Genomic DNA, 47674 nt, shown 5'->3' with positions numbered 1-47674 from the left:
AGTGACCGAGGATTTCAGTATACCAACAAGGTGTTTCATCAGAAGCTTGTCGATGCCGGAATGATACAGAGTATGTCCCGTGTCGGGAGATGCATTGACAACGGCCCAATGGAAGGCTGGTGGGGTATCCTGAAGTCCGAGATGTATTATCTTCGCAAGTTTTCGGATAAAGCTTGTCTGGTCGCAGCGATTGAAGAATACATCAGATACTACAATACTGGTCGGTACCAGATTAAATTGAGCAGCATGACACCTATGGAATACCATGAAGCGTATGCTGCGTGACCGATCGGCGGGTGCTTGCCAATTGCTGCCAACGACAAAGCAGCCTGCACAAATTGCACAGACTGCTTTTGGTTATATGCGGTCATTCCGCTTTAGTTTCTTTTTTGCTTTTGGAAAGATTTCGTATGATGAACAATGTGCCGAGCATCATCAGTATACTGCTGCCCAGAACAACAAACACGTTCTGTACAAAGCCTGCCAGCAGATATCCCACTGCACATACAACCGCAACTGTAAAAGCATAGGGCAGCTGAGTTGATACATGGTTAACGTGGTCGCACTGTGCGCCTGTTGAAGCCATTATCGTTGTATCGGATATGGGCGAACAATGATCGCCGCAAACTGCGCCCGAAAGACAAGCAGATATGCATATGATAACGATGGGCGGGATAGTCACGCTTTCGCCGTTCTGTACCAGCTGTGAGGAAAATACTCCGGTCACGATGGGTATGAGGATACCGAAAGTTCCCCATGAAGTACCTGTTGCAAAGGCAAGTCCAACTGCTACAACAAAGAGTATCATGGGCAGGAGTATCTGCATGGTGTGGGCGTTTTCAACCAGTTCGGAAACGTACTTGCTTGCCTGAAGAAGATTGGTCATGGTCTTCAGCGTCCATGCAAAGGTGAGTATCAGTATGGCAGGTACCATCTGCCTGAAACCGTCAGTGATAGAATCCATGCAGTCGGTGAAAGTAAGCACGCGGCGTGCAAGGAAATACAGTATTATCACGATAAGCGCACCGAGAGAACCCACTGCAAGCCCGAATGAAGCATCGCAGTTTGCAAAGGCATTGAGAAACGATTCGCCGCTGAACAGTCCGCCTGTGTACACCATGCCAAGCACGCAGAGGGTTATGAGTATCACCACAGGGAGTATCAGGTCGATGACCTTTCCGCGGCTGTGTTCGGGCTTTGCGTCCTCGGGGTAGACCTTGTTACGGGTGGTGAAGAGGTCGCCTTTAGCGGCGTTTGCCTCATGGCGTTTCATGGGGCCGTAATCAACATCTGACAAAGCCATGAAAATGACCATTATCAGTGTAAGCAGGGCGTACAGATTATAAGGTATAGTACGTATGAACAGGGATATGCCGTTGACACCGTCAACCGTGCCCGCAACAGCCGCCGCCCATGAGGATATAGGTGCGATTATGCATACAGGTGCGGCAGTGGCATCTATAAGATATGCAAGCTTTGCACGTGACACCTTGTGCTTATCCGTGATAGGGCGCATGACCGAACCTACTGTCAGGCAGTTGAAATAATCATCAACAAATATCATAACCCCCAGCAGGAAGGTGGAAAGACAGGCACCCGAGCGGGTCTTGATGTGCTTTGATGCCCATTCACCGTAAGCGCGGCTTCCTCCTGCCTTGTTCATCAGCACCACAATAGTGCCAAGCACCACCAGGAACAGCAGTATGCCAACGTTGTAGCCGTCTGCAAGGTTGGCTATGATGCCGTCTTTCACCACTGCATTGAACATTCCCGAAAATCCGCTGTGTTCGGTTATGGCATACAGGGTACCGCCTGTCAGTATGCCGACAAAAAGCGATGAATAGACCTCTTTGGTCATCAGTGCAAGCCCGATGGCTACTATGGGCGGTAGCAGTGACCACAGCGAGCCCACCGCATCACTGATGGGTGCTTGTACCATACATAATATGACAAACACCACAACGATCAGCGAAAAACCGATCTTACTGACGTATTTGTTTTTCATATGAAATTTATCCTTCCTTTGATTTTTCGGGCAGATGGTATCTGCCGCTTGTTATACTTTTCAATTATAGCACTTTTATAAGCACTATAATATTTTATTTTTTAAACTTTTTCTTGTTTTTCGTCAAATTTTATGATTTCTCAAAATTGGAAAGTTTTGGTTACTAGCTCTTCATACTATCATAACGCGCTTTTGTTTGATCTTCAATAGTAAAAAAACGAATGACTCACAGCTTTCTGGATTTATGAAAAAAGAGAGCCGCCATTTTGGCGGATTAGTGTTAAATTTATATAATTTATTATCAGGTTAATAAACATCAGCTTGGTTCACGAATGGTTAAATTTTTGGCTGTTATGTATAGATTAATAAATATATAATATGCAACTTGTTTGAATTTAAGCGACAGGTTTACAATTCATGAATCATATTTTAGCAAAAGTGAAAAAACTATTGATTTTTCTGGCAATATGATATATAATATATAATATATCAATCTGACATATGTAATATTTAAGATATTATGTATAGTTTATTGATTGATTCAGAGGGGTGTTACAATGAAAATCGCAGTTTGTGATGACGAAAAAGTGTTTCGTAATGATATTATAGAGCTGCTTAATAAATATTCAGCAGAGAATAATATTATTCTGGATATAACCGAATTTGACGACGGCGGAAAGCTTGTTGCTTCAAAGACGGTTTTTGATATGATCTTTCTTGATCATCAGATGAATGATCTGAACGGACTGGATACTATAAAAAGTATCCGACAAAAAAATATAGAAACAAAAGTAGTATTTGTAAGCAGTTATTCGGAGATTGTTTTTGACAGCATGAAGTACAATGCCTTCAGGTTCATAGTAAAGCCTGTGAGCAAGGAGACTCTTTATGAGGCTATGGATTCTGCGCTAGAGATAAGCAACAGCGAGCGCAAGCTGATAGTCAAGGACGAGATGTATAACGAGAGCATAGTGGTCTACGAAAAGGACGTTATATATGCGCAGGCGGACAATGTTTATACCTATATAATAACTGAAAAAGGCTCATACAGATATCCGTATAATCTTTCGGCTCTTGAAGAAGAGCTGGATTCGGGCGGATTTTTCAGAACAAACAGATCATATATAGTAAATCTAGAACACATAAATTCATACGACAAGACAGGCATAATCTTATCAAACGGACATAAGGCGGTGATATCAAGAGGAAAATACAAAGATTTCAATAATTGTTATCTGAACTATTTAAAGAGATCCACATCGAGATAATGGTGTGATCTATAGTTGATAATATTTTATTGAAAGTAAGGAGTATGAAAATGGAAATCGTATTGAGAAGTTTATATATAGTTTTTTTTATAGCTGTGTATATATTGTATTATGTGAATATACATAACACAGTCAAACTGCTTTCGGACAATAATAAGTTTAAGAAGATAAGCTATGTTTTGGCAACGACAAATATTGCTATGCAGACCTTTATAGATATTACTTCTGTCCCGAAAGAACTTGGAAGGATAATATCGATGATGAATACTGTTCTTATTATTCTATCGGTATTTTTATCGCATAGAACTCAGTTTTTGAAAACAACGTATGTAACATTTCTGTATTTTGCGGTTGAAAGTTGTTCGGGTGGAACTATAAATCTTTTAACGAATCTTGTTGTTCCTGCTGGCTATCGGGAATTAAGTGCTAATTTGGTATACTTTATATATAATCTTACGTATTGTCTTGTATTTACAAAATTTGTTTTACCAAGGATAGATGATCTTAAACTTAGTCTGGAGTTTATAAACAGAAAGATATACCTCTTTATTCTTGCGTATGCGGTATTTTTTTCAAAGATGATATCGTTCATAAGTGTCGCTTCACGCAAACGTGTAGATATGGATATGGTTTTCCTTTACCTAAGGATATTTGTTATTCCGATATGTATCCTATCATTCTTTATAATAACAATGCTTATAATGAACAGTATGTCTAAATTTTACTATAAACGTTCAGCTGAACTTCTGGATAAACAGCTGGATATGCAAGCAAGGTATTATGAAAAGATCGATGAGATGACCACGGATATCAGGAAGTTCAGACACGATTACAAAAATCATATGCATTGTCTGAAATCATTGTTGGGAAGTCAGAAAGTAGAGGATGCATTGAAATATCTGGATTCCATATCCAGCAATCCGACTATGAATAAAATATCTTTCAAAAGCGGAAATACTATCGCTGATGCGATACTCAATGATAAGGCGGCTATAGCAGCACAGGAGAATTTCAGGCTGAATTTTTCGGGAGTGATCTCGGAAAATGTATCGGCATTCGATATATGCACCATCCTTTCCAATGCACTGGATAATTCCCTGGAAGCCTGCCGCAGACTAAAGGCGGGCGAGGAAAGGTATATAGATGTAAACTGTGTGCTTAAAAATGATATGCAGATGATATGTATATCAAATCCTTCAGATACCGATGACCCGGATCTGAAAACTTCAAAGGAAAACAAGAATGAGCATGGATTCGGTCTTTATAATATAAGAAAGACCGTTGATGCACTGGGCGGAACTGTAAATATCTCGCAGACCTCTCCTGTATTCGTTCTTGATGTAATGTTCAGGATAAAAATGTCTGAAACGGCGTAAAATCAATATATTTTACAGCAAACAGCAGTATGTAAAAGTACTGCTGTTTTTTTGTTTTTTGACCCAAATTACCATTCACAAAAAAAAATGGGGGCTTTACAAGAGAATTGTTGTTTTAACGTGACTTATACGCTATACTATGACTGTACCAAGACGAAGGGAGGTGAACAGAATGAAAGATGAGAAGGGTTGGCCTTGGTGGTTCTGATAACAAAAAATGATGATCATTACGGAAAATAATAATTAATGGAGCTTTTAAATATGAGGAAATTTACTAAGAACCTGCTGTTCCTGCAGAATAAGGAACAGGTAATAATCGGTAACAAATGCGAATGTACTTTCCTGAAAATGAGCAGTGAGTGCTACGATATACTCAACGGCTTTGTTAACAAAGGTATAGGAAAGCATGAGTATGAAAACATTTTTGAAGATAAAGATGACAAGGAGTACTTCAGCGAGCTTCATGACAAGCTGGTGGAGAAAAAGATACTTGTTGATGAGAATGACAAGGAACTCCTTACAGATTTTGATATACAGTGGGAGGTAACGAACCAGTGCAATCTGCACTGCAAGCACTGCATAGCAGATGCGGTTACCACCAAGACTCTGATAGCTGACAGAGATGAGATCTACGCTATAGCCGATAAGATACTCGGTGTTAAGCCAAAACTGATAACTGTCACGGGCGGTGAGCCCATGGTACTGCCGTTCTTCTTTGAACTCAGTGAATACCTGAAAAAGAATACTGACGGCGAGATGAACCTGATGACCAACGGCACTTACATCAACGAAGAGAATGCGGCAAAGATAAAGGAACTTTATGATGCAGTGTTCATAAGCGTCGACGGCTCGGACGAAAAGTCATGCAGCGAGATAAGAGGCGCCGGGGTCTTCGGAAAGGTTATGAATGCCATCAAATGTCTGAAGGCAGCGGGTGTTAAGAATATATCTCTCTCCTTCGTACTTACAGCACAGAACAGAGAGCATGAGAAGCCTTTCCTGAAGCTGTGCAAGGAGCTGGAAGTCAGCCCCATGGTCAGGACCTTCTCTCCTGTGGGAAGAGGCAAGGATCATAAGGACTGGTACATTCAGGACGAATCGGTGGAGGACAACGATCCTGTTGATCCCGAGTTTGTCAAGAAGACCAGAGAGAGCCAGCCATACATCGAGTTTGGTGCCTGCGGCGGACGCTACGGTTCCTTTACAGTAAATGCCAAGGGAAATATGTTCCTGTGTGCACCTTATGAGTGTTCCGAGAAACCAATCGGAAATATCCTTGAGGTAGATGATATAAGAAAGTATTTCTACGAAGAGGAATTCAGAAAAACAGAAAGCTATCTGAACTTTGAGAAGAAAATGCCAGAAAACTTTAAAAGATGCAAGGAGTGCAGCGTAAAGTACTTCTGCTGGCACTGTCCTTTCCTGTTCGAGCAGTCGCTGAAAAACGAGAAGTCGTTTGATAACTACTGCAAGCTCAGGAAAAAAGAGATCGGCTTTTCGCTTTGGGGTGAGATCTGATGCACGTTGTATTTTGGACTACGAATGACTGCAACCTGAACTGCAGCTACTGCTACAACAGGATTGGCAATAATATAAAGAAAGAATATATGACAAAAGAGGTCGCAGATGCAGCGATAGATATGCTGACAAAACTGGACTGCTGGGAAACTGCCGATGAGATCGCAGTACAGTTCCACGGCGGTGAACCTCTGATGAACTGCGATATAATAGAGTATATCATGGAGCGGTTTGAAGCTCTGGTGCCTGCATCAAAGCTGTACTACGGTATGACTACCAACGGTACGCTCTATGACGAAAGAAGAAAAAAGATAATCAATAAAATAAACGAACTTTCCCTGAGCCTTGACGGCAAAGCGGAGATACATGACCTGAACAGAAAGTTCATAAACGGCAAGGGTTCCTTTGAGCAGGTCATGGCAACAGCAAAGGATATCAGCAATAAAAAAGATGTCCGGCTGAGAATGACTGTTACAAGAGATACTATCGGTGATCTTTGCGATACGGTCTGCTATTTCCTGGAGGAGGGCTTCAGACGGATAATACCCGTGCTGGATATGTATGACTCTCACTGGAAAGACGAGGACGAGCCGATAATATTCGAGCAGTTCCGTAAGATAAAAGAATATATAGAAGAAAAAGAGTATGGAGATGCCGTTATCTCGTATGTTACCGAGTCGGAATTTGTCCGAAAGGCTAAATGTACGGGCGGTGTGGAAAGTTTCCACTTCCTGCCTGACGGCAGCATCTATCCGTGTTCGCTTACTGTCGGTGACAGCGACTGGTATCTGGGCAATGTGAGCACAGGGCTTGACAAAGCCAAGGTAGAGGAACTCCAGATGATAAATAACAAAGACACATCAAGCTGCACCGGCTGTGAGATGTATCACTACTGTGCAAGCTCAAGATGTAAACTTATAAATAAAAAAATAACAGGCGATTATTATACTGCCAGCAGTATAGCTTGTTTATGCAGCAGACTTGAATACGAGTTTGCTTAAAATCTGATATTTATACGCCGAAGCAGTCGATTTAGGAGGATTTAATTATGGAAATCAAGAAGATCGACAATAAGGTTAAGCTCAACGACCAGAATGTTAAGGCTGAGAGAGACGAGTACGCTTGTCACCACGACTGCATCGAGTACTACTATTCCGGAAGCACAGGCGCAAAGGGCTGCCGCAGAGGAAGCACTATAACCGCTAAGACAACCCGCGCTTGGTAATCTTAGATCTTTTAATACAGAATCATAAGAAAACTATACGCACTAATACATTTTACATTTAAATTAGGAGGATTTTACTATGGAAATCAAGAAGATCAATGACAAGGTTAAGCTGAACGAAGAGAACGTAAAGGCAGAGAGAGACGAGTACGCTTGCCACCACGACTGCATCGAGTACTACTATTCCGGAAGCACAGGCGCTAAGGGCTGCACCAGAAGAAGCACCATAACCGCTAAGACAACCCGCGCTTGGTAATCTTAGATCTTTTAATACAGAATCATAAGAATACTATTCTAATAATTCGTAAGAATACTATACGCACTAATACGATTTACTACTAATAACAAACAGGTAATAATTAATAACTAACAGGAGGATTTTACCATGGAAATCAAAAAGATCAATGACAAGGTTAAGCTGAACGAAGAGAATGTAAAGGCAGAGAGAGACGTGTATGCTTGCAATCACGACTGCATCGAGTACTACTATACCGGTAGCACCGCAGCTAATGGCTGCCGCAGAGGAAGCACAATATCCGCTAAGACAACACGCGCTTGGTAATAAGCAGTCTGACTTAATGATGCGATAATATCGTATTATAGCAGCAACAAGGTCATACTACAGTATCACTACTCGAACACAGCAATAATGTACTAACAACATAATCAAAATTCAAAAACCGAAAAAACAACAATTTAAACAAGACTGCTTCGGTGTATTAAATATAAATATAATAACAAACAAATAATCTAATGAAAAGGAGATGTTTTGATGAAGGTACAGAAGATAACTGAGAAGACAAAGCTCAGTCAGGAAAATGTCCAGGCTGAAGGCCGTTACGAATGTTTACACGACTGTGTAGATTATAAGTACACTGCCAGTACCGCAACAAAGAAGTGCGCCAGACGTGCAGTAGTTTCAGCAAAGACCACACCGACCTGGTGATCGAAGTGACCGCAAGAATACACTGCTTTAATGAAAAGGAGATGTTTTTATGAAGGTACAGAAGGTAACCGAGAAGATCAAGCTCGGTGAGGAAAATGTAAAGGCTGAAAGCAGAGGCTGCAGATATGATTGTGCAGAGACAGTCTATGTCGGCAGTACTTCAACCAAAGGCTGCGCTAAACGTACAGTATATTCAGCAAAATACACTAATTTGTGGTAATGCTGAAAGGTGAAACGGAGAAAATATCATGGTGATCAAGAAGATCAAAGACAAGATAAAACTCAGGGAAACGGTCAAGGCTGAAAGAATGGACCTTCAGGCTGACTTCATGCAGGACTGTGCTGAACAGACTTATGCGGGCTATACCGCCAGAACAGGCTGCAGAAGAAGAATGAATTACAGTGCAAAGCTGTATTCGAGACTGTAAACCCAAAGTAATTATCGTAAATCTCAACAGGAGGGAAATCGTATGAACATAAAGAAGCTTCTGAACAAAGTATTCGTCAAAGAGAATGTCAAGGCAGAAGGCATCTTTTCGGATTTCAACTATGATTATGTCGGATTTGATTCATGCAATAAGACAAACAAGATCAATCATAGGAAAACGATCACAGGAAAAAACAATAAAAAAATTTGATTTGAGATTTAATAAGGATCCGGTGTATCAATATGAGAAAAGTTAAAGTTGCTATCATTGACAGCGGGATCAACTACAACATAGTTAATGACGATGTCAGAAACTGCATAAAGACCGGATATTTAGTTCATGATGATGAAGCCAATACTGTTCAGGAAGTGTCACCTTCCAAGCTGTCTGATTTCAACGGGCATGGTACGGTATGCGCTTCCATAGTAAACAGGATAGCACCGGAAGCGGAAATAATTCCTGTTTGTATACTGGGTCAGAACGGCCGATGCACTCCGGGTAAACTGGTAGCTGCGCTGGAACTGGCCAAACGGCTCGATGTCCAGATCATCAATATGAGTCTCAGCTCAAATGATCTATTTATACGGCATAAACTGAAAAAGCTGACAAAGGAACTAGAAGCGCAGGGAAAGCTCTGTGTAGCTTCGAAATCCAATGACAGGCATATAAGTTTTCCGGCAGATTTTAAAAACGTTATAGGTGTTGTAGGCAGGATCGACGTTTTTAACGATGGTTTTGAATACGACAGTCAGAAAAAGATACAGGTAACAGCCAGCGGCGCTACGGAACTTATGGAATTCCATATGCCCGGTGCGAACTTCTTCAGAGGCAATAGCAGAGCGGCAGCGATATTCTCGGGTGTTCTTGCAGATGCTTACGCAAAAGGGAAGTTCAACACAAAGGCAGAGGCGGAAGAGTACATGAGATCTGAGTCCTGGGTGAGCGAAAAGTTTTACAGGTCTCCCGAAGATGATGTGAGCGATGAAAAGATCGTTGACAGGATACTCGGAATGGTCCAGAAAATGATATCTGAAGAGAAGATACGTGTGAAGCTTGCAGCTGATCTTGAACTGGAGTATACCAATTCTACCATCTATGATTATTACAAGATAATCTATATGCTCGAAAATGAATTTTCGTGCAGAATATTCGGCAAAGTCCCTGTTTACAGGGTATATTTTCAGAAAGTAAATTATCTCGGCAAACTGGTAAAGGAAGCACTCAATGAATAATGAAATAAGGAAACTGCTCAGGATATGGAAACTTGACAGAATGAAGAAAGGTGTTTTCTTTACCCTGATGCTGATCTCGGTGTTCTTATCGATAGCCGTGCCAATGGTATTCGTTGACTTCGTAGACGTGGTCACGAAAGCGGCATCGATAAGCTCACTGATAAGATTGATAACGATCTATTTTATACTTAACATTACACAGATGTTCGTTGAATTCGCATTTGATTACTATTCATCTGTAAAGGAATTCGAGTTCGCACAGCATCTGAAACTGACAGCGTTGGACAGACTTTTCAAGAAGGACGGAAAGTTCTTCGCAAATGAAAAGACAGGCGATCTGATGACGGTGGTAAATGATGATGCGGCAAAGCTGGCATCATTCATATACAAAGCGTACAAGGTGATCGTTTCACTGGTCCAGGCGATAGGCATAATGGGCGTTATGTTCTATTATGATGTGAAACTCACGCTGCTGCTGATAGTTATGATACCCATAACACTTGCGGCACAGCAGAAGTTCGGAAATAAGCTCAGGTATCTGGCGCTTGAAAACAGAAGAGATTACGGAGAGCAGAATGCTCTGACAGAAGAGTTCATATCCAATGCACCTGCAATGATAACATACGGTTTCCGCAGGAGCTTTCTTAACAAGTATGAACTTGCAGCAGATGTGCTGAAAAGGAGCTTCAAAAAGCTCACACTTACAAATGGTTTTTCAAATCAGGCGATAGATATGATATCTACCATCAGCCTGATAGCGATAACTGCATTCGGCGGTTATCAGGTCTTTCAGAAGCAGATCTCGATGGGTGTTATGGTAATATTCCTGCAGTACTGCACAAGGTTCATCGCACCGTTTGAGAGCCTTGTATTCATGAAAGTAAGCTTCAATATGGTCGTTCCTTCGCTTAACAATGTAGATGAAGTTCTGGGCGGAGAAATGGGCGCAGATGCTTCGGAAGGCAAGCAGATAGATGGGATCGACAATATCAAGATCGAAAATCTGACATTCGGATACACCCGCGGAAAGAACATCCTTAACGGGCTGGATCTGGATTTTGAGAAGAACAAAAAATATTTGATTTGCGGAAAAAGCGGTGCAGGCAAGACTACCATATTCAATCTGATACTTGGATTGTGGAGGGCATCGTCGGGTAATATCTATATCAACGACGATGAGATAGGCAGCATAGATCTGGAGTCCTTCAGGGACAGGATCTCGCTGGTCTCGCAGAAAACATTCTTCCTGCATGATACGATATACAATAATCTTACCAACGGAAGGGATATCCCCGAAGAAAAGGTATGGGAAGCACTCCGGTGCGTTGAGCTTGACGATTTTGTCAGGGGCATGGAAAACGGACTGGATACCATGCTGGGTGATGATGGTATGACTATGTCGGGCGGACAGAGACAGAGACTGGCGATAGCCCGTTCAATGCTGAAAAGATCTGATGTGGTCATATTCGATGAGCCCACTTCGGCACTGGATAAGAATACCGAGAAGATAATTGCACGTTCTATAATGGGTATAAAGGATAAAATAATAATCATCGTATCCCACAGCAATTGTTTTTCGGATCAGGTAGATCAGATCTATAAGATCGGATAAAATTCGATTTACGTGCGTAAATACGCGGTTATTTGGTTGACTTTATCAATAGTATGTGCTATGATATAAAATGTCTGCCATGACATGATACAATATATGATAAGGAACGGTGATAGTAATGGTAATTCAAACTCACGATCTGTGTAAGTATTACGGTGACGAAAGCAACCTGGTGAAGGCTCTGGATAAGGTGAACCTGAGCGTTGATAAGGGTGAGCTCATAGGTATAATCGGCAAGTCCGGCAGCGGTAAGTCAACGCTGCTGAATATGCTCGGTGCTCTTGACCATCCCACAGGAGGAAGCATCGTTATCGGCGGAGAGGATATCTCCAAAATGAACGATGAGCAGCTGACAAAGATGCGCCGCTCAAAGATCGGCTTCATTTTTCAGAACTATAATCTGATACCCGTACTGAATGTATATGAGAACATAGTTCTTCCCATACAGCTGGACGGAAAGAAGCCTAACAATAAGTATATCGACACTATACTCGATGCGCTGGAGATCTCACACAAGAAAAATTCTCTGCCTTCCTCCATGTCAGGCGGACAGCAGCAGAGAGTTGCCATAGCAAGAGCCCTGGCAAACAAGCCTGAGATAGTTCTGGCAGATGAGCCTACGGGAAATCTTGATGAGGCTATGGGTGCAGAGGTAGTGGATATGCTCAAATTCATGAATAAGGAGTTTGACCAGACTATCATCGTTGTAACTCACGATCAGGAAGTTGCATCTCAGATGAATAGAGTAATTAGAGTTGTTGACGGGAGAGTGCAGTAAATGATTAGAAAACTAGCATTCAGATCACTGATGGCGGAGAAGTTCAGATGTGTTTGTACTATCATAGCCATGATACTGACAGCGCTTCTGTTCTCCACATTGTTCACCACAGCAGCGGGACTGAACAGTGCAAATGATTACTACGAATTCAAAAAGCTCGGCACAACAGCACACGTTGTTGTCAAGGAATGGGATAAGGATTTTGCTAAGGTAGATACAATAAGAGAAAACGTGCTTGTCGATAAAGTCGGCTGCCGCAGATTCTTTGGCTATGCTGTGAATCCTGAACTGAACTATAATGTTGAAATAAGCTTTATGGATGAGGCTGAATCAAGCCTTGATTATTACACCCCTACAGGCGGTAAAATGCCAGCTGAGGTAAACGAGGTCGCGATGGATACAACTACCATGGCGGCTCTCGGTATACCTCAGGAAGTCGGTGCACCTGTTGATATCGACATGGAAGTAAACGGCGAGACCGTTACCGAAAGCTTTGTGCTGGCGGGCTGGTTCGATATCAACAAGGCTTACCCCGTAAAGGTAGGTCAGATAATGACCTCGGATAAATACAGCGATGTCTGGGACGGCAGATTTGAAAGCGGCACTGTTTACGGAAAGTGCGATATAGCTATACTGCTGAAAGATGCTTATGATATCGAAGGTCAGACTGAGGAGATCTTCAATGAAGTAGGTCTTGAGTTTTCTCAGGACATGATCTCTGTAAACCCCGGATATAACGTCAGCAGCGAGGCTATCTCTTCCGAGACTCTCGTTATGCTGGTGAGCGGTATACTTGTAATCGTGCTTATAGGATATCTTATAATCAATAATATATTCTATATATCTGCGAGAAAAGATGCAAAGCAGTTCGGCAGACTGAAGACTATCGGTATGTCAAACAAACACCTGGCTGCTTTTGTTAGATTCCAGGCGCTCATCATGCTGAGTGTTGCAGTACCCCTGGGTATAGCAGGAGGATACTTCATGGGAAGACTTATCCTACCGACTATCCTGAGACAGACAGCTTATGATTCTGTTGCAGATGATACGGTAATATCAGGCGGAGTTATCGTTCTGATACTTGCAGGCGCAGCACTGTTCGTTGTGATTACTACCCTCATAAGCGTAAACGGACCCATAAGAATGATCAAGAAGCTTTCGCCTATTGAATCTACGAGGATCGAGCTCAAGGGCTACAAGAAGACCAGAAAGTCCAGTGACGGAAGCAGAGCCGACAAGTTTGCAAAGTACAATATCCTGAGAAACAAGAAGAGCCTTGCAATGCTGCTGATCAGCATATCTCTTCCTATGCTGCTGGTAATAGTATCCTACGATGCATTCAGCAGTTTCGATATGGATAAGTACCTGTCATCGATACTGGTGACCGATTATACCTTTGCAACTTCGGATTATTACAAGAACGATTATATCGACCGTGAAAATAACGTAAAGGCGCTTGACAGTGCCATAGTTGAAGAGATCAAAAACAGCGGTTTCGTTGAGGACGGTTCTCTGATATACGGCGATATCGCCAATGAGTATGCAAGCGTTAAGGAGATAGATCTCCCCGAGGGTGAAGAATACGTACTCGACCTTTACGGTACAGAAGAATTCACACTGAATGACTCCCTTATCATTGAGGATAACATCGATATGGAAGCCTTCAATAACGGTACAGGTATCGTTGAGGGATGCTGGCTGACTTCAGACGGTGAGATATATCCCGGAACAAGTCGGTTTGAGACAGGCGATACTGTGACTATCACAGGCAGTGACGGCAAGGAGCGCATCTATACTGTACTCGGTCACTTGAATGTGGCGCTTGGTGCAATGAAGACCGGTATAACCAGAGGTTCATTCGCCTGCGAGCTGTATATGAATACAAAACAGTATGAGGAAGTAACAGGCAACCAGAAGATAATGTCCTACTCTTTCAATGTAAAGAAGGGCATGGAAGAAGATGCTGAGACTTTCATCAAGGGATTGGTAAAGGCTGACAATACACTGAATTATCAGTCGAAGTACTCTTTGGCAGAGGATTTTGCTTCAATGAAGCTTCTCGTCAAGCTGATAAGTTTGCTGCTGTGCGGTGTACTGACATTCATTGCGGTAATGAACCTTATCAATGTTTTCGTATCCAGCATAATGGTAAGACAAAAGGAGATCGCTACTCTGAAGAGTATCGGTATGACAAGAGGTCAGCTGAGAACGATGCTGATGTGGGAGATATTCTATTACAACGGCATAGCTTTTGTAATAGCTGTGGTACTCTCACTGATATGTTCACCTACAGTTTTCAGGAGCATTTTCGACGAATTCCCGTTCCTGACATTCCGCGTGAACTGGTTATCATATCCTTCGATCATAATCGTTATAATGCTCGTAGGCATCATGACCGTGCTTTGTGTTGAGAACAGGATATCAAAAATGAATATCCCCGAAGAGTTAAAGACTGTATAAGCAGATCCGATACCTCATATACAATAAACCTCCGAAACCGTGTGACAGAAAATCACCGCTTCGGAGGTTTAGCTTCTTTAAAATGGAAAAAAGACTGCATACTGAAACGCCCTGTACGTATCTGTCGTACAGGGCGTTTCCGATATTCCTCGGTCAGATACCGGGGAACTGTATCTTCTTGTATTTTTCCAGCTTTTCAGCAACGGTAGCACGCTTCTGGGGATCCATGAAGAATCCGCCCTGAGTATCTGCGATCTCGTCGCAGTGAACGCCGCGTCCTTCTTCGGAGGTACGGTCACGCTCCAGACCATTTGCTGCGATAACGAACTTCCACTTGCCGTCATCGGTCTTGACCAGATCGCCGCCTGCGCCGCATACTGCGCACTCGATAGGATACTGGAGACCTCTCCACTGGGGTTCACCCAGACACAGACAGTTGCTGTGGCAGTTGGGGCACCAGCCTGCATCAGGCTCGCCCAGCCACTCACGCTCTGCGGCGGGGGTGTTCAGTGACTTCATGATGTTGGCACCGATCTCTCTTGCGCGGGCAAGCTTTTCCTCGTGCAGAAGAACCTGTGCGGGTGCGGGCACCATTGTAGCCATGTACATATCCACGATCTTGAAGCTGTTGGAGAAAGTAGAAGCCTGCATACACTCCAGAGCCATGGACTGCCATGAACGAGTGGAACCGCCCACTGCTATCAGTGCGCCGATACGGTCACGGGGCTTGATAGCACCTATCTTGGTGAGGAATGCAGTTTCGTAAGCGAGATTGCGGTGCATAAATTTCAGGAACAGTGAGGACGGCATCAGTGCATAGGTCGGTGCCGAGAAGATAACAGCGTCCTGATCCAGCAGAACTTCCATGATCTTCTTCTTGTCGTCCTTGTTATCAAGGGAACAGCCTGTATGCTTGCCCATCGACATACCCATTGTGCAGGCGGTACAGCCTGTGCAGTCCAGCAGATCGTAGTCCTTGAGGTTGATCATTGAAACTTCGGCACCCTGCTCCTGACAGACGAGCAGTGCTTCCTTGGTAAGGATCTCGCAGTTGCTGTCCTTGCGTCCGGCAGTTACGCCCATTACTTTAAAAGCCATAGTTTACTCCTTTATTAGTAGTTTTCCGGTTGTGCAGATCTTTCTGTCTGCGGTATTTATAGTATACAGCAGGTCTTGGGAAATGTCAAGAGGTCACAGCAGGGGAGCTGTAACAAGGATCTCAATGATAAAGCAAGCCCCGAGCCATCTTCCAAAAGATGACTCGGGGCTGATCTGTCGCGATAGGTTTTTGCTTGTAATTACTTAACAGTAACTGTTACAGCGTGCTTGATAGATGCTGTAGATGTCCACTGACCGTTTACCTTAGCGGCAATAGCTACTCTGTAAGTCATGCCTGGAGTCAGGTTCTTGGGTGTTACATAGCTTCTTGAAGAAGCGGGGATAGAAGAAGTCTGAACTCTCCACTTGCCTGCCAGATAAACAGCGATGCCGTAGTTGGTAGCGCCCTGTACAGGTGACCAGATGAACTGGATTTGGTGATATCTCTGGTTGTAATTTACACTTGTGATCTCAGGATATACCTCGGGATCATCATTACCGTGGTTATTATTGGAGTTGATTCCGAAAGAATAGTTCTTCTTGAACTCGGAAGCACTGTTTACTATTCTGGATGCGCCGTCGCTGGTGCAGTCGCTCAGATTTACAAGTGCTGCACAAGCCAGAGCGAAGCAGCCGTTGTAGTCAAGGGCACCTTCTGTCCAGCGGTAGCTGTCGGTAACTTCGTTGAATGTACCTGAAGAATCAGGTCCGCCGATGAGATAGCCGTAGTTTACATACTTTGCATCAGGGTTGGAAGAAGCATCACCGTTGCCGGGGTTTGCAGCTCTGTGGTGTACTTTGGAAGACCAGGAGTTGCCGAAACCTGTCAGGAAGCTCTTGTTCTGAGGGTTGTTTCCAAGGATATAGTTCATCTGATACTTAGCACCCTTTGCAAGATCAGAATTCTTATCGCCGTCGATAGAAGCAAGTGCTTCCATCTGAACAGCACAGTTGTAACGTGTGCAGCCCCACTCCTGCTTGCAGGAATTGTAAGTGCCTTCTCTCAGACCGCCCATGTTATTTACTTCAAACTGAAGCTCTTTAGCGTATGCTTCATCGCCTGTTTTTTTGTACATCAGTGCAGCATAACCTGACCAAACCTTGTCCCAGCTGTACAGATAATAATCGTAGTACTGATTATTGTAGCAGCCGTTGCCTGTAGGCTTGAAGGAAGGCATTGAGCCCTCACCAAGAACATACAGCCAGCCTTCAGCCATTGCCTGCTCGTCCTGATACTGTGAATTGGTGGCATACATGGAACCCATACCTTCCATATAGTTGCCTGAGTGCTGTGTGCCGAACTTGTACAGAGCCTTAGCGTACTTTGTACACTGTGCAGCGTAGGAAGCGTCAGTATCCTTGAAAGCAACAGCAGTACCTGCAAGTGCGCTTGCCATTTCCAGTACTATAGCAGAGTTATTGCTGGAAGTTGTCAGCCAGTAAGTAGGACGGTCGCCGTTCTGCTTTTCGGGAGAACCCCAGTAGCTGTGGTCGCCCTCGTTGGATACCATATAGCATACAGCGCCTACGTCGCCGCTGTTATCCAGGAATGTTGTCTTCATCATGTAATCTGCGCCATTCTTCAGAATGTACAGCAGATGGTCGCGGCAGCCAGCTTTCTCATAAGCGCCTGGATTGAGATAATCGGAAAGTGCCAGGCTGTTCATACCGAAGCCGATGGTCAGATTGAACTTGATATGGTCGCCTGCATCGTGATAACCGCCTGATACATCTACCTTGCCGTCTCCGTCAGGGTCAACAATATTGCGTGCACCCCCGAGGTTTACTGCGTTTGAAAGGCTTGCCTGTGCATCGCTAACATGGCAGTTGCCTCTCCATGCCAGCGGGTTATCGTCCACCCCTGTACCACACTGGTTGGAATCATAGAAATACAGCGATAATGCAAGTGCCTCTGCATAATTTGCGTCCTCGCCATATGCAGACGCTGTAACTGTTGCAGACGGGATAACAGATGTCATCATCGTGCCTGCTGATAACAGTGCAGTTGTGAATGCGGCGATCTTTGAGATCTTTTTCTTTTGATTTTTCATCTCTAAACACTCCTATTCCATAAGTTTTAAACATATACGGACAATAGAACCGATCCTGCCACCCATGCAAGATCATTATCCAATATGAAAATATTATAACATATTATTTCGTTTTTGTCTACATATTTCTGCGAATTTGTTTGTAAACTTTTTGCATATCGACCAATCAAAACTGCGCTTTTGCCCACTTATTTCAAAAGAGATGGTTTCACTGCTGATATGGTGATGATACAACTGCATTTTGAAAAAAACTCAGATCGCTAACTATTATATAAAATCAGCCGTGCAGGTCGTTATGACTTGCACGGCTTCATGTATCCGCCCGTGTGGGGTGGGATAAGGTTATACAGAAATGCTTCAGAGGTTTAGGACATTCGCGGAATAATACAAATGAACCTAACCGCAGCCAAACCAGCTCCCTTTATTATCTTATTCTTCTGCGGAAGATTTTTTATCAATGTACTTTCCGAACTCTGCGCCGTCCTTGCCGTTTTCAAATTTGCCTGAACCCATCATGGCTGACTGATGTATAATGCCGTCCTCGTCAAGGTACTGGACGAATTCATCGTTCCTGTGTAGAAATTCTTTTATATCACTTTTGAAACCTATGATAAGCGTACCTTCAAGACTATGCTCTTTCAGCATATCGATGATATACTTGTCACCAACTGCCGTGCTGTCGCTGTTTGCGGTAATGCCTTCGGGAGATGTTGCCTGCGGAAAGTCTCTTTTTACTATCTTCTCCACATTCTCATCGGGATTATTGAGGGAGTAATTAACATCTCCGCCCTCTTCTTTGATAGCGTCACAGACGTGTGATGAGAAATACAGCTCATATATATTATTCGGTGCGCGGTCTTTCCACTCTTCGACCTGTGCATCTGCCTGTTTTGTCATATAGGTCTCTATAAACTCATCTTCGTCACCGATATCATCTGCTTTGTCGATATCATAAGCGATGTACGCACCTTCGTCATCATCTGTTACCCAGGCATATCCTTGAAGACCAATATCTCCGCTTTGAGTATGTATTATAACATATAGCCCCATTATATCGGTATCGTTGTAGTGTTCGCAGTTATTAGGTATAACGAATATCGTATCTTCATCTGAGGGCGTGAAGTTCTCGGCACCGTCTTTGAATAACGGGAGACCATTGGTTTTCAGCTTTTCTGCCACAAAGCTGTCATCGGTAATACCAATGAAATAGTTTATATACCGCATAGCGAGCTCATTATTGAATTCGTCATCATCGGATACATCAGCAAATAATCTCTCTAATTCTGCCTGCTGTTCTTCTGTCAGATCTTCAACAGTTTTGCATAATTCATTATAGTCGTTCATCACATACTTAAATGGATTGAAGCGGTACAATATACTGTCGAACTTATCCTCCTCTTCCTTTTCCGTGCGGTAATAAGCTTCCAGTATTCCCGTGCCGAAGTAGCCTGAGAAATTTATATGTTTTGCGTAGCTGTCGATATCATCGGCTGCAAGATCACAGACCTCGTTATATATAAGCTGACCCGCTCGGACGAAGCTCTTGTTTTTGATATCGCCGTGCATCTCCATACCTGCGGGTACTATACGAACATTTCCTATCTTTACAGCCTCCTTTGTCGATGCCACAGCCTCGGTTATATCTGTATCGGACGTGCTTTCTTTATCTGTAGTATCATTTGTTTCATTAGTGTTCACGGCAGATGCTTTACTGTTTGTTCCGCCGTTCTTTTCAGTGCTTCCGCAGCCTGCTGCTGAAAATGCCATGATGATAGCTAAAGCTGATATTATGATCTTTTTCATTATGTAGTCCTCCTGAAAGGTTTTGGTGTACAGAGTTTATCATACTATATTATAAAAATCAAGTTGTTTAACAGCTTTTTGATTTGATTTTTGGCTTGTTATCACATATGTCACAGTTATTTCACATAATTGAACGTAAAAGAATACGCCAAAAAGAAAACGGACTGATAACGTTTCTAAAAGATCTGACTGCGGATGCCCCAAAGAATGATTTGTCTAAAACATGCATTATTATCATATTCAATTATAGATAAGCAACGAATGATCAGGAAGATATATCAAAATCGTTGACATGAATAATTATCTGTGATATCATATTTTGGGAAATATTGATATAGTGCCATTTTCGGTACTGGAATTCGGGAGGACATGAATATGAAGATAAAAAGAGTTTTAGCAGTAGTAATGTCACTTTGTATGGTTGCAGGAACTGTCAGCTATGGTGCACCTGTTACCGTAAAGTGACGGGATGAGATCGATACAATATATAAAGCCGAGTTCCTGTTTTGTAATGGACTCGACTTTTTTTGTGTGTCTGTTTTTCTGTATTCTGTATTATTTGAATGAGAGGATTGTGAATAAACACCGATCGGGCACATGACAAGCACCGGTAATTTGTGCAATGATACAAAGCGAAAAACTTCTTCTTTAAAAAAGCGTTACTTCTGTGCTAAAATCAGCATTAGTATATGAATGCATTCAATAACAACAGTGAAAGGCGGTGAGGCAGATGACCGATGAACAAAAAGATCTTGAATACGTAATGGATAAATACGGAAGAACGATCAACGGTCTCATAGCCTCGATGCTCGGCTCTCCATCAGAGCGCGATGACATCTTTCAGGAGATTTTCCTGCTATACTATACCAAGGAGCTGCATTTCGAGGACGAAGGCGCAAGACGTTCCTGGCTGATACGCACTGCGATCAACCTGTGTCGGTCAGCTAACCGATCTCCGTGGTTCAAATTCAGAGATGGTGAGGAATTCGATGCGGATACATTGATGTCACCAGAAGACAGAGATGGCGAAAGCGAACTATGGCAGGCATTGTGCATGCTGAAAGAAAAGTACCGTCTTCCGCTGTATCTGCATTACTTTGAGGAGATACCGCTATTGGAGATCGCAAAAGTAATGAAGCTGAGCGAAGGCGCAGTGAAAATGCGGCTGAAGCGAGCGAGAGAAAAACTTAAGCTCGAACTTGAGAGTGTAAAGAACGAAACAGAAACGGAGGCGGAAGCTCATGAAAGAGAAAGAGAATATCTTATCCATTAAAAAAAGGCTAGAACCGTCCTCTGAGCTGAAACGCCGCGTGATGGAGCGTGCGAAAGAGCTTGAAGCGGGTAAAAAGACCTTCGGGATCGAAATGACAACAGCGGATAATACAGAGATAAATAAGGAGCCCATAAAAATGAATGCATACAATATTAATGATACAGCAAAGATCAAAAAGCGTTTTCCCATAGCAGTGATATCGGCAGCAGCCTGTGCGGCGATCGTTATCGGTTTAGCGGCGGTAAGCCTGAAAGATAATAAGCTGAAAACGCTGCCTACCACAGACAAGACAACAGATCAGGACAGCAGCACATCCTCGGGAAATACGTCCTTGCCTTCCGGCTTTGGCGGTGGCGGCGGGTACGAGGTGTCAAAGGATACACTGGCGATCTACTACGATAATGGCAGAGAATTTGATAAAGGCATAGAAGATGTTCCTGCAATAAATGCACTGGTTGAAAAGGTAATGGAGTGCCCCGTTCTGAACGGACCAGATCTGCCTGCCGAGCGCACAATAGCGTACTATGTGGACGAGGAAGAGCGTATCGTTGAGCTGTGTGATGAAAGATATCCTGTGAAAGGCTCCGATTATTCGGCGGGAACAGATGAAGACCTTTTCCTTGTCATCAAAGTTAACGGAGTGCAGTACGGTGTGGATTATAATGACCCGACACTTCTTCTGGATCTGAAAGCCGCTACCGAGTGCGGTAGCACGACATATGAAAAGAAAGGCAGCAGCCCATTTGTTGCCGAATACAATGAAGAAGCTGAAACGGCATTAACAGAGTTTATTGCTGATATCCGTAAAAACGGTACACTGCTTTCAGGTGAAGAAAGCCTACCATCTGCTGACTGTGACCGCAGTCTTTCCTATTGTCAGGATAATAAATGCTACAAGATAAGGGTATGGGATGAAGCGGATATCCTTGAAGTGCAGGCGTATGGTCTCATCGGAGAAGAGCCGCATTCGGCAGTATACGGAAATGCACGCAAGTGGATAGACAGGCTGGATGAGATCATTAGTATGTTTGAGGAAGATACAGAGGTGATGAACTGGATATGGGCTTACAATTTTGGTGATGTTATCGGATATATCCGCATACCCGGTCTCACAAACGCTGATGGAACACAGTACGTAAACACCCCCGTAACACAGGGCAGTGACAATGAATACTACCTTGATCATGGCTGGTCAGGTGATGAATATGAAGCAGGCAATATATTTGCAGACTATGCTGCACCTGTGACTGAGGAAAGCCGCCCTGACAATATCATCCTTTACGGAAAAAGCAGGCGCGACCTGGGCTCAATGTTCACACATCTTATAGACTACAATGATGGAACGGGCAACAGGCTCAACAATGCTTCCGTTATCAAGTTTGCGACGGCGTGGGAAGATGGACTTCAGCAGTATCCGATCATCGGCGTGGCAGTTCTCGATACAAATTCAGGCGATTACTTTGATTACAGCGGATACAGCTATTTTGATAACAAACACACATTTGACAGCTGGATGAATAGCATAAAGGACAACTGCACTATAATGCGTGATCTGGACTGCAATGCGGATGACGAATACCTGACACTTTCCACAAATATTGATGATGAAAATGCTGACGGATACCGTCTTGTGGTATTCGCAAGAAAGATGCGTGACGGTGAGACTTTTCCGGCAGGCAGATTCAGCGTCAATAAGGAAAGCCCGATCGAAATCAAGCCTTTAGAAGAAGTCCGTATGCCAAATATCACCGGTATGACAGAGGAGCAGGCTATCGCTGCCCTTGAAGAAGCAGGTCTTGGACATAACATAGAATATTTATTCTCAAACGAGCCAAAGGGAACAGTTATGGATCACCATGCGCCATACTATCTGCCTGACTACGTTCAGTCACCTGAGGGTGATCTTGTCAGCAAGGGCGCAAGTATTGAAATGAGTGTTTCCGGCGGTACTGATTTGAGCCTGTACACCGATCCTAACGGCGGTGAGGGAGAGTTAGTAGCCCTGACAATACCTCTTCCCGAGGGGCTGAGCGGCAGTTTCAGATTTGATGCCAGAGATATCGACGAGCCTTACGGCGGCTTTGACAGTGTCAATGAAATAAAAGGTATGAATGAGTTCGTTATCCCTGTACAGGGCAGCGGAAAGAAGACGGTGGAAGTCACGGGCACATATAACGGCTGTGTTTATCCGCTGTCATCGGATATCCAGTGCTTCAAATACGCCACTTACGAGGTGGATTTTGATGCTCATACCTACACTCTGATAGGAGCGGTAGATACTGAGGCTCCCGCCAAGGCAAAGATCAAAACAGAAGAGGAGATCGCTGAAATGAAGGAGCAAGAGAAATAAGATCATAGACGTCAGAGGACGGAATAAGAAGTGCAAAATCAAAGCTCTCACAGTTTCGGCTGTGAGAGCTTTTTGATGTTTATTTTATTACTCTGGCTTATTGACCAGCTTTTCACAGCCTGCAAACACTTCTTCGCCCATATCCGGCGAACCTTCTATTATTACCTCTTCCAGAGAAGTGCACTCACTGAAAGCGTGGTCATCTATGTGTTTGACACTTGCGGGGATAACTATCTTTTTAAGAGCTTTGCAGCGATTGAAAGCTTGATCGCCTATCTCAGTTATACCCTCGGGAAACACGAGCTTGGTTACCTTGGTATCCTGAAGTATGAGGATGCCTGTGCGTTTGAGATTTGAGGGGATATTTATCGTTCTGAGATTAGTAAAATTACTAAATGCATAGTCGTGTGTCTCTTCGACAGTATCGGGCAGATGAACAGATGTAATGAACAGACTAAACCAATTTAGTGCATTACTATCTTTATCCCACATTATGTGATAACCTATTGATGTAACGGGCTTACCCTCGATAGTATCAGGGATATTCAGAAGAAAAAAAGAACCCGTATAATGTTTTATCTCAACGGTGTCGTTTTCCAGTATCGTATATTCAAAATAGCGCTCCGGCATTCCCTTTTTCCAGAACACGAAATTGATAATGACGTAGATCAAAAATATCAGCCCAAGTAATATCAGTGTGATAATGCATATTCTTTTTGGCAGACTTTTCTTCGGTTTTGTATCTTCCATGATTGACCTGCTTTCTTGATATAAATTTATCAAAAGTCATTATATCATAATAGCACATTCAAGTCAATCGGTATAAATTAACGCAGGGGTGCGGCATTGTTGTCCAACATCTATTGTAGCACTACAATGTTTGATGGCTGTTCCGGTACTGTTACTATAAAGGATAGACTTAAACTGATATGATTTGATATATGCAAAACGGATGGCTGTCTGTATTGGACGGCTATCCGTTTTTTGCTTTGTGATGTGTAATCGTAAATCTTCCGCGTACATAAACTATGCCAACGGTATTCACGAATTAATATACAAAAATTCAGTGATATAATTGTGTACTTTTGTAATTGGAAAATATGAAGATTTATGATATAATTAAATTATATTAAAAATAACCATATTTTAATAGGAGGCAATTATCATGAATAAACGTTTATTAAGCGGACTGGCTGCATTGGCAGTTGTCTTTTCTGGCGCGGGGACGCTGCCGGCGGGGACTTTTGAGGGATTTTCTCTGACGGCGAGTGCGGAAACGTATGGTAAGTATGCGGATTTTACTTATATCATACATGATGACGACACTATCGAACTTTGCCAGTACTACGGTACTGACGAAAACGTTACTGTCCCTTCCGTGATCGACGGAAAAGCTGTTACAAGCATAGGCTCGCATACTTTCTATCAGTGCCCGAAAGTTAAAAGCGTAACTATCCCTGCTGGTGTAACGCGCATCGACACTTTCGCTTTCTTTGAGAGCAGCAGTGTTGAAAGCGTAACTATCCCGAATACCGTTGAAACCATTGGCAACTATGCTTTCTACAAATGTACAAGCCTTAAAAGCATTACTGTCCCTGGCAGCGTAACCCAGATCGGTGACCATGCTTTCAGGGGCTGCAAAAGCCTTGAAAACGTAATTCTCACGGACGGTGTGGCGCAGATAGGCAATTATGCTTTTTACGGCTGTACTGACCTTACAAGCATAGAGTTACCGAGTAGCCTTACAAGCATAAGCAATTATGCTTTCAATGATTGCAGAAGTCTTGCAAACGTCACTATCCCGGACAGTATCACTAATATAGGCAGCGTAGCTTTTGCCGGCTGTTCAAGCCTTACAGACATTACTATCCCGAACAGTGTTACAAGCATTGAAGAATATGCTTTCAGCGGCTGCAATGCTCTTACAAGCATAAATTTACCTGATAGCATTACAACCATTAGTGATGGCGTTTTTAACTACTGCCACAGTCTCGAAAACGTAACTATCCCCAACAGCGTTACAAGCATCGGCAATCATGCTTTCTCCGGATGCAAGAGTTTTGAAGACATTACTGTCCCGGACAGCGTAACGAGCATTGGCAACTCTGCTTTTAACGGCTGTTCAAAAATTAAAAGCTTTACAGTTCCTGACAGCGTTACAAGCTTTGGCGATTCTGTTTTTCGCGACTGCACAAGCCTTACAGATGTAAAACTGCCTGACGGCTTGACAGCCATAGGTGAAAAGATGTTTGAAAACTGCCAAAGCCTTGAAAGCTATACTATACCTGACAGCATTACAAGTATCGGCGAAGGAGCTTTTGAAAGCTGCATAAAACTTAAAAGCATTACTGTACCGGATACTGTTACAAGCATCGGAGACTCTGCTTTTAGCGACTGCAGAAGACTTACAGACGTAAAGCTTCCGAAGGGCATTACAAGCATCAGCAATAATGAGTTCTACGGCTGCTCAAGTCTTGCAAGCATTACTATCCCCGAGAGCGTTACTAAAATCGGCAACGGTGCTTTTGAGGGCTGCACAAGCTTTACAGATATTACTATCCCGAACAGCGTGACAGATATCGGCGAGCGTGCTTTCTATTTATGCATAAGGCTTGAAAATATTACTATCCCGGAGAGCGTTACAGATATCGGGTATGCGGCTTTCCTAAACTGCACAAGCCTTACAAGCGTTACTGTCCCGAACAGCGTTACAAACATTGGCGAAGAGGCTTTTGGATATTATCGTGATGATAATTATTTTTTTTATTATGAAAGTAAAAAGATCGATGGCTTTACAATAAAGGGCAGCAAAAACAGCGCCGCAGAGAAGTACGCTCTTGACAACGGCTTTAAATTCACCGCCCTTGACGGAAATGCCGACAAATATCCTGTTGTCAAATCTGAGGTACAGGGCAAGCAGTTCAGATTGAAGTGGACTGCTGTTGCCGGCGCGGATAAGTACGGTATAGCCGTATATCAGGCGGGCAAATGGCGTGTAAAGGTTCAGGTCAATGGAAATGTTACAAGCTACACATCGCCCAAGGTAGAAACAGGCACTTATAAAATGGTAGTCTGCGCCAGGGTAAATGGCAAATGGGATACAAGCAGCATTAACCAAAGAGCTTTCACTGTTAAGATATCATGAGCCCTTGTCTTAATAATGTCATTTACTAATTTTTCATAAGACATACGGCAGAGCGTGTAAAACGTTCTGCCGTTGTTTTAGCTCAATTTACTAATATAATACTTATGCGTTAACCTTTCGTTAGCGCCGCACAGATCACAAATATCACATGGCTTGTGGTACGAGGCGGTCTTGATACTTTCATAGAGTATAAAAGCTCTGCCAACGGTGTTTCACGTGTTAATATACAAAAATATAACGCTATGATTGTGTACTTTTGTAATTGGATAATATGAAGATCTGTGATATAATTAAATATAATTATATTTTAACAGGAGGCAATAATAATGAATAAACGTTTATTAAGCGGACTGGCTGCATTGGCAGTTGTATTTTCGGGCACGGGGACGCTGCCAACGGAAACTTTTGATGGCTTTTTTCTGACAGCGAACGCGGATACAGGGAAGAATACGGATTTCGCTTATACTGTACTTGATGACGGAAGTCTCGAACTTTTCCAGTACTGTGGTACTGACGAAGACGTTACTGTTCCTTCTGTGATCGACGGAAAAAAAGTAACAAGCATCGGTGCACATACTTTCTATTCATGCCCGGGACTTAAAAGTGTAACTATCCCTGACGGAGTGACACGCATCGGCGATTTCGCTTTCTATGAGATCACCAGCATTGAAAGCGTGATCCTTCCTGACACCATTGAAACCATTGGCGAACGTGCTTTCAGGGGCTGCACAAGCCTTAAAAGCATTACCATCCCGGGCAACGACACGCACATCGGCTACCAAGCTTTCCGCGACTGCGAAAGCCTTGAAAAAGTAATTCTCAAGGACGGTGTGACGCTCATCGGTAACCAGGCTTTCATGTACTGCACAAGCCTTGCAGACATTACTATCCCGGACAGCGTTACAAACATTAACGAGTATGCTTTCTACGTCTGCAAGGCTCTTACAAGCGTAAAGCTCCCGGATAAGCTTATAAGTATCGACGATAAGGCTTTTGCTGGCTGTTCAAGCCTTACAGACATTACTATCCCGAACAGTGTTACAAGCATCGGCAATTCTGCTTTTAGCAGCTGTTCAAGCCTTACAGACATCACTATCCCGGACGGCATTACACGCATCAGGAATTATGCTTTCAAAGGCTGTTCAAGCCTTAAAGACGTAACTATCCCGAACAGCGTTACAAGCATCGGCGATTATGCTTTCTCCGAATGCGAGAGTTTTGAAGACATTACTGTGCCGGACAGCGTAACGAGCATTGGCAACAGTGCTTTTGCCTACTGTTCAAAAATTAAAAGCTTTACAGTTCCTGATAGTGTTACAAGCTTTGGCGATTCTGTTTTTCGCGGTTGTACAAGCCTTACAGACGTAAAACTGCCTGACGGCTTGACAAAGCTTGGCGAATGGATGTTCGGCTACTGCAAAAGTCTTGAAAGCTATACTATACCTGACAGCATTACAAGCATAGGCGAAAGAGCTTTTGAAGGCTGCTATAAACTTACAAGCATTACTATACCTGAAACTGTTACAAGCATCGGTAGAGGCGCTTTTGAAAGCTGTACTAACCTTGCAAGCATTACTATACCGAAAACTGTTACAAGCATAGGCGTAAGCGCTTTTGAAAGCTGCACTAACCTTATAAGCATTACTGTACCGGATACTGTTACAAGCATTGGCAAGTATGCTTTTAAAGACTGTATAGGACTAACAGACGTAAAGCTGCCGAATGGCATTACAAGCATCAGCAGTTATGAGTTCTACGGCTGTACAAGCCTTACAGACATTACTATCCCGGAGAGCGTTACAGATATCGGGTATGCGGCTTTCCTAAACTGCACAAGCCTTACAAGCGTTTCTGTCCCGGACAGCGTTACAAACATTGGCGAAGAGGCTTTTGGATATTATCGTGATGAAAGTTTATATTATAATGATAAAAGTAAAAAGATCGAAGGCTTTACAATAATCGGCAGCCCCGACTCCGCCGCTGAATTCTACGCTAAGGAAAACGGCTTCAGATTCGCCTCCTTTGATTCACTTAAAATAATCGATGAAGGAAGCTGCGGCAAAAATCTCACATGGAGTCTTAACTTCGTCGGTACGCTTTACATAAGCGGCACGGGGGATATGACGAATTATGCGACAGGCAATGCTCCGTGGTATGATAAATACCATACCGATATAAAGGAAGTCGTTATTGGTAACGGCGTTACAAGCATCGGCGAAGGTGCGTTCACCGGCTGTGAAGATCTTACAGAAGTAAAGTTCCCGAACAGCGTAAAGTCCATTGGCAAAAGGGCTTTTGCCGCTTGTAAGAATCTTAAAAGCATAGCTGTCCCTGACAGCGTTTTAAGTATTGATGACTATGCTTTTGCGTCCTGCACAAGCCTTACGGACATAAAGCTCTCGAAAAGAATCACAAGTATTGAAGAAGGAACTTTCAAAAATTGCACAAGCCTTGAAAGCATAACGTTCCCCGACAGCGTTGAATACATCGGCAGCAGCGCTTTCGAGTCCTGCGCAAGTCTTAAAAGCATAGTTATTCCGAACTCCGTTACAGGCATAGGCGATTATGCTTTCAACGTGTGCAAAAGCCTTAAATACATAACTGTACCTGCAAGCGTTAAGAAGATCGGCGAAAAAGCTTTCGGATATCATTTCATTTATGATATGGATCCCGATAACGACTTTAAATATGACAACGTAATGTTCTACGGCAGCAAAAACACCGCCGCCGAAAAATATGCCAAAGACAACGGCTTTGAGTTTACATCGCTCGGCAATAAGATCGTTGACTGCGGCTATTGCGGAGTATACAGTGAAAACAACGGCGAAAACGTAACATGGGCGCTTGACAGCGAGGGCACTCTCACCATCTGGGGCGAAGGGGCTATGGCTGATTATAGATCTGAAGAGACCCCATGGTTCGGCAGCTGTGACGACATTAAAAAAGTTGTTGTAGCGGGCGGTGTTAGGAGCATCGGCAGTCATGCTTTCTACAAATGCAACAACCTTGCGGAAGTAAAGCTTCCGAACAATGTTAAGAACATCGGCACCTATGCTTTCTGTTTTTGCTATGACCTTGAAAGCATATATATCCCGAACAGCGTGGAGAAGATCAGCGCTTATGCTTTCCAGGACTGCAAAAAACTTAAAGAAATAAACTTACCTGACAGTGTTAGAGATATTGGCAGAAATGCTTTCTACGGCTGCACAAGCTTAACAAGCATAACCATTCCGAATAATGTCGAAACCATATGGGAGTATACGTTCTGCAATTGCACGAGCCTTTCAAGCGTAACTATACCAAACAGTGTCACTAACATTTGCAGAAATGCTTTTGACAATTGTCCGAAGCTTAAAAGCATAACTGTCCCTGACAGCGTTAAGACAATTGCAATCAATGCTTTTGGGTATTATATAGATAAATCCTATTTTACCGAAAAAGTTGAAGGCTTCACAATTAAGGGCGGTAAAGACAGCGCTGCCGAAAAGTACGCGCTTGACAACGGTTTTAAGTTCATAGCCTTTGACGGAAATGCCAACAGATATCCTGTTGTAAAGTCCGAAGTTCGTGGCAGGCAGTTCAGGTTGAAGTGGACTGCTGTTGAGGGTGCGGAAAAGTACGGTATAGCTGTATATCAGGCTGGCAAATGGCGCGTAAAGGTTCAGGTCAATGGAAATGTTACAAGCTACACATCACCTAAGGTAGAAATAGGCACTTATAAAATGGTAGTCTGCGCCAGAGTAAACGGCAAATGGGATACAGGCAGCATTAACCAAAGAGCTTTCACTGTTAAGATAGCATGAGCTCCGTTCTTAATAATGTCATTTAATAATTTTCAGTAAAAAATACGGCAGAGCGTGTAAAAGCGTTCTGCCGTTGTTTTTTTACTGCATATATTTACCCATGTCTGATATATCAAACTCAAAACAAAACTGACTCCGCTTGAATTGCGGAGCCGGTTCGTTGATTAAATTATCCATAGGGGGTGCTGTACGCGCAAAGTGAAGCGGGTCACAACACCCCGGGGCTGAACTTGTTTGTATAACATTTGTTTTTCTTAGCCCAATGCTTCCCCGGGCGCGGGAATATATTTGTTCTTTATCATTTCTTCCCAGTATACATATCCAAAGTACGGTCTGATCCACTCAGCCATATATTCCAGCTTGGCATTGAGATGAGCATACTTCGGGAGTTCCTCTTCCATATCGTAAACTCCTAACTTTGTAGAAGACGGATAAACAAATTCCATAATAGTCGCCCTGTCCTCATACTGATTTGTCACACTGTATTCTCTTACAAAATAACCGTTCTCATAGTTATGATTTCTGCTTGCCCAATGGGTCAGATACTGTTCAAATTCTTCGTCCCAGGGCATATCACCGGCGAAGTAATCTCCTGTGAAGTATTCAAAACCTTCGGGGTTGAGCTTTTCCCATTCGTCCTCGTCAAAAGGATCTTCCAGCCCTACCAGATCTTCAACAGCGTGCCATGTTTCATGATCCATTACTCCATCTAAATTACCACAGTATTGGCTCACTGCAATATCAATATAATCGTCAGAAGCCCTGAATGTCAGACCTGCTACCTGATTTACTAATCCATCATTTTCATTAAAATCATCTATCAGAAGAAGCCTGTATCCCTCAGGATTGTCTTCCGTTTTGAACTTCTCAAAGAATCCCTCGGGATATACCTTCAGCCATTCCTCCAACTCGTACAGGGTACTATCAAGAGTCTCGGGATAATCAGGATCCATATTTTCCTCTGTGGAGCTCCACGAATAACCATAATTCAGAACATTAAGCACCTCATTACCGATTAGTATGGTGATACCGTACTCGTCCTCCAGCCTGTCAGCAGTTTTACGTTGTTCTTTCAGTTCATCGCCCAATGTCTTCGGCTTAAAATCATCGGAAGTTGCAACATCTATGCCCTCGGGAAGCTTATTGTACTCCAGCTTGGAAGTATCAAGGATAAAGCTATCACACTTTGTTTCCTTTCCATCCATATATTCGGCAGTAACTATCACTTTGTCCTCATCCAGAAAGACGACGTTGAATATGTTCATGTTTTTCAAACCCAGATCAGCATATGCTATCCCGCCGTCCTTGGGATCGAATACCATAAACTTATTTGAATGGTCATCAAAAATGAACTTATCGCTTTTATTTGATGAATACACTATGGGCATATAGGAATCCAATTTGTATATGCCCAGCATCTCTCCTGTCAGTGTGTCAAAACAGCGAAGAGAAGCCTCACAGCCGTTTATATTATCGGCGACCAGCGTATATCCGTTTGAGAAGTAAGTGTTTCCGCTGTGCTGTACGGTATTCCAGAGTGTCTCACCTGTCGACAGTGAGATCACACTGAGGTCATAAAGGAACGGATTATCCTTTTTCGCAACGCTCAGCCCGATCATCTTATTACTGAAGTCAACATCTCTGAAATATTTATCATCATTTTCAAAGGGTGTGATATCCACCAGTTTTCCATCCGCTGTCAGCTTGTATAAGGTGTCATCATTCAGATATAACGTGTCAGTCTCCTCATCATAATACTCACCGGGATAAAACAGATCTGTCTCAACTACCTCGGGTTCGTCCTTATCGGGGGCATAGAAACATACATTAGTTTCGCCGCCGGATCTGAATTTAATAATTATAACCGTGCCGTCTTTCTTTATGCCTGCTACTCTGAAATATTTTTCACTGCTGAAAACGCGTTCGGTTTTCATAGTTTCAATATCCACTACCTTTGCATTATAAATAGTCTTTGACGGGTCGGACTCATCTGTCGTTGTGAAACCTGTGATGATCTTGCCATTGACTACCATATATATCGATTCACCCGTTAGATGATCCAGCTTTTGAAATTCGGGTTTGTTCACCCTTGGCAGCATTTTTTTGCCCTTGCATTGTGCGGCGATCAGTGTGATATCCGTCACATTTACCTTACCGTCGCAGTTTACATCAGCAATGAAAGCTTCTCTGTCGCTAAGTAACTTTTTGCCCTTAACATGAGCCGCTGTGGCAACAATGTCCGTTACATTGATCTTTCCGTCACTGTTCACATCACCGCATACTGACGGTGTTTCGGCAAATGCGGTAAAGCACTGTGCCGCCAGCAGGATACCTGTTGTCATCGCGGATAATCTGCTGATGATACTTCTTTTATTTTTGTACATTTTTAAAACCTCCTTGGATATTTGAGCCTAATGTGTATTCAGGATTTCGGGTCAGATCATAGTTCCGATCAGATCCAATTTTCTGCTGCATAATCGAATTCATTTAATGCATCCATATACTAATGCTGATTTCAGCAAAAAAGTAACGCTTTTTGAATAAGAAGTTTTCCACTTTGTATGGTTACACAAATCAAAGGTGCGAAATCAATGCGTACTTGGTGATTATTTGCTATATCTGCATCGCTGAAAATTCATTGTACTTTTATGGACTGACACAAAGCGCTATACCTAAGCATAAATAATAAAACGGATAGGCGTAACATATAACACGTCTATCCGTTTTTTTATTATTTGCTATCCCATTCACTCCGATTTTTCAACTGCTGACTCTCAAAAAGCAGACTTTCCTGACCATAAGTGCTATACTTCAAGTACAGTCAAACAACGAGATGCGATAAACAAAATAAAGAATTTTGACAACGGCATTTCGGAATAAATTAAGGTAAATCAAAAATTGAAAGGAAGAAAAAAATGAAAAACACAACAATCACAAGCGCAAAGAAGAAGGTAATCACCACCCTGACAGCAGTAAGCTGCATTCTCTCGGTATCCGCCCCTGCAATGGGCAGCACCACGATAGGAAATGCTATATTCGGTAATTCGATCGTTGCAAGTGCAGCAACATACAGCACAAACTATCAGAGTCATTCAGAGCCAAGCCGTACTCTCTCAAATGGCAGCAGGGGCGATGATGTGAAGTGGCTTCAGTGTGCGATCAATGACCTTATTGTTAATGGCGATAAAAACGGTTCTCGTCTTTCTACTTCTAAATTAGACGTTGATGGTGCTTTTGGTAATGCAACAAAGACAGCAGTTTTAGCATTCCAGAGAAAGTATGGTTTAACAGTAGATGGTTATTTTGGTCCTGCTTCTCGTTCAAAGATGAAGTCAGTACTTCGTTCTGCAACAGTAAAGCCTGTAAACGGACAGCTTTCTGCACATTTCCACTCAAGTGAGTTTGCCTGCAAGCGCTGCGGTGCGACCCACACTATCAGCCAGGATCTCATTAACAAGCTGGAATCCCTCTATTCCAGACTGAACTGCTCAAAGATTATCGTAACCTCCGGTTATCGTGATCCTGATTGTTCCGTTGCAGTAGGCGGCTACAGAAATGATGCACATACTCTCGGTATTGCAGCAGATGTTATTTGCTACGACAAGAACGGTTATCAGATCTCTTCTGCAAGGGTTGCATGGGAAGCAGAGCAGATCGGCTTCTCAGGCATCGGTATAATCGATAGCACTGCAATTCACCTTGATGTACGCACTACCAGCAACTATTCAAACGGTCACTGGTTCGGTGATGAAAGAAACGGAGATAACAATATTCCTACTTTCAAAAATTATAAACCCAGATGGTAAACACTCCGTAGAAGTGTTTCAGTCAGTTGAAAAAACCTACCCTTAAAACAAATACCCGTTAAAATGATGCCTCGAAGCGTTCAGAACACTTCGGGGCATTGCTTTTATATCATGTTTAACTCGGCATATTTTTTCATGGTTCTTCAAAGTTTGTCGAAAATATAAAATAATATGTTTTTCTATTGTAGATAAGCAACAAGTGATTAAGAAAATGTATCAAAATTATTGACATCGATAATTATATGTGCTATCATATTTTGGAAAATATTGATATATATTGCAATTTTCAACATGATGATTCAGGAGGTCGAATTTATGAAGATGAAAAAAATTATAGCAGTAGTGATGTCACTTTGCATGACAGCAGGTGTTGTCAGCTATGGTGCGCCTGTTATCACACAGACTATCACCGCACAGGCTACAACTTTTGATTCTGATTGCTTTTCTTTTGATAAGGCGACAGGTGCGCTTACCCTCAGGGGAAATGTTAACATTCATACTGTCAGAAACATGAATGGGAAAGAAAATGTTAAGTCGATCATAGCCGAAGAAGGAACAGTTCTTCCTGAAGACTGCACCGGGCTTTTTAGCGGTTATTCAAATTGTACTACTATAGACCTTTTAAATGCAGATACAAGCAATGTTACCCGAATGGGTTGTATGTTCGATCGATGCTACAGATTGACTACACTTGATCTTAGCAGCTTTGATACAAGCAAAGTTACAGATATGAGCGGTATGTTCTTCGAGTGTTCTAACCTGACTGATCTGGATCTGAGTAATTTTGACACGTGCAAGGTATCAGTGATAGGCATGATGTTCTATGGCTGTTCTGAATTGACTTCACTGGATGTAAGTGGATTTGACACAAGCAATGTGACATATATGGAAGGTATGTTCTATAAATGTTCTAACCTGACTGCGCTGGATGTAAGCGGATTTGATACAAGCAGAGTTACAGATATGTGGGGTATGTTCAAAGGTTGTTCCAAACTGACCACTCTGGATCTGAGCGGATTTGACACAAGCAAAGTTACGGATGTGGGTGATATGTTCAAAGATTGTTCCAAACTGACCACTCTGGATCTGAGCGGATTTGATACAAGCAAAGTAACAGATATGAGCGGTATGTTCGATGGTTGTTCTAAATTGAATTCACTCGATGTAAGTGGATTTGACACAAGCAATGTTATGGATATGAGTTGTATGTTCATTAAATGTACCGATCTGACTTCACTGGATGTAAGCGGATTTGATACGAGCGAAGCTATAAATATGAGTTGGATGTTCGGCGGTTGTTCCAGCCTGACTTCACTGGATGTAAGTGGATTTGATACGAGCAAAGTTACAGATATGAGTTGGATGTTCGGTGGTTGTTCAAACCTGACTGCTCTGGATCTGAGCGGTTTTGAAACGAGCAGTGTTACATATATGAGATGTATGTTCTGGTCTTCTGGTGAACTTAGTTCCCTTACCCTTGGCGAGAATTTCAAAAATATTGCCAAAGATGCAGAGCTTCTTAACGGCAAAGGCTGGGTGAATGAAAATGCGCCTTCGACCATTGTAAGCGGCAACGGTGATTTTGCAGTTATCGAAAACAATGGCAAGAACACATACAAGCGCTTACCTATCGAAGAAGAAACAAAGCCCGCCTATCCCACCAACATTAAGGTAACATACAGCGAGAAATATCATCAGGTGAGATTCACATGGGATAAGGTTGAAAACGCGGACAGGTACGGAATAGCTGTATACCTTGCAGGCAAGTGGAGAATACAAACACAGGATATAACCGATACAGTCTACACTTCTCCCAAAAATCTCACACCCGGCAAGACTTATAAAGTTGCCATCGCCGCAAGAGTGAACGACACTTGGTATACATCAAACGCAATAAAAAATGCTGTGACTGTTACAATAAAGTGACGGGATGATATTGATATGATAAATGCAAAACGGATAGTAGTCTAATTATTGGACGGCTATCCGTTTTTTATATTATATGTTGGGTGTTTATGCTTACGATGCATTTTTGCATTTTCAATAAGGCGATCAAGCTCTGTCGTATTCTGCTTCTGATAAAGTTCCTGCCTGCCAGATTTTTGGGCTGGCGTTTCTGTGGGAGAAATATTCGGGCGACTTTATCCAACGTCGGTTCATCTCGCGGGCAATGAAGCATAAACCATATCCATCAAGATACTTATATACCATTCACTCCGATTTTTCAACTGCTGACTCTCAAAAAACTGACTTTCTTGACTGTATGTGCTATACTTCAAGTACAGTCAAACAACGAAATGAAAAAAACAAAATAAAGGATTTTGTCAACGGCATTTCGGAAAAAACTAAAGTATTTTAAATTTGAAAGGAAGAAATACGATGAATACTACATTCAAGAAAACCGCGTCAGTTATACTGGCATTCACTCTTCTCACAGGAGGTTCTGCCCTCACAGGTACAACAGTACCTAATATTTTCAATTCAACAGCAATAACCGCATCAGCTGCAATTTCACTGTCCAGTACATCATATCAGCTTCACGCAACACCTTCAACTACACTGAAGAATGGAAGCAATGGTGATTCAGTAAAGTGGCTCCAGTGTGCTCTGAACAAGCTGGGTATGGCATCTCCTGCTTTGACTGTTGATGGTGCTTTCGGTGCTAAAACAACAGCAGCTGTTAAAAAATTCCAGAATAAGTATATGGGTGCAAGCGAAGTTGACGGCATATTCGGAACAAAGTCACTCACTGCAATGAAGAAAGCGCTGGGTATATCGACTGCTTATCCTTCCGGCATAAGTAAGACCGATTACATACGCATCTGCAACTGTGTTGCACATGAGGCAAAAAGCAACAACATCTCAATGTATGAGAAGGCACTTGTAGTTGAGGTCATAATGAACCGCAAGAGTTCAGGCAACTTCCCTAATACCGTATACGGAGTTATCACACAGCCTAATCAGTTCTCTGGTTCATCAAGCTATGCAGGTTTGACAAAGTTTTCAAACGAAGTTACCACAGGCGTTAGAGAAGCAGTAACATACTATTTCAATCACAAGAGCACCTTCAATGAGGGTTATCTGTACTTCCGTGGAAACGGTTCTTACAACTTCTTCAGCAAAACATACAGGGGCACATACAGACGTCCCGGCGGAAGCGGTTCTATCGTAGTATAATAATTATAGATATAACAATACGGGTACTTTCTCAAATGAAAATACCCGTATTTTTCATATATCCGAACTTTCCCCGCGCTCACCCGAAAACCATCTGTGCCACACAAATATAATGACTACAGATACATCACGATCTGTAGTCTTAATTCTTTTTTATGCTAGAGTTTTTGATACCCTTAACGTGACGTGTGTGGCAATAAGTACAGTATCAGTAACATCTACATCGAGCGGCAGGAGCGCATCATCATCAAGGTATACCCGACCGCCCGCATATACAAAGAAGCTTACACCCGGAACTAAGACCGCAGGGAACTTAAAAAGCTTCTGAAACAGGTGCATGGCGGTGGCATCATCGTGTTTGACAGCGTGAGCCGTATGAACCGTAATGCTGCCGAGGGTATAGAGCTATACATGACACTCTATGACAAGGGCACTGAGCTTGTGTTTTTGAAGGAACCCCACATCAACACAGCGAACTACAAGCAAGCTCTGAGCAAAAGCGTGGAGCTTGTAGTAATGAGATCGCTGACATCTATATAGAAGCGGCTAACAGAGTCCTGAGGCTGCTTGCCACAAGACAGATCGAGCTTGCATTCGGTCATGCACAAGAGGAAGTTTACGATCTTCGCCGGAGGACAGCAGAAGGTATTGAGACCGCCAGACGGAACGGCAAACAGATCGTACAGGGCAAAGGAGCAACACTCAAAGTCAAGAAGGCTGCTGCTAAAGGAAGCTGTAAGACTTACACAAGTACAAGGCGTAACTGCGCAGGAAGTTTGAAACAGAGGAACTGCAGATGATACTCGATGAAGTGTACGGAAAAGGGTAGCGAATAATCAGGGATAATTGAGCAATGCCCCGAAGTGTTTTAAAACACTTCGGGGCATTGCTATATCTGTATTTGTTTTGGGGACAGGTTTTATTGGCTTGCTGTTATCACCAATAAATCGCACCTGTGATAGTTTTTGAATGTGAAAATAGAGTTGTTTCCTGTTCTTTCATCACCGAACCAGTGACCGTTTGAATAGTTGCCGGTAGTGCAAACATCAAGGTAGGTCGCACCGCAGCGCTTGCAAGTAAACTCACTTGAGTGGAAATGTGCAGAAAGTGAAAATGTAGTTCTGCGAACAGGAAAAACGCTGTGTGTATCTTTTCTTTACCATGATAAGTTCCCGTGATCATCGCTTTGAAGTATGATATAACTTTATGCATTACGCAAGAACAGCCACAGGAATAAACCGATCCTGTGGCTGTTTTTTTGAATATCAGCAAATGTCAACCATTACTCATTCCTTGCACAGGACCAGCTTATCTGGCGGTTGCCATCATGCTTTGTAACTGAGATCAATAATTTGAATGTTTGTGTGCAGATAAAGCATATACATTATTCTTGTAAGTGTTGATCTCATTTACGTAATTCGCACAGTTTGTGCAGTTGTACAGACCTGAAGGAATAGTGGTGTAGTAGCCGGGATCAAGTCTTGTACCGGAGTAACTGCCTTCACGGATTGAGAAATCAAGGTGAGGACCTGAGCTATTGCCGGTGCTGCCGACTTTTCCGATCTCTGTTCCGGCTGAAACGGTTGCGCCGTTTGCAATAGTGATCTTGCTCAGGTGCATATAAACAGTCAGGTAGGTTTTACCTTCGATCTTATGAGTGATTACAACGTAATTACCTGCACCGCCGTTCCAGTCGCCGGGATAGGTTTGTACAGTTCCTGCAGCTGCTGCTCTAACAGATGTACCGGTAGGTGCTGCAATATCTATCGCACCATGATTTCTGCCGTCAACGAATGCTGAGGAAATTGCTGCAACACCGGGAACCGGCCAGCTGAACTGTCTCTTTGTGGGTGTAATTATTGGTGCAGAACGAAGTACTGACTTCATCTTTGAACGAGAAGCAGGACCAAAATAACCATCTACAGCTAAACCATACTTTCTCTGGAATGCTAAAACTGCTGTCTTTGTTGCATTACCAAAAGCACCATCAACATCTAATTTAGAAGTAGAAAGACGAGAACCGTTTCTATCGCCATTAACAATAAGGTTATTAATTGCACACTGAAGCCACTTTACATCATCGCCCCTGCTGCCATTTGAGAGAGTACGGCTTGGCTCTGAATGATTCCAATAGTCCGTGTTGTAGGATGCTGCAAATGCAGCCATAGGCAGCATCGAAATAACGACTACAATTGTCAAAAAGATACTTATAAATGGTTTTGAAAATCTCTTCATAATGAAATTTACTCCTTAGCTATAATTTTTAATTTCTGGTTATCCCGTTTACACACCAAATTAAATGGTGTAATATCGGAACATGAAATACTTGGATATTATCCTTTCCCAACGCCTGCGGCAGGGGAGAAAGGCAACATCAATATGATGCTCCATTGTTATATTGCACTTTTTGGTGGTGTGTTAAAGGGATAGCCATGTTTTTTATTAATAACTGATCAATTACTTTACATGTAACATTTCAAAACAAAATTCTGTTGCCGCAATGAACGAAAAAGCACAAGTTCTTTGTTTTTCCGTTGCAGCCATATAAATGATACAAAAACAGATCTATGATATAATGAATTGGATATAAATTTATAGTTTACTCCGGCTTTTTAAGATTTTTAAAAACCAGCCCAATTTTTCAAATCTCCTTTTCTTATTCATAGATTTTTTTGTACCTCTTGTTTCGATGGTCTAATTATAATTCAATATTCGTACAATTACTATTATTTTGGAGCAAACGGTATAAATTTCAGAGTGAACTGCATTAATTGGATAATATGGGTTAGATTTTTTGTATGTTCGGCGGATTGTAATAATCTGAAAACCCTTAAAATCGGTGAGAATTTCAAAATCATAAAAGAAGCTGCAGAGCTTCTTAACGGCAAAGGCTGGGTAAACGTAAAAGACACTTCAACCGTTATAAGCGGAAACGGTGATTTTGCAGTTATCGAAAACAATGGCAGGAACACATACAAGGTTATTGACCTCAATATAGGTTCATTCACGAAATTATATTTCTTCACTTCTCACCAAGATGTGATAGTAGCTGAATGCACAATTGTCAGAAGGTATTTTTGTATGATTTTTTTCTTGTAAAAAGGGAAAAGTCCGAAAATAGTTACCACAAACGGAGAAATTTGTGATATAATATGTAAATAAGAAGTTGAAAAAGGAGTGATCCGTGTGATCAATTTGTTTTCCGATGGTCATGTGCATGGCATAGCAATATTGAATAGTGATCTGTTCGCATCTGAAGATGAAAAATATATAACAGTTGATCTGAAGCTGCATGGTGGAGATATCCGCAAGCCTTTTTCTGCTACTGCGAGAAAGGATATAAATGGCTCGATATTTTCCTCTCTCGCAAACTCTGTGACCTATGATATGCGTAAACTCAAGACTGCATTAAAAATAGACAAGGACGTGTGTATTTGGTATTCTTCAAAAGATACGGACGAGTATCTTGCTATGCTGGCTTTTGTTGAATGGTTTGCGGATAAGGAAGTAATTGTCAGCCTTTGTGATCATTCGGTTTGCTGTGAGGATATACGCAAAAGCACTGATGAATTCAGCACAAAGCCAGAAAGACGGAAAATGACCGCTGATGAACACAGTGCATATCTTGCGGAATTTACGCGTTTGAAAGAAGAAAACACATATCTGCGAATGATGATAAACGGGCGGATATGCAGTCTTCCCGAAGATCATTTTGACAACAGGATATTTGAAGTTATCGGAGACAGAACAATTACGGCGGAAGAGATATATCAGGAGCTTTTTGATGAGATGTCGCGAATGCTCGCATTTCTGTTTTACAGGCTGCGTAAGCTTATCAGTCTGGGAAAGCTTGAAGTTGTTGATGACGGAAGAACATTTGAGGAAATGGAAAACAATTTTGCGGGGGCTTTTCTCAGGGTCAAAAAGGACTACAAATGAGACGCTATGTGATACGATAGGAAATATAGATCGTATTTGAAAAGGGGTGTCGGTATGATAAATCTGTTTTCAGATGAGTTTATTGCAGGCATAGCATGTTCAAAGGAAAGAAAACTGTGTTTGGATAGAAGAACAATATTAAGTGTACATCTTCAGCTTTATGCAGGTGATATAAGAACACCCTTTTCTGTCAGTTCAAGGCGTGAGATATATGGTGCGTATTTTGAAGAGCTTGTTGATAGTGTGGCGGAAAGTATCCGCAGACTGAAAAAGACAACAGCGTGTGTATCTGGTATTCCGAAAAGGAAGCAGAGGAGTATCTTGCTATGCTGGCTTTTGTCGAGTGGCTGACTGATAAAGGGGTTGTTATCTACCTTTGTGATTACACAGAGGCTTGCCCTGATATGTATACAAATTGCGATTGTGAATTTCTGTTTCGTCCCGAAATGCATTTGCTGACTAATGAAGAAAGAAGCAAATATCTCGCTGAACTTGAACGTCTGAAAAAGGAGAATACCAAACTCAGAATGTATTCAAATGGCAGGATCGTGAGTCTGCCTGAGGACAGCTACGATGAACGGATACTCGAAGTTATCGGGGAAAGAGAAATGAAGACGATAATGGTCTATCCCGAACTTTGGGACGAAATGCCGCTTATGCTGACATTTATTCTGTATAGGATACGCTGCATGATAGCATCGGGAGTGCTTGAAGTTGTCAAGGACGGAAAGATCGAAAGCGGTATGTATGGCACAGGCGATGATTTCGGAAAAACGATAGTCAGGAAAAAGCTAAAGGAGTAAAAACCATGAAAGTATACATTCAATTAAAACCAAACGGTATCCCTCACAACCATAATTTCTACAGTGCCTACGAAGGCTTTTTTCAGATGGGCTTTGAGGTCGTGCCTTTTTCAAAACAGTCAGAAATCAAAAACAGCAATAAAGAAGATATTATCGTGGGGTATGTAAACAATGTCCGTGACCGCCTGTACGATTTCGGTATTATAACCCCCGAGATAGATTACCCCGAGTCTATAAAGAAATATCTTGGTCGGAAGATATGGACTTCGACGATAAACACCATCAACACTCACCCCGAGCTTTGGCCTGTTTTCGTGAAGCCTGTTGAGGACAAAAAGTTCACGGGAGTGGTGGTCAGAAGTCCGAAAGACCTTATCGGGTGCGGCACATGGGGCACAGATGTCCCAGTGACCTGCAGTGAGATACTTGATATCCGCGCGGAATGGCGCGTGTTCGTCAGGTACGGAAATATCCTGGATGTGCGCAAATACAAGGGTGACTGGCGTCTGCATTACGACCCCGCGGTGATAGAAAATGCCATAAAAGAATTCACCGATGCCCCTGCGGGATATGCGATCGACTTCGGTGTGACAGCGGACGGAAAGACTGTTCTCATCGAAGTGAATGACGGCTATTCGCTGGGCAGCTACGGTTTGATGGAGAACTATTATGCCAAACTCCTATCCGCCCGCTGGGCTGAACTTACGGGTACGGAGGATGAGTGTGCGTTTGATTTGAGGTGAAAGGAGATGTTGATATGTCTGAAATAACATTGACTCAGCTAAAATCTGCCCTTGAAAAAGTTCCCGGAACATATCCCGATTTTGTTGAGAGCGAACTTCACATTGCGAAAAAAGCACCCAGAAATCTTATCATGCTATGGGAATATATTTTGAATAATCCCAAAGCAAACAGTTCTGATATTATACTATTTACGACAAGAAATATCAAGTGTATCCAGCCGATTAATATTGATTTTGTAGAACGTTATGATGATTTATACTATCTTACGGTTTATGATGACAAAAACAGAACAATAAAACTCGGTTTGTTTTTACCGGAAAGATACAATGAAAAGGATAATAAGGAATCCGACCATTGGTGGCTTGTTCATCTTTATATAAACACGTCTATTGTAAAATATGATATGGCTATGGAATCAATGCTACAATGCGAACTTATTGATCTTGCAGAACGAATAGAAAAAAGCAAATTTATAAGTGGCGAGGAAAGAGTATCTTTTATGGAGCAAGAGTATGAATTTATTCTGTCTTCACAGCACGGGTATCTCGTTATAAACGATACAAGCTGTGACAGTATCAACTTATGGTTGAGCAGACAGGAACTGGATAGTATCTCGTGCTATATCAGAGATAGAATAGCAAAATCAGAGGAGGAAAATAAAAGGAGCTGATACCATGCTCGACAACTTCGACATTTACATACGCTCTCTCAGCATCGACTGGGGTTCGATCTATGAAAACAGCTACCTGCGGAAGATTTCCTCAATCGCTGCGCTTACCGAACTCGAATTCCACAATGCCGTGACATTTTTTGTGGGTGAAAACGGCAGCGGTAAGTCAACTTTGCTGGAAGCTATCGCTGTGGGTTACGGGTTCAATCCCGAGGGCGGTACCAAGAATTACAACTTTTCGACTTTTGATTCGCACTCCGAACTTTGCGATGCGTTGACGCTGTCAAAGGGATATAAGAAAGCGAACTGGGGATATTTTCTGCGGGCGGAGAGCTTCTACAATGTTGCTACTGCGGAGGAGGAGTATGGCAGGCTGAGCAAATATCCTCAGCATTTCCACGAACATTCTCACGGTGAGAGTTTTTTGCAGTTGGCGCAGACGAACTTCAAACCGAATGGGCTGTACATCCTGGATGAGCCCGAAGCTGCCCTATCTCCTCAGAGACAGCTGACGCTTATGCTGGAGATAGCCCGCTGTGTGAAAGAGGGCTCGCAGTTTATCATAGCGACCCACTCGCCGATACTGCTGGGTTTTCCCGATGCGGAGATACTGAATTTTGACGATGAACTGCGTCCGTGCAGATATGAGGACACCGAGAGCTATATCATAACCAAGATGTTCGTGAATGACAGGGAACGGGTGTTGAGGCGGCTGATGGAATGAAAGAAATCACAGGGATAACAAATTATAGTGTAGATTAGAACAGTAATAAATAAAAATAGGTATGCATCTTAGATGTGGATCCGGCATGAAAAATCTGACCGATGTTACCGGAATGAATCCTTTGACCAAAATATACATTAATATGATCTTCTAATATGAATATGCAACGAATGATTAAGAAAATGTATCGAAATTATTGACAATGATATTGATGTGTGCTATCATATCTTGGGAAATATTGATATATATTGCCATATTTAACACGAGAATTCAGGAGGTCATTAAAATGCAGATGAAAAAAGTTTTAGCAGTATTGATGTCGCTTTGTATGACAGCAGGTGTTATCAGCTATGGTGCGCCTATCATCACACAAAGTATAACCGCTGAGGCGGCTGATGCTGAAGGAAGCTGTTATACTTTCGATGCTGAGACAGGTTTGCTCACGCTCAGGGGCACAGTAGATGACGAGGTTATAAGAGCTTTCACATATAAGCATAATGTAAAAACTGTCGTAGCTGAAAAAGGAACGATCTTACCCGAAAACTGCGGAGGTCTGTTTACTTATTACCTATATTGTACTTCTATCGACCTTTCAAAGGCAGATACAAGAAATGTTACAAATATGAATTGTATGTTCAATGGATGTGAGCGTCTGACTTCAATTGACCTTAGCAGATTTGATACTAGCAAGGTTACAGATATGCAGGCTATGTTTGCTGATTGTTCGGCTTTGACATCTCTTGATGTAAGCGGCTTTGATACAAGCAACGTAACAGATATGAGCAGTATGTTCTATGATTGCAGAATGCTTACCTCACTTGATGTCAGCGGCTTCAATACAAACAAAGTTACAAACATGAACAAGATGTTCTATGCTTGTTCGGGTCTGACTGCACTTGATGTAAGCAATTTTGATACCAGCAAGGTTACAGATATGAGCAGTATGTTCAATGGCTGCAGAAGTCTGTCAGAACTGGATATAAGCGGATTTGCTACGGGCAACGTTACAACTTTTAATAATACTTTCGCAGGTTGTTCGGGTATTAAAACACTTGACCTAAGCAGATTTGATACGAGCAGTGTCATAAATATGAGCAATATGTTTGCGGGCTGTAGGGGGCTGACTTCGCTTGATCTTAGCGGATTCAATACAAGTAATGTAACAGATATGAGCTATATGTTCCGTTACTGTTCAGGTCTGACTTCACTTGATGTGAGCAGCTTGGATACAAGCAGTGTAACAACTATGAGTAATATGTTCGATGGATGTACAGGTCTGACAACACTTGATGTAAGCGATTGGGATACCAGCAAGGTCACAACTATGTACTGTATGTTTGAGATGTGTTCCGGTCTTACTTCAATCAATGTTAGCGGCTTGGACACAAGCAATGTTACAAATATGAATATGATGTTCCAGAACTGTTCAAGTTTGACATCGCTTGATGTAACCGGACTTGATACAAGCAGTGCTAAAGCCACGGGTTATATGTTCGCGGGATGTTCCGGCCTTACTTCACTTGATTTAAGTGCTTTTGATACACGTAATGTTACGTATATGTCTAAAATGTTTAGCGGCTGCTCAGGGTTGACTGCACTTGATGTAAGCGTTCTTGATACACGCAATGTCACGGATATGTCTTATATGTTTAGCGGGTGCACTGGGTTGACCGAACTTGATCTCAGCGGATTAAATACACGCTATGTTACAAATATGGCTTTTATGTTTTCTGGTTGTACAGGTCTGACCACAATTGATCTCAGCGGATTTAATACAAGAAATGTTACGACTTTTTCAGGAATTTTTGAAAACTGTTCTGGTCTAACTTCGCTTGATGTGACCGGATTTAACACGAGCAAGGCGACACAAATGAGCTATATGTTCCTGGGCTGCAGTAAGCTTACTTCGATTGATGTGACCGGTTTTGATACAACCAATGTTATGTATTTCACCTCGATGTTCAACGGCTGTTCAAGTCTGACTTCACTTGATGTAAGCAAATTTAAAACATCATATGCTACTTATATGAATGCTATGTTTATGAATTGTTCAAGCTTGACAACACTTGATGTAAGTTCATTCAATACACTCTATGTAAGAGAAATGGGTCAAATGTTCTCCGGTTGTTCCAAGCTGACCACTCTTGATCTTAGTAAATTTAAAACAAGCAATACTAGTTTTATGTATGGTATGTTTAAAGATTGTTCAGGGCTGACCAAACTTGATCTTAGCAAATTTGATACAAGCAATGTTGGATATATGTACGAAATGTTCTCGGGCTGTTCTGGCTTGACCGAACTTGATCTTAGCAATTTTGATACAAGCAAAGTACAATTTATGTACAATATGTTCTCCGGCTGTTCCAACCTGACTACTCTCGATCTGAGTAATTTTGACACAAGCAGTACCTATACTGATTTGGGTATGTGGGGTATGTTCAGTGGTTGTTCCAAACTGACTACACTTGATTTAAGTAGCTTTAATACTAGTAACATCACATATTTGAAAGATATGTTCTCCGGTTGTTCCAGCCTTATAACACTTGATCTCAGCAGCTTTGATACAAGCAAAGTGAAAGATTTTACCGATGCATTCAAAGACTGCAACAAGCTGAACACTCTCAAGATTGGTGAGAAGTTTAGCAATATAACAGAGGAAATGAGTCTCCCAAACGGCAGTGGCTGGGTTAATGCTAATGCTCCAAAAAATGTTGTAAGCGGTAATGGAAAATATGCAGTCATCGGCAATAACGGAACTAACACCTACAAGCGTTTAACCACCAATGCGCTCACTTACCCCACAAACATCAGGGTCGAATACAGCAAAGAATATCACCAGGTTAGATTTACATGGGATAAAGTCGAGGGCGCTGACAAATATGGCATAGCAGTATATCTGGCAGGAAAGTGGAGAGTACAGGCACAGGATATCACCGGTACTACATACACTTCTCCCAAGAATCTTACTCCCGGCAGGTCATACAGGGTCGCTATCGCAGCAAGAGTAAACGGCAAGTGGGACACTGCAAATGCTATCAAACATTCAGGTGTTGTTACTATAAAGTGATAGGCTTAAATTGATTTGATACAAGCAAAACGGATAGGCGTAACTTATAATACGGCTATCCGTAAGCGTATAACCCTCCGCACCTACCCCACCGGAGTCTAATGAAGTATAATAAACTCCAAGGAACACCATGAAGTAAATTGGAAAATCCAAATTGGTCCATGGAGTTAATTGGAGTATATTAGACAGATAGGAGTTGGTGAAATATATGCAGTCAAATACGACAAGCATCACAACAATAAAGCAGGAAGTACGTCTGCAAGAATGGACTGCACAGATCGAAGCGCAACAGGCAAGCGGTCTGACGATCCGGGAATGGTGCAAAGAAAACGGGATCAAGCCTAACACGTATTACAACCGCTTAAGAAAAGTT

General features: G+C 42.4%; 39 protein-coding genes. 31 read left to right on the top strand and 8 right to left on the bottom strand.

What is annotated here, in order from left to right:
- On the top strand, positions 1 to 285 hold a 285-nt coding region (locus BM265_RS14900; RefSeq protein WP_143098744.1), incomplete at its 5' end, for an IS3 family transposase.
- Positions 286 to 367: 82 nt separating this feature from the next.
- On the opposite strand, the gene BM265_RS14895 is transcribed toward BM265_RS14900, so the two are convergent.
- Positions 368 to 2005 (bottom strand): Na+/H+ antiporter NhaC family protein, encoded by a 1638-nt coding sequence (locus BM265_RS14895; protein ID WP_074962781.1) that lies wholly within the window; start codon positions 2003 to 2005, stop codon positions 368 to 370.
- 557 nt (positions 2006 to 2562) lie between these two features.
- Between BM265_RS14895 and BM265_RS14890 the strand changes: the two genes are divergently transcribed.
- The 15 genes from BM265_RS14890 (at position 2563) to BM265_RS14850 (ending at position 14848) form a co-directional block, all read left to right on the top strand.
- Positions 2563 to 3273 carry a LytR/AlgR family response regulator transcription factor gene (locus BM265_RS14890; RefSeq protein WP_074962779.1) on the top strand — a complete coding sequence of 237 codons (711 nt, stop codon included), beginning with the start codon at positions 2563 to 2565 and terminating at the stop codon, positions 3271 to 3273.
- Between the two features lie 710 nt (positions 3274 to 3983).
- Entirely contained in the window at positions 3984 to 4649 is a 666-nt protein-coding gene (locus BM265_RS20200) for a sensor histidine kinase (RefSeq protein WP_177219605.1), read from the top strand.
- A 261-nt stretch (positions 4650 to 4910) separates the two neighbouring features.
- Entirely contained in the window at positions 4911 to 6167 is a 1257-nt protein-coding gene (locus BM265_RS14880; protein ID WP_074962775.1) for a radical SAM protein, read from the top strand.
- Positions 6167 to 7168, top strand: coding sequence for a radical SAM/SPASM domain-containing protein (locus BM265_RS14875; protein ID WP_074962773.1), 1002 nt, complete (start codon positions 6167 to 6169; stop codon positions 7166 to 7168). The genes BM265_RS14880 and BM265_RS14875 overlap by 1 nt, the downstream gene beginning before the upstream one ends.
- 47 nt (positions 7169 to 7215) lie before the next feature.
- Positions 7216 to 7392 carry a hypothetical protein gene (locus tag BM265_RS20195; RefSeq protein ID WP_177219604.1) on the top strand — a complete coding sequence of 59 codons (177 nt, stop codon included), beginning with the start codon at positions 7216 to 7218 and terminating at the stop codon, positions 7390 to 7392.
- Between the two features lie 79 nt (positions 7393 to 7471).
- Complete coding sequence (locus BM265_RS20190) at positions 7472 to 7648, top strand: hypothetical protein (RefSeq protein ID WP_170844256.1); 177 nt, start codon at positions 7472 to 7474, stop codon at positions 7646 to 7648.
- Between the two features lie 129 nt (positions 7649 to 7777).
- Positions 7778 to 7954, top strand: a complete 177-nt coding sequence (locus tag BM265_RS20185) for a hypothetical protein (RefSeq protein ID WP_177219603.1) — start codon at positions 7778 to 7780, stop codon at positions 7952 to 7954.
- 210 nt (positions 7955 to 8164) lie between these two features.
- A complete protein-coding gene (locus tag BM265_RS20180) occupies positions 8165 to 8338 on the top strand; it encodes a hypothetical protein (RefSeq protein WP_177219602.1) in 174 nt (57 codons plus the stop codon).
- 49 nt (positions 8339 to 8387) lie between these two features.
- The gene (locus BM265_RS20175; protein ID WP_177219601.1) at positions 8388 to 8558 is read left to right on the top strand and encodes a hypothetical protein; all 171 of its coding nucleotides are present in this window, start codon (positions 8388 to 8390) and stop codon (positions 8556 to 8558) included.
- Between the two features lie 28 nt (positions 8559 to 8586).
- Complete coding sequence (locus tag BM265_RS14870) at positions 8587 to 8766, top strand: hypothetical protein (RefSeq protein WP_074830814.1); 180 nt, start codon at positions 8587 to 8589, stop codon at positions 8764 to 8766.
- A 42-nt stretch (positions 8767 to 8808) separates the two neighbouring features.
- Positions 8809 to 8976: a hypothetical protein gene (locus tag BM265_RS20170; protein WP_177219600.1), complete on the top strand. Its 168-nt coding sequence runs from the start codon at positions 8809 to 8811 to the stop codon at positions 8974 to 8976.
- Positions 8977 to 9008: 32 nt separating this feature from the next.
- Positions 9009 to 9998, top strand: a complete 990-nt coding sequence (locus BM265_RS14865; protein ID WP_074962771.1) for a S8 family serine peptidase — start codon at positions 9009 to 9011, stop codon at positions 9996 to 9998.
- Positions 9991 to 11610 carry an ABC transporter ATP-binding protein gene (locus BM265_RS14860; protein ID WP_074962769.1) on the top strand — a complete coding sequence of 540 codons (1620 nt, stop codon included), beginning with the start codon at positions 9991 to 9993 and terminating at the stop codon, positions 11608 to 11610. Before BM265_RS14865 ends, BM265_RS14860 begins: the two co-directional genes overlap by 8 nt.
- A gap of 118 nt (positions 11611 to 11728) precedes the next feature.
- A complete protein-coding gene (locus tag BM265_RS14855) occupies positions 11729 to 12388 on the top strand; it encodes an ABC transporter ATP-binding protein (protein ID WP_074962768.1) in 660 nt (219 codons plus the stop codon).
- Positions 12389 to 14848: an ABC transporter permease gene (locus tag BM265_RS14850; protein WP_074962766.1), complete on the top strand. Its 2460-nt coding sequence runs from the start codon at positions 12389 to 12391 to the stop codon at positions 14846 to 14848. It abuts the gene before it with no gap.
- Between the two features lie 153 nt (positions 14849 to 15001).
- Here BM265_RS14850 and BM265_RS14845 read toward each other — a convergent pair whose 3' ends face one another.
- The 3 genes from BM265_RS14845 to BM265_RS14835 form a co-directional block, all read right to left on the bottom strand.
- Positions 15002 to 15946 (bottom strand): flavodoxin family protein, encoded by a 945-nt coding sequence (locus BM265_RS14845; protein WP_074962765.1) that lies wholly within the window; start codon positions 15944 to 15946, stop codon positions 15002 to 15004.
- 200 nt (positions 15947 to 16146) lie between these two features.
- Complete coding sequence (locus BM265_RS14840; RefSeq protein ID WP_074962764.1) at positions 16147 to 17997, bottom strand: glycoside hydrolase family 9 protein; 1851 nt, start codon at positions 17995 to 17997, stop codon at positions 16147 to 16149.
- Between the two features lie 429 nt (positions 17998 to 18426).
- On the bottom strand, positions 18427 to 19800 hold the full coding sequence (locus BM265_RS14835) for an LptM family lipoprotein (protein WP_074962762.1): 1374 nt from the start codon (positions 19798 to 19800) through the stop codon (positions 18427 to 18429).
- Between the two features lie 730 nt (positions 19801 to 20530).
- Between BM265_RS14835 and BM265_RS14830 the strand changes: the two genes are divergently transcribed.
- The gene (locus BM265_RS14830; protein ID WP_074962761.1) at positions 20531 to 21073 is read left to right on the top strand and encodes an RNA polymerase sigma factor; all 543 of its coding nucleotides are present in this window, start codon (positions 20531 to 20533) and stop codon (positions 21071 to 21073) included.
- Complete coding sequence (locus tag BM265_RS14825) at positions 21042 to 23423, top strand: PASTA domain-containing protein (RefSeq protein ID WP_074962759.1); 2382 nt, start codon at positions 21042 to 21044, stop codon at positions 23421 to 23423. The genes BM265_RS14830 and BM265_RS14825 overlap by 32 nt, the downstream gene beginning before the upstream one ends.
- 87 nt (positions 23424 to 23510) lie before the next feature.
- Here the strand turns inward: BM265_RS14825 and BM265_RS14820 are convergent, their stop codons facing one another.
- A complete protein-coding gene (locus BM265_RS14820; protein WP_074962757.1) occupies positions 23511 to 24173 on the bottom strand; it encodes a leucine-rich repeat domain-containing protein in 663 nt (220 codons plus the stop codon).
- Between the two features lie 415 nt (positions 24174 to 24588).
- On the opposite strand from BM265_RS14820, the gene BM265_RS14815 reads away from it, so the two are divergent.
- Positions 24589 to 26568: a leucine-rich repeat domain-containing protein gene (locus BM265_RS14815; RefSeq protein ID WP_074962755.1), complete on the top strand. Its 1980-nt coding sequence runs from the start codon at positions 24589 to 24591 to the stop codon at positions 26566 to 26568.
- A gap of 326 nt (positions 26569 to 26894) precedes the next feature.
- Positions 26895 to 30371: a leucine-rich repeat domain-containing protein gene (locus BM265_RS14810; RefSeq protein ID WP_074962753.1), complete on the top strand. Its 3477-nt coding sequence runs from the start codon at positions 26895 to 26897 to the stop codon at positions 30369 to 30371.
- Positions 30372 to 30625: 254 nt separating this feature from the next.
- Here BM265_RS14810 and BM265_RS14805 read toward each other — a convergent pair whose 3' ends face one another.
- Positions 30626 to 32755, bottom strand: coding sequence for a dockerin type I repeat-containing protein (locus BM265_RS14805; RefSeq protein WP_074962751.1), 2130 nt, complete (start codon positions 32753 to 32755; stop codon positions 30626 to 30628).
- Between the two features lie 531 nt (positions 32756 to 33286).
- On the opposite strand from BM265_RS14805, the gene BM265_RS20165 reads away from it, so the two are divergent.
- Entirely contained in the window at positions 33287 to 34177 is an 891-nt protein-coding gene (locus BM265_RS20165; RefSeq protein WP_081358482.1) for a peptidoglycan-binding protein, read from the top strand.
- Between the two features lie 315 nt (positions 34178 to 34492).
- On the top strand, positions 34493 to 36103 hold the full coding sequence (locus BM265_RS14795; protein WP_074962749.1) for a BspA family leucine-rich repeat surface protein: 1611 nt from the start codon (positions 34493 to 34495) through the stop codon (positions 36101 to 36103).
- 126 nt (positions 36104 to 36229) lie between these two features.
- Here the strand turns inward: BM265_RS14795 and BM265_RS20405 are convergent, their stop codons facing one another.
- The gene (locus tag BM265_RS20405; RefSeq protein WP_207646991.1) at positions 36230 to 36388 is read right to left on the bottom strand and encodes a hypothetical protein; all 159 of its coding nucleotides are present in this window, start codon (positions 36386 to 36388) and stop codon (positions 36230 to 36232) included.
- A 168-nt stretch (positions 36389 to 36556) separates the two neighbouring features.
- On the opposite strand from BM265_RS20405, the gene BM265_RS14790 reads away from it, so the two are divergent.
- Both BM265_RS14790 and BM265_RS14780 read left to right on the top strand, forming a co-directional pair.
- Positions 36557 to 37354, top strand: coding sequence for a peptidoglycan-binding protein (locus BM265_RS14790; protein WP_074962748.1), 798 nt, complete (start codon positions 36557 to 36559; stop codon positions 37352 to 37354).
- Positions 37355 to 37708: 354 nt separating this feature from the next.
- Positions 37709 to 37894: a hypothetical protein gene (locus BM265_RS14780; RefSeq protein ID WP_242940864.1), complete on the top strand. Its 186-nt coding sequence runs from the start codon at positions 37709 to 37711 to the stop codon at positions 37892 to 37894.
- A gap of 804 nt (positions 37895 to 38698) precedes the next feature.
- Here BM265_RS14780 and BM265_RS14775 read toward each other — a convergent pair.
- Positions 38699 to 39589, bottom strand: a complete 891-nt coding sequence (locus BM265_RS14775; protein ID WP_074962742.1) for a M23 family metallopeptidase — start codon at positions 39587 to 39589, stop codon at positions 38699 to 38701.
- A gap of 951 nt (positions 39590 to 40540) precedes the next feature.
- Here BM265_RS14775 and BM265_RS14765 point away from each other — a divergent pair.
- From BM265_RS14765 to tnpA, 7 genes are all read left to right on the top strand, one after another.
- Positions 40541 to 41293, top strand: a complete 753-nt coding sequence (locus BM265_RS14765; protein ID WP_074962739.1) for a DUF3658 domain-containing protein — start codon at positions 40541 to 40543, stop codon at positions 41291 to 41293.
- 281 nt (positions 41294 to 41574) lie between these two features.
- Positions 41575 to 42096, top strand: a complete 522-nt coding sequence (locus tag BM265_RS14755; protein ID WP_207646990.1) for a DUF3658 domain-containing protein — start codon at positions 41575 to 41577, stop codon at positions 42094 to 42096.
- 5 nt (positions 42097 to 42101) lie between these two features.
- Positions 42102 to 42839, top strand: a complete 738-nt coding sequence (locus BM265_RS14750; protein WP_074962734.1) for an ATP-grasp domain-containing protein — start codon at positions 42102 to 42104, stop codon at positions 42837 to 42839.
- A gap of 14 nt (positions 42840 to 42853) precedes the next feature.
- Positions 42854 to 43510, top strand: a complete 657-nt coding sequence (locus tag BM265_RS14745; protein ID WP_074962732.1) for a PDDEXK family nuclease — start codon at positions 42854 to 42856, stop codon at positions 43508 to 43510.
- 4 nt (positions 43511 to 43514) lie between these two features.
- Positions 43515 to 44234 (top strand): AAA family ATPase, encoded by a 720-nt coding sequence (locus BM265_RS14740; protein WP_074962729.1) that lies wholly within the window; start codon positions 43515 to 43517, stop codon positions 44232 to 44234.
- A 286-nt stretch (positions 44235 to 44520) separates the two neighbouring features.
- The gene (locus BM265_RS14735) at positions 44521 to 47301 is read left to right on the top strand and encodes a BspA family leucine-rich repeat surface protein (protein WP_074962727.1); all 2781 of its coding nucleotides are present in this window, start codon (positions 44521 to 44523) and stop codon (positions 47299 to 47301) included.
- Between the two features lie 208 nt (positions 47302 to 47509).
- On the top strand, positions 47510 to 47674 hold a 165-nt coding region (tnpA, locus tag BM265_RS21110), incomplete at its 3' end, for an IS66 family insertion sequence element accessory protein TnpA (protein WP_431767994.1).

Origin of the sequence: Hominimerdicola alba (assembly GCF_900112155.1) — a bacterium.
In the GTDB taxonomy this organism is placed as follows: Bacteria; Bacillota; Clostridia; order Oscillospirales; family Ruminococcaceae; genus Hominimerdicola; species Hominimerdicola alba_D.
Note: the sequence above shows the minus strand (reverse complement) of the source record. Positions and strands in the feature narration are given on the sequence as shown.

Excerpts from the sequence above, each read along its gene's own strand:
- BM265_RS20190 (WP_170844256.1), top strand. The coding sequence starts at position 7,472 with ATGGAAATCAAGAAGATCAATGACAAGGTTAAGCTGAACGAAGAGAAC.
- BM265_RS14860 (WP_074962769.1), top strand. The coding sequence starts at position 9,991 with ATGAATAATGAAATAAGGAAACTGCTCAGGATATGGAAACTTGACAGA.
- BM265_RS14790 (WP_074962748.1), top strand. The coding sequence starts at position 36,557 with ATGAATACTACATTCAAGAAAACCGCGTCAGTTATACTGGCATTCACT.
- BM265_RS14795 (WP_074962749.1), top strand. The coding sequence starts at position 34,493 with ATGAAGATGAAAAAAATTATAGCAGTAGTGATGTCACTTTGCATGACA.
- BM265_RS14805 (WP_074962751.1), bottom strand. The coding sequence starts at position 32,755 with ATGTACAAAAATAAAAGAAGTATCATCAGCAGATTATCCGCGATGACA.
- BM265_RS14845 (WP_074962765.1), bottom strand. The coding sequence starts at position 15,946 with ATGGCTTTTAAAGTAATGGGCGTAACTGCCGGACGCAAGGACAGCAAC.
- BM265_RS14745 (WP_074962732.1), top strand. The coding sequence starts at position 42,854 with ATGTCTGAAATAACATTGACTCAGCTAAAATCTGCCCTTGAAAAAGTT.
- BM265_RS14735 (WP_074962727.1), top strand. The coding sequence starts at position 44,521 with ATGCAGATGAAAAAAGTTTTAGCAGTATTGATGTCGCTTTGTATGACA.
- BM265_RS14825 (WP_074962759.1), top strand. The coding sequence starts at position 21,042 with ATGAAAGAGAAAGAGAATATCTTATCCATTAAAAAAAGGCTAGAACCG.
- BM265_RS20180 (WP_177219602.1), top strand. The coding sequence starts at position 8,165 with ATGAAGGTACAGAAGATAACTGAGAAGACAAAGCTCAGTCAGGAAAAT.
- BM265_RS14775 (WP_074962742.1), bottom strand. The coding sequence starts at position 39,589 with ATGAAGAGATTTTCAAAACCATTTATAAGTATCTTTTTGACAATTGTA.
- BM265_RS14815 (WP_074962755.1), top strand. The coding sequence starts at position 24,589 with ATGAATAAACGTTTATTAAGCGGACTGGCTGCATTGGCAGTTGTCTTT.
- BM265_RS14895 (WP_074962781.1), bottom strand. The coding sequence starts at position 2,005 with ATGAAAAACAAATACGTCAGTAAGATCGGTTTTTCGCTGATCGTTGTG.
- BM265_RS14840 (WP_074962764.1), bottom strand. The coding sequence starts at position 17,997 with ATGAAAAATCAAAAGAAAAAGATCTCAAAGATCGCCGCATTCACAACT.
- BM265_RS14865 (WP_074962771.1), top strand. The coding sequence starts at position 9,009 with ATGAGAAAAGTTAAAGTTGCTATCATTGACAGCGGGATCAACTACAAC.
- BM265_RS14835 (WP_074962762.1), bottom strand. The coding sequence starts at position 19,800 with ATGAAAAAGATCATAATATCAGCTTTAGCTATCATCATGGCATTTTCA.
- BM265_RS20170 (WP_177219600.1), top strand. The coding sequence starts at position 8,809 with ATGAACATAAAGAAGCTTCTGAACAAAGTATTCGTCAAAGAGAATGTC.
- BM265_RS14740 (WP_074962729.1), top strand. The coding sequence starts at position 43,515 with ATGCTCGACAACTTCGACATTTACATACGCTCTCTCAGCATCGACTGG.
- BM265_RS20185 (WP_177219603.1), top strand. The coding sequence starts at position 7,778 with ATGGAAATCAAAAAGATCAATGACAAGGTTAAGCTGAACGAAGAGAAT.
- BM265_RS14875 (WP_074962773.1), top strand. The coding sequence starts at position 6,167 with ATGCACGTTGTATTTTGGACTACGAATGACTGCAACCTGAACTGCAGC.
- BM265_RS14890 (WP_074962779.1), top strand. The coding sequence starts at position 2,563 with ATGAAAATCGCAGTTTGTGATGACGAAAAAGTGTTTCGTAATGATATT.
- BM265_RS14870 (WP_074830814.1), top strand. The coding sequence starts at position 8,587 with ATGGTGATCAAGAAGATCAAAGACAAGATAAAACTCAGGGAAACGGTC.
- BM265_RS14855 (WP_074962768.1), top strand. The coding sequence starts at position 11,729 with ATGGTAATTCAAACTCACGATCTGTGTAAGTATTACGGTGACGAAAGC.
- BM265_RS14750 (WP_074962734.1), top strand. The coding sequence starts at position 42,102 with ATGAAAGTATACATTCAATTAAAACCAAACGGTATCCCTCACAACCAT.
- BM265_RS20195 (WP_177219604.1), top strand. The coding sequence starts at position 7,216 with ATGGAAATCAAGAAGATCGACAATAAGGTTAAGCTCAACGACCAGAAT.
- BM265_RS20175 (WP_177219601.1), top strand. The coding sequence starts at position 8,388 with ATGAAGGTACAGAAGGTAACCGAGAAGATCAAGCTCGGTGAGGAAAAT.
- BM265_RS14830 (WP_074962761.1), top strand. The coding sequence starts at position 20,531 with ATGACCGATGAACAAAAAGATCTTGAATACGTAATGGATAAATACGGA.
- BM265_RS14880 (WP_074962775.1), top strand. The coding sequence starts at position 4,911 with ATGAGGAAATTTACTAAGAACCTGCTGTTCCTGCAGAATAAGGAACAG.
- BM265_RS14810 (WP_074962753.1), top strand. The coding sequence starts at position 26,895 with ATGAATAAACGTTTATTAAGCGGACTGGCTGCATTGGCAGTTGTATTT.
- BM265_RS14820 (WP_074962757.1), bottom strand. The coding sequence starts at position 24,173 with ATGGAAGATACAAAACCGAAGAAAAGTCTGCCAAAAAGAATATGCATT.
- BM265_RS20165 (WP_081358482.1), top strand. The coding sequence starts at position 33,287 with ATGAAAAACACAACAATCACAAGCGCAAAGAAGAAGGTAATCACCACC.
- BM265_RS20405 (WP_207646991.1), bottom strand. The coding sequence starts at position 36,388 with ATGGTATATAAGTATCTTGATGGATATGGTTTATGCTTCATTGCCCGC.
- BM265_RS20200 (WP_177219605.1), top strand. The coding sequence starts at position 3,984 with ATGTCTAAATTTTACTATAAACGTTCAGCTGAACTTCTGGATAAACAG.
- BM265_RS14850 (WP_074962766.1), top strand. The coding sequence starts at position 12,389 with ATGATTAGAAAACTAGCATTCAGATCACTGATGGCGGAGAAGTTCAGA.